Annotated in this window: 23 protein-coding genes and 1 pseudogene; 4 read left to right on the top strand and 20 right to left on the bottom strand. The window is 46.2% G+C overall.

The features are described from left to right. From BN2628_RS04240 to BN2628_RS04255, 4 genes are all read right to left on the bottom strand, one after another. Positions 1-1,318, bottom strand: a 1,318-nt coding sequence (locus BN2628_RS04240) for a fasciclin domain-containing protein (RefSeq protein WP_055096139.1), incomplete at its 3' end; no start/stop codon positions are given. 9 nt (positions 1,319-1,327) lie between these two features. Continuing rightward, positions 1,328-2,896, bottom strand: a complete 1,569-nt coding sequence (locus tag BN2628_RS04245; RefSeq protein WP_055096141.1) for a RagB/SusD family nutrient uptake outer membrane protein — start codon at positions 2,894-2,896, stop codon at positions 1,328-1,330. Between the two features lie 45 nt (positions 2,897-2,941). Continuing rightward, entirely contained in the window at positions 2,942-6,256 is a 3,315-nt protein-coding gene (locus tag BN2628_RS04250) for a SusC/RagA family TonB-linked outer membrane protein (protein ID WP_055096144.1), read from the bottom strand. A 23-nt stretch (positions 6,257-6,279) separates the two neighbouring features. Further along, on the bottom strand, positions 6,280-8,871 hold the full coding sequence (locus tag BN2628_RS04255) for a fasciclin domain-containing protein (protein WP_055096145.1): 2,592 nt from the start codon (positions 8,869-8,871) through the stop codon (positions 6,280-6,282). Between the two features lie 577 nt (positions 8,872-9,448). Here BN2628_RS04255 and BN2628_RS04265 point away from each other — a divergent pair. Together BN2628_RS04265 and BN2628_RS04270 are read left to right on the top strand one after the other, a co-directional pair. Further along, complete coding sequence (locus tag BN2628_RS04265) at positions 9,449-13,498, top strand: hybrid sensor histidine kinase/response regulator transcription factor (protein WP_021931370.1); 4,050 nt, start codon at positions 9,449-9,451, stop codon at positions 13,496-13,498. A gap of 388 nt (positions 13,499-13,886) precedes the next feature. Beyond that, positions 13,887-16,295, top strand: a complete 2,409-nt coding sequence (locus BN2628_RS04270) for a glycoside hydrolase family 95 protein (RefSeq protein WP_052431545.1) — start codon at positions 13,887-13,889, stop codon at positions 16,293-16,295. Between the two features lie 271 nt (positions 16,296-16,566). On the opposite strand, the gene BN2628_RS04275 is transcribed toward BN2628_RS04270, so the two are convergent. The 13 genes and pseudogenes from BN2628_RS04275 to BN2628_RS04335 form a co-directional block, all read right to left on the bottom strand. Beyond that, complete coding sequence (locus BN2628_RS04275) at positions 16,567-17,706, bottom strand: DUF4377 domain-containing protein (RefSeq protein ID WP_082430125.1); 1,140 nt, start codon at positions 17,704-17,706, stop codon at positions 16,567-16,569. Between the two features lie 4 nt (positions 17,707-17,710). Then, positions 17,711-18,166: a hypothetical protein gene (locus tag BN2628_RS04280; protein WP_021931367.1), complete on the bottom strand. Its 456-nt coding sequence runs from the start codon at positions 18,164-18,166 to the stop codon at positions 17,711-17,713. 507 nt (positions 18,167-18,673) lie between these two features. Next, a complete protein-coding gene (locus BN2628_RS04285; RefSeq protein ID WP_021931366.1) occupies positions 18,674-20,983 on the bottom strand; it encodes an alpha-L-rhamnosidase-related protein in 2,310 nt (769 codons plus the stop codon). 5 nt (positions 20,984-20,988) lie between these two features. After that, positions 20,989-24,192, bottom strand: coding sequence for a phosphodiester glycosidase family protein (locus BN2628_RS04290; RefSeq protein WP_082430126.1), 3,204 nt, complete (start codon positions 24,190-24,192; stop codon positions 20,989-20,991). A 47-nt stretch (positions 24,193-24,239) separates the two neighbouring features. Further along, positions 24,240-26,867 carry a glycoside hydrolase family 2 protein gene (locus BN2628_RS04295; protein WP_055096152.1) on the bottom strand — a complete coding sequence of 876 codons (2,628 nt, stop codon included), beginning with the start codon at positions 26,865-26,867 and terminating at the stop codon, positions 24,240-24,242. Positions 26,868-26,930: 63 nt separating this feature from the next. Beyond that, entirely contained in the window at positions 26,931-27,794 is an 864-nt protein-coding gene (locus BN2628_RS04300; protein ID WP_055096154.1) for a hemoblobin-interacting domain-containing protein, read from the bottom strand. A gap of 62 nt (positions 27,795-27,856) precedes the next feature. After that, the gene (locus tag BN2628_RS04305) at positions 27,857-29,467 is read right to left on the bottom strand and encodes a beta-N-acetylhexosaminidase (protein ID WP_074023940.1); all 1,611 of its coding nucleotides are present in this window, start codon (positions 29,465-29,467) and stop codon (positions 27,857-27,859) included. Beyond that, positions 29,464-30,963, bottom strand: coding sequence for a LamG-like jellyroll fold domain-containing protein (locus BN2628_RS04310; RefSeq protein ID WP_082430127.1), 1,500 nt, complete (start codon positions 30,961-30,963; stop codon positions 29,464-29,466). Before BN2628_RS04310 ends, BN2628_RS04305 begins: the two co-directional genes overlap by 4 nt. Positions 30,964-30,990: 27 nt before the next feature. Beyond that, positions 30,991-31,851, bottom strand: a pseudogene (locus BN2628_RS04315) (alpha/beta hydrolase); the annotation flags it as partial. 168 nt (positions 31,852-32,019) lie between these two features. Beyond that, complete coding sequence (locus tag BN2628_RS04320) at positions 32,020-33,792, bottom strand: RagB/SusD family nutrient uptake outer membrane protein (RefSeq protein ID WP_074023942.1); 1,773 nt, start codon at positions 33,790-33,792, stop codon at positions 32,020-32,022. Positions 33,793-33,804: 12 nt separating this feature from the next. Then, complete coding sequence (locus tag BN2628_RS04325; protein WP_257606384.1) at positions 33,805-37,251, bottom strand: TonB-dependent receptor; 3,447 nt, start codon at positions 37,249-37,251, stop codon at positions 33,805-33,807. Positions 37,252-37,379: 128 nt separating this feature from the next. After that, positions 37,380-38,312 carry a FecR family protein gene (locus tag BN2628_RS04330; protein WP_021931356.1) on the bottom strand — a complete coding sequence of 311 codons (933 nt, stop codon included), beginning with the start codon at positions 38,310-38,312 and terminating at the stop codon, positions 37,380-37,382. Positions 38,313-38,374: 62 nt separating this feature from the next. Next, positions 38,375-38,947: an RNA polymerase sigma-70 factor gene (locus BN2628_RS04335; protein ID WP_021931355.1), complete on the bottom strand. Its 573-nt coding sequence runs from the start codon at positions 38,945-38,947 to the stop codon at positions 38,375-38,377. A gap of 833 nt (positions 38,948-39,780) precedes the next feature. Between BN2628_RS04335 and BN2628_RS04340 the strand changes: the two genes are divergently transcribed. Both BN2628_RS04340 and BN2628_RS04345 read left to right on the top strand, forming a co-directional pair. Further along, a complete protein-coding gene (locus BN2628_RS04340; RefSeq protein ID WP_021931353.1) occupies positions 39,781-40,428 on the top strand; it encodes a DUF47 domain-containing protein in 648 nt (215 codons plus the stop codon). 13 nt (positions 40,429-40,441) lie between these two features. Next, positions 40,442-41,458 carry an inorganic phosphate transporter gene (locus tag BN2628_RS04345; protein ID WP_021931352.1) on the top strand — a complete coding sequence of 339 codons (1,017 nt, stop codon included), beginning with the start codon at positions 40,442-40,444 and terminating at the stop codon, positions 41,456-41,458. 225 nt (positions 41,459-41,683) lie between these two features. Here BN2628_RS04345 and BN2628_RS04350 read toward each other — a convergent pair whose 3' ends face one another. From BN2628_RS04350 to BN2628_RS04360, 3 genes are all read right to left on the bottom strand, one after another. Further along, the gene (locus BN2628_RS04350; protein ID WP_052431549.1) at positions 41,684-43,393 is read right to left on the bottom strand and encodes a right-handed parallel beta-helix repeat-containing protein; all 1,710 of its coding nucleotides are present in this window, start codon (positions 43,391-43,393) and stop codon (positions 41,684-41,686) included. Between the two features lie 29 nt (positions 43,394-43,422). Next, positions 43,423-45,717, bottom strand: coding sequence for a GH92 family glycosyl hydrolase (locus BN2628_RS04355; RefSeq protein ID WP_055096162.1), 2,295 nt, complete (start codon positions 45,715-45,717; stop codon positions 43,423-43,425). An 89-nt stretch (positions 45,718-45,806) separates the two neighbouring features. Then, positions 45,807-47,121: sialate O-acetylesterase (locus tag BN2628_RS04360; protein ID WP_317614739.1), on the bottom strand; the 1,315-nt coding region annotated here is incomplete at its 5' end.

Below are 47,121 nucleotides of genomic sequence, written 5' to 3' on the forward strand. Positions count from 1 at the left end.
CATTGCCCTGCATATCGACCAATTGCCAACGTATGTTATTGTTGGTCAACTGCGGGGGCACAGCATAAGCATCGAACCGGATGCGCTTATTGAGCACGTCCGAAGTCATATAGTTTTCGTCATATACGAGTATGTCGTTGAGCACATGGATAAAGCCGTTTACGCCGCTAATGTTGCTTTGCTGCTCATTCAGGGTGACGCATTTGCTCTCGTCAGCGGTAGAGGTATTGAGCTGGTAACCACCGGTACCGGGCTTAATCTCTATCAAGCGGTATTGCAGCAAGGTCTCATAATACTCGTAACGTTTGTTTTGTGCTTCGGGTGTAGGCGTAGTGGCTGCTCCCTGATAAATAAAGGAGTTGGTAGCCATTTGCCGATTGAGTATATGGTAGGAAATAAATTTGTTTACCGGATTTTTCGAACTGGTGTAATCGTCCCAGTCTTCGCGGCCATAATAATTGGCGGCATAATCGCGCAATGAGTTGAGGTCGGTAATATTGTTGCGCTTGAACAGTTCGTCGGGTTCGCAGAAGACCGTGTATCCCAACTTGTCCTTATCGGGCACTTTGAATGTCCAGCCTCCGATATCAATCGTACCCGTACCGCCGGCATAGGGAGATTCGTAATCGTCGTTATATATCTCCTGCATGGTGTCTCCGAGCCCGGTGGCATCCAGCGCTTGCGAGAAGATGGTAAAACGGTTTTGCGAATCGTTCCGAATGACAGAGGGGAGGTCTTCCTCAGACATGGTTATCACACGGTCGATAATATGCAGTACTCCATTGTGCAATTCATTATTATAGTCGGTAATGGTGGAATTTTTATTGATGACGATTTCGCGCTGTCCCTGGCCATTGACGTTGAAGGATACAACAATAAAGCGGTCGCGCATGTTAGGGGTGCTTATGGCTCCTTCCTGAAACTTTTCGTAGGTGTATTCGTATGAGTCGCTACGGATAATGTGGTTGTACAGTATCTCCTGCTTTTTGGCATCGGTCAGTGCGTCATACGTCGTACCGTTTTCCGAGAAGTAAGCCGAAAATGCGTCGTCGGTCGGGGCAAAACAAGTGAAGTGCCCATAGACTGAAAGCAGCGAATAGTTTCCTGTGTCGTGTATCAGGCGGGCGAATGTAGAGAATTGGGGATTGTTATCGCAGAAGGATGCCACCGTCTCTCCTACAAAGGTATAGTATGCATCGCCTACGATGTCGTCGCTGTTGCAAGAAGTGAGTGTTCCTGAAATAATGGCACACAGGATAAATACCTTGCGCATTACTTTCGGGGCCCGTATGGCTGAAATATATTTTTTTCGTATCATGGTTGTTTTTTATTTAGTTACGTCTGAAGAAATATCATAGAACGGATTCTGCACGAGCAAAGAATTGAGCTTCAGTTCATCAGCCGATATGGGCATGTAAATGGCATCCATGGTATTCAGCTTGCTCTTTGTCGTCGACTGGTCGAGATTTCCGTATTTTCGCAAGAGATAATTGGACACTATATTTTCGGTCGATTTCTCATACCGGGCCAGCCGGATAAGGTCGAAATAGCGTTTTCCTTCAAAGATGAATTCTCTCTGCCGCTCGTCGAGTACCAACTTCCGCATGGCGTCGGGGGTATTGTAGCTGGAGAGTTGCAAGGAACCGGCGTTCAATGTCGGATTGGCACGGTCGTAGGTCTTGGATACCATATCGAGTGCGCCCTGCAAGTCGGTTCCTATCGTCGCCAGAGCTTCTGCTTTCATCAGGTATATGTCTGAGAGCCGATAGACCACCCAGTTTTTGGAATTAGACACGATGGTGTAGTCAGATTCCCGTACAGTCCCGGTAGCACTCTCGGTGCGCATCGCCACATATTTCTGTATGGGTATCATGGCGGCACTGCCGGATTTAAAGAATGCATCGTATTTTCTCACATCGGTTTCTCCGAAAAGGGAATTGGCATTGTCTTGACAGAGGTCATATGCCGACAACTTCTGGTATGTGTTGCGGGTAGAGCCTGAGCCGGAACGTCCGTAAAACTCATTGACAACATAGTTGGGGATATTTTCCTGTATAAATTGCAATTCGAAAATACTTTCGGTAGAGTTTCCTGCAATGAACACGTTGTAATTGTACTTGGAATAGGGCTCCAGAGCAAGAAAATTTTTCGTATAGGTAAGCACGTCGTCGCAATACTGCACACACTTCTGATAGTCTCCCTGCCAGAGTGCCATATCGGCGATAAGTGCCCGAATTCCGTTTTTGGTAAAACGACCTTTGGTATATGTCAGTTGCGGGAACCGGTCATTGGCATCGTCTACGCAGGCTTCCAGGTCGGCAATCAGGGTGTTGACCAACCGGTCCGGAGAGGTCTGGGCGATATAGAAATTTTGCGTATCGTCGGTATAGGGCTCTGTAATATAGGGTACATCGCGGAAGGTGCGTACCAGAGTGAAGTAGCAGAACGCCCGTACCGCCTTAGCCTCTGCCAGATACATATCGAGCTCTTCTTGCGTAAAATTGGGGTCTTTGTCTTTCACATCGGGAGCATACAGTATGAGCGTATTGCAATAGTTGATGACTTTGTAGAAGTCGGACCATGACGCATATCCGTTGGATGATGTCACGTTGGCTTCGAGAAGGTATTGCAAATCGTCTCCTGCCGAGAGGTTAGGACCGGCTACTACATTGTCGGAACGAAGCTCGCCCCAGACAATGAGCCTCTCCATAAAGCCGGGTTCAATCATACCCCGGTAACAGGACCCTAACATGCTGAACACATCGTTTTTGTCGGCCCAGAAATCCTCATATACCATTTCGGACTCAGGGTAGATACTGAACCAGTCGTCGCACGAGGTACATGCAATGGCTGCCGAAAGGAGGGTCGCTTTTATTATATATCGTATCTGTTTCATAATTTTTTTCTTATTCGGATTGTAAAACATGGAATGCGGTACTCATCAGAACCCTACTGTCACGCCTACGGTAAGGTAACGTGAACGCGGCGTACGGTTCTCGTCGATAGCCATACCTACATCATTGATGGAGACTTCGGGGTCGACTCCGGTGTATTTGGTAAATGTCACCAGATTGTTGAGTGTCAAAGAAAAATTCAATTGTTGCATCTTGGCTTTTTTCAATATTTTCGGGTCTACGGAATAGTTCAGCGTGAGTTGTTTGAAGCGGAGGAATGAGCCGTCTTCGACAAAACGGTCGCTCGGTTGCCAGTTGTAACCGGCTCCATTCAGAGCCCGGGGTATCTCGGTAACGTCTCCGTCTTTTCTCCAACGCCAATTGGTAGCGATAGACTGGTTGTTGTCGGAATACATGTTCTCGGCATACCGGCGGGCGTTGTTGATGATTTTGTTCCCGTACCGGAAGTTGAAGAATGCATTCAGCGTAAAGCGTTTGTACCGGATTGTCGTACCGAAACCTCCGTTGAGTTTGGGATTGCAATTGCCCAGATATACGATATCCAGCTCATCGATAGAACCGTCGTGGTTGACGTCTTCGTAAATGGCATCTCCACCCCTGAACTTATAGGCATTGGATGTTCCGTAGGCATAATACATCGGTATGGGATTACCGTAACTGTCTTTGACAACGTTGCCGTTGGCATCATAGACGACAGGGCAGGTTCCTCCGCGGCCTTCTTTATAGGTGTCGTACTGATACACACCTTTATACCTGAAACCGTATATGGAACCGAATGAGTTATTGACCTGTATGCGGGTCAGATAATCGCTGCCCGATTTATAGTCAAAGTCTTTGTTATAGCTTTTCAGGACATTTTCGTCCAACTCAACAATGGTATTGATATAGTTGGAAAAATTCAGGTTGAAATCGATAGTCCAGTCGCCGAACTGCAACATGCGGTTGGTATTGAAATTCAACTCCCAGCCGTCATTGTCCATCGTACCGGCATTGATGTAGGATATGGAAGAGAAGCCCGATGAGGACGGGATACTCTGGTCTTTGAACAAAAGGTTTTCGGTACGACGGTGATATACATTCACGTCGAGATGGTAACGATAGTCGAACAGGTTCAAGTCGATACCGGCATTGTATGATGACGAACGCTCCCATTTCAGGTTGGCCAGCTTCAGCGATGCGGGTTTTATGGTGGAGATATCGATATAATTGTTGCCGTCGGTCCAGCTACCGTTATAGCGGCTGAAATAGAGGTATTCCTTATCGGGCTGGTTACCTGTCACACCCCACCCCAAACGCAAAGAAAACTCTGACATCCAAGATTGTGCTCTTTCCATAAAGGGTTCGCGTGAAATAATCCATTTTCCGGACAGTGCCGGAAACATCCCCCACCGGTTGTTGTATCCGAACCGGGTGCTGCCATCGAAACGCAATGTACCGTCGAAAACATAGCGATTGAGGAGCAGATAGTGGGCGCGGGCCAGAAAAGCCATAGTACGCATCTGCGACGATGCACTGCTGAAGGTCTTGATATTGGAAGCTGCCGACGTACCTGTTATCATATAGGAGGGTATGCCGTATTTCTCGAATTCCTGATATTGCGAGCTACCTACTTGCATCTGCCATGAACCGTACAAGAGCAGTGAGTGGTCATCGCCCAAATTGGGTGACCAAGTGAGGTTATGGTCGGTAAGGATAGTCAATGCCTCGGCATCTTTGTTATAAGAGCGGTTTACTTCTTCGCGATTCCACTCAAACGTGGTAGCCTCTCTGGGCAAGAATTTGGCATCGTGCACATTTTCCAGGTCGAAGGTTACGTACCCGTTGTAACGGAGCTTCTGCACATCGGGATCGAGAAAATCGTATTGCAGGCGCAACGTGGGAATGATACGCATATTGGACTGCTTGTAAGAGGCCAGTTTTGCCAACGCTACGGGATTGAGGTATATGTTTTTCTGTTCGTTGGACAGACCGGGCTCATTCTGAGAGACATTGAAGAAGACCCCCGTATCGTTGCCGTTGGCATCTTGCCGGTAAATAGAGGCATTGGGCATTTTCTTGTAGGCGATATCGAGAAGCCCGTACCACTTGTCATCGGCACTGTTGTAGATGTCGTAACTCTTGTTATTGTCAGTATTGGTAATCGAAAAATCAGAAATGAACTTCAAACGGGAAGATACCTGATATTCCAGGTTCATACGGGCAGAGATACGCTTCATCTCCTGCTCGATTATGGTACCGGTCTGGTTGTAATATCCGAGGGACGCCCGGAAACGTGCCTTATCTCCTCCTCCCGATATAGAGAAATTGTGGTCGTGTGTAAGACCTATCTGTGTCACAGCATCGACCCAATCGGTATTGTTATTGTAATTTTCGTACTCATCGGCGTTCCCGATAGGGTCATAATTGAATGCGGGAATATCGCTGTCTGCTTCGTTCTGATTGCGATTGAAATAGGCCTGCTTCATCAGCATGGTATAGTCGTCACCGTTGAGCATCTTGATACCTTGGGGTTGCTGGTATGCGGAAAACTGGTATGTGTATGAGACTCTTGTGGGGCCGGTAACTCCTTTTTTGGTCGTAATAGAGATTACGCCATTGGCTCCCCTCGACCCCCAGATAGCCGCTGCGGCTCCATCTTTGAGTACCGATATTTCTTCGATATCGCTGGGGCTGATGTTCAATAGAGTGGCAAACTGGTCTTGAGTCGCGGTTGCAAAATCGAAAGAAGCATCTATATTGCTTTCGAAGGGTATATCGTTGAGCAAAATAAGAGGTGTAGAACTGGAGTTGATGGAGGTGATACCCCGGATACGCAATGAGGAACCACTACCTACGTCACCCGAATTGCCGACGATATCCAGTCCTGAGATACGCCCTTGAAGAGCTTCATCGATAGAGGCTACCGAGAGGCCCTCGAAAGCCTTGGTACTGATGCGCTGCATGGCTCCGGAGAATTCGATTTCCGGAATGGGAAGCCCACCGCCCGAATACATCCGCTGGGCAGAGACTACTACTTCCTTGATTTCGGTAGCGCTCTCAAGCTTGACATCGAACTTACGCCTTTGCCCTATGGGCATCTCAATGGACTTGTAGCCGACATAGGAGAACTTCAGCTTGCTCGACTCGCTTTTTATTTTCAAAGAAAAGTTACCGCTGTAGTCGGTCACCGTAGAAGAGAGGATACGGCCGTTCTTGTCGACTTCGACAATAGCAGCACCTATCAGCTCGCCTTCAGTCTCGGAATACAGACGTCCGGTAATAATCTGGCCTGCTTGTCCGAAAGCCCATACCGGCACACAGCACAAGACAATTAAAAATATATATTTCAGATGATTATTCATGATACTTATACTTTATATATTATTTACTGAGCTTTTAAGGCATGATCTATTTGATGTATCACTACCCGTGAGGAGGAGAGTATATTGGTCGCCGATTTTATATCGCTATTGTCTACTATATAATCCCGGGCAAGAACATTATATAAGGACCGGTCGGCTGTAACGACCGATGCTTTCACTCCGGTATCGGTACACTCGATATTCAAGTCATTGCCGGTATTGCTATACAGGGTGACTTTATTGAATTTTCCTGACGGGGTACGGGATGCCGTCTCATAGGTCAGATTGCCGAAGGGTTTGCCTGAGACCGGTACCAGATTGTCCATAAAGTGGTATTTCAAGAAATTGAGAAGGTACAGGCATTTCGTCTTTTTCTTCGCGGGGTTAGTCTCGGCATTTATTTCTTCCCAAGTACAGAGGTCGGGGTCTTCGTCGAAGGCTTTTCGAAGCGCTTCGGCAGTGGGGACAAATACGGTATACCGGAAGTTGTTGAACGACTTCACAACGTATCCCAGCCCGGCAGAAGATTGCGTAACGCTCCGGTCGAAAACCGGGACGATGTCTTCATCGTCCTTGAAATAGGAAAAGACCGTACTGTTGCCTTCGCACAATTCAAAAAAGGCTTTGTACTCATCGTGTTCCTTGAGAACGGTATATACCGACTTGAAGGGGTCTTGCATGATATGGTCTATGAAGAAAGTGCGCCCGTTGTCGGACTCATAACGTGCCAATGAACCGTTGTCGAGATGCACGATTGTCGCCGGCTCTTGCCCGCTTTCCATATTACCGCCTCCGGCGAGTTGTATGGCATCGTTCGTACCATCGATTTTAACGACAGACCCTCCTTTTGTCATGGCATATTTCATGCCTTCGTCTATATCGCCCGACAAGACGTCGTTTTCCTTGTCGGCTACAATGATGTGCATATCGAGCAAGTCGGACAAGCGGTTCCGTATCATATACATTTCATCGGTTTCTTTTCCGATGGTCTTTATCTTGGCTCCTTTGTTTCCCAGGGCATCGCTTGCGTAGATATCGGCTCTCAACTGGTTGTTTTCGAGATAGAAATCCCATATTTGGCGGTCGGATGCCTCACCATTGGCCGCCAGCCCCCAGGATATGGGGTCACGATAATTTTTCATGGCCGCATCGGTAGGCACCAGAAGGTTGTACCGGTTCTCCATCGACCGCAGGAAATAGAAGAATTTCATTTCGGTGTCCTTGATGGCAACTTTCATCACTTGTGTCAAGGAGCTTGCCATTGCAGAGCCGTACACGCTCTGGTAATCGATAGGCGGATATACTTTGTTGGTTACATATACGATACCGTTGCACCCCCAATAGCTACGCACGACATCGTTTCTGGAAACATTCATATCGAAACTGCTTTCGTCGGTCATGGTCTCCCATGTATGGGGCAAAGAAGCGGTAAAAGAGCGTTTTTGATGGTTTTTTATGAACAGTGCCAGCAAATCGGTAGGGACATTTTCCCAAGAACCATACACGTCTTTCAAGTAGGCTCCTTGAGTACCGTTCATATAATTGTCCATCGCCTCATCGGTGGGGACAAACATAACTCCTATATCTGTCTTCGCTGAAGAGGGATAGGAATTGTCGGCAGGGTCGAAATAAAGCAGGCCGTAATTTTCCATCGATTTCTCGTACGGGTCTATGGCATTGGACTCGGTAAAATATTTCTTTATGAAAATAGAATCGGCGGGTATCGTCTTGTCCGGAGTCGTACCGTCGTAATAACTCCGTATCCGGGCTTCTATATCGGGGTCATAGTAGGGAGCACAGAAACGGCTCATCAAGGAAGAAAATATCCGTGTCTGGCTATCGTTTTCGATAATCTTATCCATATTGTCGAGCGGTAGCAGAAGGTCTTCCATGATATGGATATAGCCGTTTTTACAAATGATATCGGCCTGTACGACTTTGGTGTCATTTATATATATATCACTGCCCAGAGTGAAAGTCTTGCCATTGGAAAAAACGGAAAAGTCATCGGAAGTAACCCCCAACGTGCTCATAAACGAGGGCGTAAAGTGTACGAGTGGAGCTGTACCGTTGTCGGAGAGGTAAAGCCCCTTGCCGGCAAATCTTTTCCAATATATGTTACCATTGAACAAATCTTCGTTGTCATAGAAAGGGACGTTATCGATAAAAGTGTTGGATGAGTTGATTCTCATGGCCAGCCCCTCGCCCGATGAAGAGCTTGTAGAACCTACATTGGAAAGCATGTATGATAAGTAAGCCATATTTATCATACTGGAATTCATAATCATGCGTTTGAGCACCGGAGTAAGGTCGTCATATCCGGCCACTCCGTAAGAGTTGTTTTTGAAAAAACGTTCGAAGGCTTCGTCCCGTGCGGGAAGAAGGGTTTTACTCCCGGTACGGGAAAGGGTCTCCGTATACCCCATATCGTCGATTAGCCTTAAAAAGTACGTAAAATCGCCTTCACTTTTAAGATAATCGTAAATACTGGCATTCAAGTTGTCGGGTTCCCGGTCGTCGTATATGTAATCGTCCTTACAGGAAAAAAAGAACGGACTGCACAGTACCAGGCACAACAAAACGCATACAATTTTTTGATTAAATTTTATTGGCATTGCTGAATTTATTTAGTATTAGAAATAGAATTATAAACTGTTATTTATTTACTTTAGCAAACTTATATCCGCATGTATCGATAAACTTATTGTGTTTCCATATCAGATTTTCATTCATTAAGAACTTGTCTAAATTTTCCATCCTATTTTAATATATGTTCTCTGAAAAGGTAAAAAATCCTTTATTTTTGTCAGATTCAAAAGTAGAAACTATTGGAGAAAGAAAAGAACGCTTTTTTTTCATATACTATAACAAATGTTGCATTATCGGGAATTTGAAAATAAAGGAAAATCATTTTGACACATTTGTGACAGAAAGACATATTCTGTATATCGCCGGAGACGGACTCCTTCTCTATATATTTACCAGGTTCTATGATTTCATGCCCTGCCGGATCCGACTATCTCCCTAAATAAGGTATTGTGCATGATACGAGGGAAATGAGTGATTTATATGAAAACCGAAACCAGAGAAAGGCTCAAAGGGCAAAAATGCGACATTTGTTTTATTTTTATGCAAATTTCGGACAGTCTACTTTGACAACTTCTCATATATTTGCAACATACATTGACAACTATGAAACAACACTTTTTGATTCTCCTTTTCTTCCTGAATGCATTTGCCGGACATCCGTTACAGATATCCGAATTTTCAAGCAGGTACTACTTCACCCCGATAAAAGGTTTGTCGCATAATAACGTGAAGGCCATTGTGCAAGACCATGACGGATTTATATGGATAGGCACACGTAACGGTCTCAACCGGTATGACGGGTATGAAGTAAAAATGTATAACTGCCATGACGAAACAACCGGGGCGGGCAACAACAATATATCGTCTCTCTTCGAGGATAGGGACCGGGACTTATGGATAGGGACAGACCGGGGTATATTTATCTACAATTCGAAGAATGACAGTTTTTCCCAATTTACGGTGGCTACGCCCAACGGGGTAGTCATACAGGACTGGATAGCCCAAATCAAGCAAGATAACGAAAACAACATCTGGATTATCGTACCCAATCAGGGTGTCTTCAGATATAATAAAGAGAGCCATGAACTGAAACAGTTCTTGTTGTCGTCGATAAACAGCCATACGTACAAGCACCCGCAATGTCTTGCCATATTGAAATCGGGGGATATATGGGTGGGTACCAATAAAGACGGCATATATCTGTATAATGCACAAAGCCAGTCGTTCGAACAACACATCACCGACCGCAACGGGGTAAGTATAAAGGATGAGCTTATTTATTGTATATGTGAATATAATGATTTTATCATTCTGGGGATACACGAAGGCAAACTCAAAAAATATGACCGCAAAACCAATACTTTCTCGGTAGTCAACTGCCCAGACGTGCATTACAGCATCATACGCGACTTACAGGTCTTCAACCAGGAATTGTGGGTGGGAACCGAACAGGGTATTTTTGTCATCAACGAGGAACAGGGGTATTTCAAAAACATACGTTACAATCCGATGTCACAGAACAGCTTGCCCGATAACAAGGTGTACAGCATGTACCAGGATCGTGAAGGGGGGATATGGATAGGTTCCCGCTTCGAAGGGGCTTGTTATATTCCGACCCAGACGATAGAAATGGAGAGATACGAACCGAACATGTCGCCCCACTCCATCTGCGGGAGGGTGATACGAGACATGGCAGAGGATGAGAGCGGGAATATATGGATATGTACCGAGGATAACGGTATCGCCCTGTTTAACCAGAAGCAGGAGACTTTCCGGCAAATCATCCCCAGCGGAGGCATACAGCGAATACCGCAAGGAATCGTGATAGACCAAGACCGGGTATGGGTAGGGCTTTTTAAAAACGGTATTGATATATATGACAGCAAGACTTTGAATGTACAACATTTGAGCCAGGAGGAACTGGGCATAGACGAGTCGAGCATATGGGCCATGCATCTGGACAAAAAAGGCCGTATCTGGATAGGCAATGGCTGGGGAGTGTACTCGTCGAGCCGCGACAAGATACATTTCCAGCGGCACAACGAGTTCGGCTCGGTCTTCGTCCATGATATTTATGAGGACTCCAAAGGATATATCTGGGTGTGTACTCTGGGAAGCGGAGTGTTCAAACTCAACCCCATGAACCAGGCTCTCGAACACTATACCGAATCGAACAAGCCGGGCAGCCTCAGCAGCAACTCGGTAAGCAGCATCACCGAGGATGAAAAGGGTAACTTATGGTTCTCGACTGACCGGGGAGGGCTGTGCAAATACGACGAGGCTACCAATAGTTTCAGGCACTGGAGAAAGCAGGACGGGTTACCGGACGATATGGTGTATAAAATCGTAGAGGACAATGACGGGAATTTATGGTTCGGGACGGAACATGGGCTGGTCAGATTCAACCCTCAGACGGAAGATATATATACTTTTACTGAGAAAGACGGCTTGCTCAACAATCAGTTCAACTACAAATCGGCGATAAAAACCCGCTCAGGGAAATTGTTTTTCGGCAGTACCCGCGGCTTGATAGCCATATCTCCCAATAAGACTCATGAGAACAAAATAACACCTGTCGTATGTATCACCAAACTGAAAATATTCAATCAGGAAATCAACATCGATACCGATAATTCTCCTCTACAGTCGAACATCACTCACACCGACAAAATTGTACTGAACCATGACCAGAACAGTATATCGTTAAATTTCAGCGCATTGCTGTTTTCTTCTTCCGGGACGAAGCGTTACAGATATAAATTGGATAACTTCGATAAAGACTGGATTATATGCACCGACCATCCGAATGCATCATATACCAACTTGTCGCCGGGAACTTATACTTTTTTAGTGAGCACTACCGACAGTTTCGGTAACTGGCTCGAAAACAGCACGGCTCTGGAAATCGTCATCGAGGCTCCTTGGTGGCGCTCAAATATTGCCAACACAATATATGTCCTTCTTGTATGCTGCGGTTTTGTGATTTTTATCGTATTATACAACCGCAAGCTGAAAAATCATTATGAGAAGCAACAGATACTGTACGAAAAGGAACACGAGAAGGAGTTGTATAATGCCAAAATAGAATTTTTCACGGCTATCGCACACGAAATACGAACTCCTTGCATCCTCATCAACGGGCCGTTGGAGAACATACTGGAAAGTGAGGAGTCACCGGATGTCATCAAAAAGAACCTGCCTATCATAGAACAGAACGTGAAACGCCTGCTCAACTTGATAGACCAATTACTGGATTTCCGTAAGGTAGATGAAAACCGGTTTATCTTGAATTTCCGAAATACCAACCTAAACCAACTGCTGAATAATACGATATACCGGTTTGACCCTATGATAGAGCAGATGGGGAAAAAAATAGTCGTGGAAATATGCAAGGACAATCTGGTAGCTTATATAGACCCCGAGGCTTTTACCAAAATCATCAGCAACTTGCTTAACAACGCCATGAAATATTCTGAGAAATATATACGGGTGGAGCTTGTAGAGCAGGACGAAATTGCCGTCATCCGGGTTATCAACGACGGGACTCCTATCCCACCGGAGCTAAGCAAGAAAGTTTTCGAACCGTTTTTCAGAACCACCAAAGACTCAAAAATATCGGGAAGCGGTATCGGGCTGTCGCTCGCCCAGAAACTGGCTACTCTGAACCATGCCGAACTGACGTTGGACGGTACGGCTCCTCTCACTACATTCTGCTTATCGGTTCCGATAAAGACTCATGCAACGGACGTTTACGAACCGGAAACAGGCCCGGAAAAGGAAAAACAGATACAGCCGATTATCGATGACGAACCGACCGTAAAAACAGCATCGACCCTTACCGTCTCCAAAGATACAGCCGAACCGGCTTCTCAAAAAGAATATACTATCCTCGTCGTAGAAGATGACCCGGATGTGATATCGTTCTTATCGGAACAGCTCAGGCAATACTTCAATGTATATACAGCGGAGAACGGGAAAGAGGCTCTGAAAATACTGGGGCAAGTATATATCGACATCATACTCAGCGATATGGTAATGCCTGAAATGGGCGGACTGGAACTGTGCAAAACCGTCAAATCCCAAGAAGACCTGGCTCAAATCCCTGTCGTGATGCTAACGGCAAAAACCGACATGGACAGTAAACTGGAAAGTCTCGAAATGGGTGCCGATGCTTATATCGAAAAGCCGGTATCGTTTAAATACTTGCACAAACATCTCTTGATGTTGCTGAAAAACAGAGAGAAAGAGAAGAAAGCATTCTTGAATAAGCCTTTCTTCCCGATACAGAAGATGAAGGTAAACAAGAATGATGAAAAATTTCTTGAAAAGGTAATCGGTATCATCGAATCAAATATCACGAATCCGGACTTGAACGTACAATTCCTTGCCGATAACATGTGTATCAGCCGCTCAAGCCTGCACCGGAAAGTAACGCAGACCACTACCCTCTCTCCGGTAGAGTTTATCAAACTCATACGGTTGAAAAAAGCGGCTGCCCTCATTCAGGAAAGCGAGTACCAAATTGCAGAAATCTGCTTTATGGTCGGGATAAATTCGCCTTCGTATTTCAGCAAGATGTTTTTCAACCAATTCGGTATTACTCCGAAGGAATTTTCCAAAAACAGCAGAGCCGAGAAAAACAAAAATATATAAATAATGTAGCAAAAAATTGTACAAATCAGCCAAAAACCGGAGAAAAAATAATCTTTTAACAAGATTTTACCTCCGGAGAGAAGAGCGGTCATGAGACATATCTTGCGACAAATGTGCTATTATTTGTCATATGATGCTTCTTCGTTCCCCCTCATAAAGGGAAACTGAGGCATATAACGGCAAACACGCCAATCGGAATACATCCCCGAGAGTGGAACAAGCGCTTCTTATCTTCTGGTATACCGATTCGGGGAATATAAATTAATTATTTAATATTCAACACTTTATATATAAAACAAGAAAACGGGCAATCTTTTTGGAGATGAGAAACGCACCCCAATAATGAAAAAGCAAAATGCGAATCAACAACCCTATCAAATATATAACAATGAAACCAAACAAACTGACTCATTTTATCGTAACGACAGTAGTAGGTACAGGCACATTGTGCTGCTGTACGCAACCGGCCGATGAGCTCTCTCTCTGGTATGAACAACCCGCGAACGAATGGATGCAAGCAATGCCAATAGGCAACGGACGCTTGGGTGCCATGATATATGGAGGGATAGAGGAGGAAACCATCGCCCTGAATGAAATTACCTTGTGGTCGGGACAACCGGACTCCACTCAAAACGACTTGTGCGGGCCTGAAAACCTGAAAAAGATACGGGAGCTATTTTTTCAGGGGAAAATCGAAGAGGGTAACCACTTGGGAACCCAGCATCTTTCGGGAAAGGGAAAATCGTTCGGCACACACTTGCCTTTGGGTGATTTGAAAATAAAGTTCGAATACGACACGGAAACGACCGAGGAGTATACCCGAAGGTTGAACCTCAACGAGTCTGTCTCGACGGTCTCTTTCAAAAAGGGTAATACGCGATATTCAAGGGAGTATTTTTGCAGCCACCCCGACGAGGTTATCGCCATGCGTTTTACGGCAGACCAACCCGGGAAAATAACGACAACACTCTCCTTAGACTTGCTCAGGCAGGGAACCTCCGTTGCCAGCAAAAAAGGTCTGGTAACGGCCGGTATAGCTCTGTTCCCGAATTTGGGCCCGGGCGGCGTCAGCTTCAACGGCACTTTCAACGTGTACCCGAACGGCGGTGAAATCATCGTATCGGACTCTACTCTGACCATAAAAGGGGCTAACGAACTGGTTATCTTAGCCGATATCCGTACCAATTACCAGACAGAAGATTATCCCCAAATCTGCTTCGAGAACTTACAGGCCGCAGCAAACACCGGGTACCAATCTCTGAAACAACGACATATAGAAGATTACAAGAGCCTATTCGACCGTATGAAAATCTCGTTGGGTACACCGACGGAGGATATAGCGACCGACAAGCGGTGGGCAAATGTAAAATCGGGTAAGGAGGATGTTTCGCTCGATGCTTTATTTTACCAATATGGACGTTACATGCTTATCTCCAGTTCTCGTCCGGGTTGTCCTCTGCCAGCCAACTTACAAGGCATCTGGAACGATAATCTGGCTTGCAATATGCCCTGGACATGCGACTACCATCTGGACATCAATATACAACAAAATTATTGGTCGGCCAATGTGGCAAACTTGCCTGAATGCAACCTGCCTCTGTTCGACTATATCGGGCAATTGGCCAAAGCCGGACATGAAACAGCCCGGAAAGTGTATGGCTGCAACGGATGGGTGGCACATACCGTCACCAATGCATGGGGATATACAGCTCCGGGAGGCGGTGTCGGCTGGGGGCTGAACGTAACGGCGGGTGCCTGGATAGCTACCCACTTGTGGAATCATTATCTATATACCAAGGATACGGATTACTTGCGTACTACGGGATATCCGCTATTGAAGAAAACGGCCGAGTTTTTTGTGGATTACATGGTGGAAGACCCGAATACGGGTTATCTGGTAACGGGTCCCAGCATCTCGCCGGAGAACTCGTTCAGATATAATAACGGCGACTGGTGCATGTCCATGATGCCGACCATCGACCGGGCTATCGTGTACGACATATATCAGGCTTGTATCGCATCGGCGGAAATATTGAATGTAGATGCAGACTTCAAAGAGCGTCTGGAACGAGACATCAAGAAGTTGCCCCCTCTGATGATAGGAAAAAGCGGGAAGGTACAAGAGTGGCTTATGGATGTGGAACGCAGTGATCCGAGCCACCGGCATTCGTCCCATCTGGTCGCCTTGTATCCTCTGGGGCAAATCTCTTATACTCAAACTCCCGAACTAATGGCTGCTTCGAGAAAATCGATAGAAAGCCAGTTGAACGCTCCGGGATGGGAGGATACGGAATGGAGCCGCGCGAACATGATAAACTTCTTTGCCCGAATGAAAGACGGGGCGAAGGCTTATGAATCGTTACTGGGTCTATACCGGGTCTTCTCCCGTGAGAACCTGATGACCGTATCTCCAGCCGGCATTGCGGGTGCGGAATCGGATATCTTCAGTTTCGATGCTAACGAAGCTGCCGTATCGGGAATGTCTGAAATGTTACTGCAAAGTTACGACGGGTTTATAGAGTTCTTGCCTGCCATACCGGACAGTTGGGATAAAGGCGAGGTGAAAGGAATCTGCGCCCAAGGCGGCCTTGTCATCGATATGAAATGGGCTCAAAAACGATTGTCGAATGCCGAAATCAAGGCTACCCGAGAGCATGTATTCCGGGTATATCTGCCTGAGAAATGGGGTGTGCCGGTACTTGAAATCAATGGAAAGAAAATTGATGCCAATGCCGATAAAGAGCTGTACGACATCACTTTGTCAAACGGTGACGTATTGTCGATAACATACAGGTAAACAAAGGCAAGCCCGAGAGATACGGGGACAGATTCAATGACTGCCCGCCCCAATACACATTCTACAGAAAAAACGTATTATTGTATCCATTACCATTACTCCCCGGTCACGCTTTCAAGAGCATGGTCGGGGAATAATGGTATCGTCATAAAATAAAAGAAAAAAATGGAGAGGCAGATTTCCACTTTAACCATGACAAATTCCCATAGATGACATTTCCGGTAAAAGACATTACAATTTTGCTTATTTTACGGAACTAACCCAATCACCATTACTTCGGTTCCGCTATAACATAGTAGTATTCTTCATGAGTGTCATCACCCTTACTATGAAGTAATGCTGCACGTGTAGTGTTATTTCCATAAATTTCTACAATGTCGGCATCTTGAGGAAGCGTCTTAAAGTCGGCAGCAGTCTGCGATGGGTGTTTGCCCAAATGCTTCTCCAACAGCCACCTCAACCCGGCTTCCTGCCTTTTGAGGTATTCGGCATCCGTGAGTCCGGAGGAAAATGCCACCTTTATGATTACATAACAGGTACCGTTGAGCATTTGGGTATCGGTCAAAAGGAACTCATAACGGGTATCGAGAATACTATATATGAGACTGGTCTTGGGATTGGCAATCGCCACAGCTCCATTCTTCCAATCTACCCCAAGGAAATCCCTCTCACGCATTATCTGGGTTATTGAAGACTCATACTTTACTTCGTTATCCTTATATCCTTTGAGAGAAATCGGAAAATCTCTTTTCTCAAAGAAATGAGAACTCCATTGGGAAGTAAACTCTTCACTCGTACCACTTTCATCCGCAAATTTCCGGTAAACGCAATACGTATCCGGCAAAACGGGAGAAGACATAACAATCGAATCATAATATTGCAGGAACTCCGGTCTGCCGGGAAAAATATATTCATCCTGATGATCAAGTATCCTGAACGTCAGGAAATCGAAAGGTGCTGCCAATGGCGTGTCAAGGTTCATAAAAGGAGTAAGCTGCACCATTTTAAGTTTGAATTTTGCTTCTTCAGGCAGCTCGTCAGGTTTTGGCGTAACAGAAGGCACGTCACTTATAACTTCAAGCAGAGTGTAAGTGGTATTTGAGGCATCAGCCGGTGGATTGGCAAGTATTGTCTTGCGCACTTCCAGCTCGTACGCATGTCCGTGTACATAGTCGAACCCCTTGATACTGCCCATAGCAAGTCTCTGCCATTCTGCACTGTGCTTTTCCTTGACTTGCATATACTCTACTGCAGGAGTCCCACCACTGCCAATGGTTTCCCAAACAGTCGTTTCAGATACATACAGGAGTATATCGGCATAAGTATCATCAAGAGAGGTCTCCTTATCACAACCCGCCCACATGACACTCATGACAGCCAATAAAGCTAATTTCAGATTCTTGAGCGTCATAAATTTATTTATTAAAAGTCTTTGAAATCTGTTCGCCAACACGTTTAAGAGCGCCTTTGATATCAGAGCCCGGACTGATTCCAAGCGTAGTGTAAGCTCCTTGACAAGATGCTAACGGACGGCCTGTATTAAAGTCTATGAAGTTAACCGTTATTACGGTTTCTTCTTGTTTTATAGCGACACCGAATGTCGCGAGCAACAAAGAGGATTGTTCTCCCTGCGTCAAATCATCAATACGATATTGACCTATCATAGTCAGTCCGGATTGTTCTACTGCATCATATAATTGTATCTGATACTGCACTAATTCAGGTGGCATTCTGTATGTACCATTATCAATTACTGCCACATATTTATACTTTGCCAAATCAGCACCTTGTGAAACCACAGATTTGGAAACGGTACAGCTTGTCCAAACCAACGACAGGAAAATACAAAAAGAAAAAATATAATTTTTCATTGCCTATTATATACAAGTTAATAAACCATTCGAGTCTGTCTGACTTTTCCAATAAAAAATATTATCCGGTCATTTTCATGTTTTCTTTCGACCTTTTCCCCGCTTTCTTTCGTCAGACAGCCTGCTATCCTCCTCTTAAAAACAAAAAATATCCTCAAAAGAGCTTTCAAGCCTGACCCAAGCAAAACCCAGACAAGTCTAAAACAAGTGCAAAAATAGAAAAATCCATAGATTGAGGTTCAACTATCACTGATTTTTTATGATTTATCATCGACCTCCTCAATCATTACTATGACGGAATGAGGGAAAACTAACCCAACAAATCATTTATTATCAGATAAATACATACAAAAATTTCCCCTCTTGAGAGGGGAAATTTTACTCTAAACCACTCATTATCAGGAAGGGAACAACAGCCAAACATTCCCTCTCCGAAAGAGTATAATACAGCTTCTAAAATCTCATTATACAAAAAAAGAGACCCTAACCAAACACACTTATATATTTCTACCTATACGACAGCTCTATTTCCCACTCGCCTCCCGATATGCGTACAGCCTGACCGTCGGAAAAATCGGCTTTATAGCGTTTATCAGGATAGAATTTTTTATTTTTGAAAATCTTTTTCCCTTCCAATTTCACTTGCTGTACTTCCTCTCCAACAGGTAGCAGGGCTTGTGCACCAGACGGGACACTCAACCGAATCTTCAACTCTTTTTCCGAACGATTCAAGGAAACCGAAATTCGCCCATTGACACTGAGCATCGACATTTCAGCATGGGTAAGAAAGCCCATTTGCGGTCTGAGGCTGAACTCTTTAAAGCCCGGCTTTACCGGAGCTATCCCACAGACTTTTTGAGACAGGAGAGTCAATCCGCCTCCACTCCAAGCATGGTTATAAGTACCTCCGCCAAATCCTTCGGGCCCGATTCCCCACCCTTCGAAAAGCGTCGTGAGACGGGGATAATCTACCATTTTCCCAAATCTTTTCTTCATTCGTTCAAGGGCTTCGCAAGGGCGATTCATACGGAACATGGCTTCCAATACGTATTTTTCCATGTAGGGACTGGCATATTCATAGTGTCGGAACAGTTTCAATATGGCTTCATATTTCGACTCGTCGGCCAATCCTGAGAGTACCGCCAACGCCTGCAGCCGGTCATCGGGATGGGGAAGCGACTCATCGGCCCGATACGCATAGCCTTTCCAGTATGCCCTGTTAAACGCATCTTTCAAGGCACTCATTTCTTTTTTCATATCGGCGGCATCGTCTTCTTTACCGAGAACTCCGGCCATGCGGGAGACTCCATCCAATGCCAGATAATACCAAGCATTGAATAATCCTTTTATATCGACATTCGTGCCCCAATCGCCCCACGTCCAGTCTCCGCTACGAAACTTGACAGTGCCGTCTTCGTTATATTCCCATACAGCCAGATACCGCTTGACAGAATCATACAAATCGGCGATAGTAGCAGTATCGCCGGTATTCAGGTAATAATTCCAAAATCCATACAGCCCTACACTGGCCAACATCTGCCCCGGCAGTTCCGTCTGATAGTTCGATGAAGGAATCGGCGAGAATATCGTGCCGTCTTCTTTCTGCCACTGCATCAGTTCATACATGCCTTTTTTCATCAGCAAATGCGATTGGGGACAAAGTGCATAGAATGACTCTCCCGACTCGATCACCTCATCGCCCCACCATTGAGCACGCTCCCGGTCGGGGCAATCCATATAGGTGTCGCGCATGGTCACCAGCAACGTGCGTTGCGCTTTCGTCCAAAGCCGGTTGTAAAAATCGTCATTACAGCTAAACGAGCCGGCAAAAGAGGTATTATAGCTGGTTTCCCGATAGGTCGCATTTATCAGAGTAATTTCTTTGGGGAGTATATAATATACGGCATGTCCGTTTATCCAGCCCAGGCTTTCATAGCTTTGCCGCCCTTTCCGGGTCACATATTCGGCTCTGAGATTATACATGCCACCGCCTTTGTAATTATCCGTACATACGCTTATCGTATCTCCCCCTTGTGCTTCTACTTCCAAGCATGGTGTCAATTGCATATTGTAGGGCAGATGACAAATGAGCGTATCTTTTTCCTGTCCTCTTCTCCATTCCCGAAGAGTATATTCTTTCTGTCCATAATCTTTCCACATCGGGATTATTCTCGGGTATAGTTTGTTCCACGGCTTACAACCTTCTTTTCCTACTTCTACCGAAGCCGACCACGGATACCAAAGACTGTCTGCCGGCGACACTATCCACGATTCTGAAAAGAGGCGGGCATCATAACCGATGTTGGATTCGGACAGTCTGAAATTGGGCTGTGTCCCCTTGGGAGTGTAATATCCCCCATGAATGGCCGAAAACCAACTTTTATCACTATACAGAGGGAATTCGTCCGAAAGGCTCTCCACAAACAATCCGGCTTTGCCGCTCGGCTGATAAGAGAACCCCTCTTTCCCGAAATACCACAAAAGAATAGCGACGGCATTTTTCCCTTCTTGCAAGAAAGAGGTCACATCGACTGTGTCGTAATAGGTATCTTCCGGTGTGGGCCCCCGTTTCACAGCCCCCTCGAAGACGGCGAGCCTACCGTTTATCCACATCCAGTACTTGCTGTCGGCCGCGATTTTCAATGTTACACTTTCCGAGGGACGAGAATTCAAATGGATATCCTTGCGAAAGCAAAGCCATGTATTCGAGGCGCTTTGATTTTCAAATGCGGTAATCCACCTCGCCCGACTCTCGTCTGCCTGTACGAAAAAGAACGACAAGAGTCCCCAAATTACCAAAACGATTTTACGGGACATATATATTATCGGATTATCAATTTGAATGTAAAACTTTCCATCTCCATATTTACTTTCAAGAGATACAGCCCTGAGGGCATGTCGGTGAAATCGAAACAATAAGTGCCAGACAATTCGCTTTCGCCCTGCCGCATGCAATGGCCGTCCAAGGTATACAGGGCGTAAGCCATTTTACACGGCCCGTTTCCGTCCTGACTCAAATAAAACAAGTTGGCACTTTTGTCTTTATAAAACTTTACATTCCGGCTCCATTTCGAGACCGATTCCAAACCGGTAGTTTCCCCGAAATTGAAATGCCGGGAGACGCTCATCCCATTGTATGTACCTGTTACCGTACCTTTTATATCGGTTCCCTTGAGTATCAACGTCTCTCCTTCGATATGCCCCAACTCCGGCGAACAGCTCCATGTGACCGGTGAAAGGTCGGAATCTACAAGGACATTATATTGATTGTATCCCATCAAACGCAAAGGCAGGGAAAGGGAATTTATCTGTTCCTTATTCCAATAATTGAATGCCAAACGCACTATTTCCCAGTCGACCGGAGTCGTCGTCTGTAGCAGCCAACCGTTGGTAACGGCCCTTTCCTGCCCGTCGCTCGGACGGTTCACAACGGTATGGTTCACTACCATCCCGGTAGAACCTCCTCCGTCGAACCCGACTACGTCGGAAGCTCCCGCACTCCTGAACAAGTCGCACATTTCATCGGAATAAACTCCTCTGGAATGAGCCTGACGACCGTCTATTACCATCAGATACAGCCAACGACCGTCGGCCGAACAGCCTACTCCGGTTCTCGGATAGAGCACATTGTTATAGGAATCGTTAAAATTGCACTCCATGATTACCCCATCCTTCATCAAAAGAGAATTGCCGCCTATCATCTCCCGGATAGCCGGAGTCTCATTGCCGGCTGTCTTGATTGTCATATTGATTTTCAACTTTTGTCCTACGGTAAGTTTATCCAAGAACCCTTTTGCCTGGTCGATACCCGACAAAGCGGCTTCGCCGGGTTTCAGGGCATTTTTCCCTTCTGTATCTTTGATAATCCTTGTCACGATGCAGGTAATGGGCGAGTTTATCTTCCATGCTTGTCCGTCGGCCAGTTTGAAAAAGACCTCTGTTTTCAGTTTATCGCCTATCTCGGCATTCTCGTCCATACGGGTATATCCGCCCGCAAATTCGTTGTAAAAAGTCATATCGCACGAATAACAATCTGTGCGGGGAAGATTTACGTCATTGAAAGTATAGGAGGCGATAGGGGCTTTCAAGCTGACGACCGAGCCGGAAAATGCCATGTTGTCAAGAATTGGTTTATTGTTGTCGTCGATAGCGGCAAAAGCCCACTCCATGCTACGGGGCTCCCGCTGTATGATGCCTTCGGAAACGCACCCGCCCCGAGGGGCTCCGATAGGGAATTCCTTGTGTGCGCTTATATTAAAAAAATCCCCGTTTATCCCTGCAAAGGCGTCCGCTGTCCCGGTGGTATATCTATCACAAGCCGACGATACAGTCTCCAAGCCCTCGATGAGGTCGTTCCCCAAAAAGGTCTTGACTCTCGTATTCGGATTTTGCAAATCCACTTTCAAGACATGGGCTTCAATCGGCAGTTCATCGATACGGATATGAGAGTATTCACAGCCGGGCCCCGGGATATAGGCGTTCAAGGTATCTACCAGATATTGTTCTCCCCGTATCAGTACTTGTCCAAAAGAGTCATACGTCTCGGCGATTTGAATCAGCTTTTCCCTGAAGGCTTCTATTTCACCGGAATTTCTGGTATAATCGGACGGGGAACGGTACACTTGTTCCAAAATTTTCTCGGCATTCTGCCTGCCTACTTTTCCTTCTACGATTTTCAACAACTCATAGTCTTCCTGTCCTTCTTTCCAACGTTCCAAACGTGCGGATGCAATGGGTTCCTTCACTCCGAACATATAACCGGGGAATACCAAACCGCCGTCACCGACAGCATCCAGACTACGGTCGAATGCAAATGGCTCCATACGATACCGGTTTACCCCCCAATACAGGAATCCGGTCTCATTTTCTTTATATACCCGCCACATGATCGCCCGATTATGGAACGGTGTCTGAGAAAAAAGGAAGTTGGGCTGAACTCCCACAGGACCGCAACAGACATAAGTCCACCACTCTGCCCTGGGCTCTATCATTTTCCTAAAGTCTTGGGCAACCGAATTCTGGCATTTATACTCTTCGGCTGAAATGGGCAGTATCTTGACGTACGGTGTCAAGAAATCGAAGGTATATTTATAATCCCATTTATTCTCGCCTTCGATGAGCGAGCTGGAAATCGGCACAAGCATTTTTGCCTCGGGTTCGAGCGAGAGTATATGGGCCGACTCCTTGGCTATCTGTTCATAGTGCGCCGGAGTCTTCGGCTCGTCCCAAATATAGAAATAGCACCGGTCGAAATACCCTTTTTCCTTCATGTCGGCACACATGCGCAAGATTTCCTCATCGTCTACCAAACAAGGAAGGGCAAAACGGCAAAAGCGTTTGTCCTGAAGCAATTTCTGGCTTCTGGGATCGTCCCACGGCCAAGGAGAGAAACAGTTGTCCCAACGCCAAATCGAGGGGTCGATAATCTTCCCGTAATAAGGGTCGATACGGCGTGTGAGCAAAAACTCGGTCCACAACTCCTTCTGCTCATCAGAGCCATTTTCGGGCAAATTATCTATATCGACACAGAACTCCGAAGGTATGGACGGTGTGAGAGGAATCTCATAATCGGCCACACGTACTTTGAAATTCAAGGTAACGTTATTCCTTATGGACTTGACATTCACCGAATAATCATAAGTACCGGGGCGGGCATCCCGGGGTGTCTCAAAAGTCAGCCAAACCACGGTTGTGGACTTCTCGGCCTTTGTTTTCGACTCAAAGGGGACCAGTGCATCGTCGAAGCCGTCTATCTCCCTCAAAATGCGGTATTGTACCCCGAACTCTTGTGGAGAGCTCGATGTAGAAAGGGTTATTTCTTCTTTGGGGATGGTGGAAAATACAAGCTGTATATGTTCCGTCTCGCCTCGTCCCAAAACGACCCGGTTGTTTTCTTCTGCCGGGAAATTCTGATAATTTTCCTGCAACTCGGTACAGGGCATTACCCATACATCTCCCGTGTTTGCCGCATGCAATCCCACTCCCATTGAAAACAGGGCAAAAACCGACACCAAATAATTTTTCATAGATTTTACTATTTACTGATTTTTTATTGTATTATGTTTCACTTTTCTTATTCTCCGAACTCCGTCTGCTGGCGTTCTACATTTTTCAGCTCTTGGTTGAGCTTATTCCGCATCTCCGTCTCATTCGAGCGGTTGACGGTCGAGACTGGACGCATGACGCCCCCTCTCTCCTCCTCATCATAAATGGAAACGTGGGTGGCGGGCAGCACGTCAAACTCCAGCTCTCCCCGCAAAGGCATTTGCAACCCGGGCGAATCGACTTCGGCTTTTATCTTCACTTTGCCGGGACGCAGGGTGGTGCGCAAAAGTACCGGTGCCGTACCCCACTCTACGGGACGCGGATTGGTGTGCGAACTCTCATCGGCGAGCAAGCGGCCTTCTCCTTCGACCGAAAAACGTATGTGGTAGTTATTCAGCCGCTTAACTACCCCGTCCTCATCGGCCACAGATGCGATTACAGTCACCAAATCGGAGCCGTCGGCCACCGGGTCAATCCCCTCGGTATCTAACTGAAGGACTATTTTGGCGGGACGCCTTGCGGGCCTGCGCTTATGTTCCGCCACCTTTTTCCCGTCTTGGAAGCCTTCGGCCAACAAGAAAACTTCATCTTGTCTTTCTTTTCGGGAAAGTGCTTTATCGTCCATAAAACGATATACATCTTTGAATACGATAACGGGAGAAGGCATGCCGGCCCGGCTCTCTTTCTTATAGACATAAGTTTTCCCGCCTTGAAAAATGGTGAGCCTCACCTCTTCGCAATTGGAATATATTGTCACATCGGCAGGAGAAAACGGAGTCATCTCATGTGCGATATAAATCATAGGGCCACTCTCGGCCTGAATATCCAAGGAGTCCAACGGCCGTTGGGCCATAAACATGTAGTAGGAATATTTGGGTTGCCTGAAGACATCGGCCAAACCGCCATAAAACGGATCGGGGTGATATCCCCTCTGATGGTCGAACGAATGCCACAGGCAGCCTCCGAAATGCTGTTTCGGGGTTTTCCACAAAACGTCATAATTGGTGCACGTATAGGAAGGCGATGCATAGTGTGTCGCTTGCACCAGCATGGGGGTCTCTCCCCAACAACGTTTTACCCGGCTGGTGGAGTTGTGTGAGTTCCAGTCGTCGACATTGTCGCCCCACTCTCTGGTAAAATAGGATACATCGGGATTCAGATTTTTGATAGCTATATCGGTATCTCCATTCGAAGGATGAGCATAGAGCACCGAGAACCGTGATGCACCGCGCGCCTCGGAGTCTCCCACGATATGGGAATAGGGATACGGATATTCATCGGCAACTATTTGCGCCACACTGTCTACAAAGGATTCAGGATACCACGTTTCGTTAAGAATAGGTTCCCAAAGAAAGACCGACGGGCGATTCCTGTCCCGACGGATAATGTTTCTGATATCGTCGAAAACCCTTGTCTGGAAGATAGGGTCTTCGTTCCAGAATTGCCAGCCCGGAGTATTCTCGATAACGAAAAGCCCCAAGGCATCGCAGGCATCCATAAACGCAGGGTCCTGCGGGTAGTGGGCATTACGAATTATCTCCAAGCCCAAATCTTTCAACTTCTTCGCATCCCGCCAATGCAAATTATTGGTCATTGCATTGCCGACCACAGCGAAATCCTGATGACGGTTTGCCCCCATCAACGGACGCGGATAGGGTTTCCCGTTCACCCACAAACCGTCTTTTCCCTTAAACTCAATGCTCCGTATACCTATTTTTTTCCGATAGCCGTCTATCGTCTTGCCTGTCTTGGTATCTTTGACTTCGATATATACTTGATACAAAGACGGGGAAGAAGGATACCACAACCGGGGATTCTTGACCTCGATGCGAGCATGGCAATAGCCGTTTTTTCCAGACGGGATTTGAACGGAACTTACCTTTTTACAGACCGTCTCCCCGGACGGAGAGCACAATGTAACATGAACTTTTCCTTTGAACGATTGCTTGGTCTCGTTTTTCAGCTGTACTTTCAACTGCAAATCCGCTGATTTTTCCGAGACACGGCCGTACGAAACAAACGTACCCCCTCCGGCTACTTCCGACGCATAATTTTCATCGGTGATAAAAACCCGGTTATGGGCGATAAGCCAACAGTCGCGATAAATGCCGCCGGAATATGTAAAATCGAGAAATTCCTGCGGCTTTCCCGGCGGATAGAGCGGGTCATTGGAATTGTCCGTACAAACTGCTATCACATTCTCCTCGCCCAGCTTATCGGTAACATCGAGAATAATAGGCAAATAGCCTCCATAATGAGTGGCACACAGTTCTCCATTGACCCAAACCCGGGTTTTCCCCATGACAGCTTCAAAATAGACAAACAACTTTTTACCTAAGAGCCCGGGCTTCACCGAAAAATGCTTCCTATACCAAGATACCCCCTGGTAATTGGCACACCCGCTGGCTTCGGAAGGCAGAGTGTCCACACTATGAGGAAGAGATACCCGTCCCCAGCCCGAATCGTCGAAATCTACTTTTTCGGCACCGGAAACCTCTCCTTTATAAAAACGCCATGACGGGTTCATGGAATACACTTCCCTACCCGAATTTTCGACAGGGAAAAATCCGGCGACAGAAAATTCCGGTTGAAAAGACTGCGCTAAAACAGTCAGACAGAATTGAATATATAACAGTAATACGAGACCTTTTTTCATAATTGCTTTTTTTATGGAGGCATGCCTTATATGCAGGACATGCCTCCACTTACCTCTAATCTATCAATGTCTGATGATAATCTTCATCACTTTACCAGCTCCTTTACCATCGGCTTTGACCAAATAAACACCGTTGTTCAAATGAGTCAAATCCAATACGTTCTCACCTGCATTGAGCGTATAGGTCCCTACCATGACGCCTGTCAAGGAAATCACAGATACCGACTTGGAAGCGATATTCGAGACATACAAATGTCCGTTGCAGAAACGCATGCTGCCCACCAGATTTTCATCGATAGATGTCGTACCGAAAGCAACCGTTGCATCGGGATGATCCCATGCCGTAATGGTAAGCGTATTGGCGGCTGTCAAATCTTTAAGGATATAAAGTGCACCGGCTTCCATCGTATAATCGTCGGTTGTCAACTCGGTTCCGTCCACGCTTATCCCTTTAATCAGGTTTCTCCAAAGTTCATTGTCGGTGAAAGTTATCGTTGTATAATCGACCGTGCACTCGTCAACGGTCAAAGCCGGGGCTTCATTTTGCGGAGCTTCTGCACCATAATAGAAAGGTATATATGCCGAAGCTGCATTATAACCATCATTCAGCAAATATACGGCCCAATAGTATCCGTCTTCTACTGCTCCCATATTATTGCCCGGAACGGTACAAATGCCCTCGGCCGTACCCGGATTGTCCAAATAAGCGTAAGTCGTAGTATATCCGCCCGGAATTCCGGTAATCTCCTGTCCCAACGGTGCGATTCCGATATAGTCCTTGGCATTACAAGGACCATTGCTGTAAGTCACCACAATGTCCTCTCCTCTTTCAAAATGGAATTTATCCAACGAAATAACGACGTTTTGCGCCCACATTTGTGCAAATGAAACCATTGCACACACACAAAGTACTGTTAACTTTTTCATGATAATAATTTTTTAAATGAAACAAAATAGTAAAAAAATATATTAATAATACAAATTGATAATCATCGGATATATCCGGCGGAAGTCCATCGTCTCTTGAAAAACTCCAATGCGTCCGTGAACCTGCCGAACTCTTTATTCCTTCTCTCGGTCCAACCCACCTCGGCATAAGCCGCAACTTGGGGATAAACCATTTTATACATAATGTCGGGACGGTTTATCCACTCGCCCCACATGGCGCAAGTCACCCCCAATATCAAGTCTCTCCTGTCTTCCCATCCTTCCGGAACCGGATAAAAATTGTAGGCCTTTTCCATGGGTATGGGCTTATGTGCATATTCCAGTCCGGGAACGATTTTATCATAATTGTAATTCAGATAGGTATAGTCGCAGTAGCTATTCACTATTTTCAAATTCCTGCGAAGCGCTTTTTCCAATATCTCGGGAGTGCCCAACCAGAATTGCACAATCGTATTGTCGGCATCCAGCCGGCTTTGTGTAGCATTCTCCGGATGATAGGCATGCAGCTTGTCTCCGGTAATATCGTTCCACCCCATCATTTTCTTGCCTTTTTTCTTCAGGTAAGACGAAAGACGGTTGGCGAACCATATCTGCAATCCGGCCGGAGAATCGACCTTCTCTTTCTCCATGAGCCGCTTGATATTTTCGGAATTCTGCCATTCATCATATTTCACCTCATCGCCTCCGATATGAATGATATCCGAAGGGAAAAGAGCAGCTACCTCATCCAATACGTCACGGACAAACTGCTGTGTCCTGGAATCGGCGATGTCGAAAACCGACGAGAAGACACCGTAGGCACAGGAAACCGGAATCTCTTTTTTGCTACATCCCAACCACGGATATGCGGCAATCGCAGCTGAGGCATGACCTGGAAATTCTATTTCGGGAACAATCGTGATGTGACGCTCGGCCGCATAGGCAACAATCTCCCGAATATCTTTCTGGGTATAATATCCGCTGACGGGCTTTTTGTCATACACCGTGCTTTCATACCAATTCAGTTGGGTGGAGTCCCTGCGACCACCGACCTCGGTCAGCCGAGGATATTTTTTTATTTCTATCCGCCAGCCTTGGTCGTCGGTCAAGTGCCAATGGAACACATTCATTTTCAGCATCGCCATTTCGTCCAATAATTTTTTCACCTCTTTCTTTCCTTGGAAATTACGGGCTTCGTCCAATAAAAAGCCCCTCCACGGGAAAGCCGGGGAATCGGCAATTTCTACACAAGGGAACCGATAAGCGGCTTGTTCTTTTTGAAGCAGCTGCTTCAAGGTCTGAACGGCATAGAATACTCCCGCCGGAGCAGAGGCTTGAATCGAGATGCCCGAACCGGTAATATCAAGGGTATATCCTTCTTTCGCTATGTCTTTTGAAAAAAGCACCCGAAAATCGGCCTGCTCCCGATTCGAGAACCTATAAGCGACCCCCGCCTCCTTTTTCAAGGCATCCATCTCCTTTTTCGTCTCATACTTGAAAACCTCGTCGCAATAGACCGACAAGCGTTTCTCTATCCGGCACGTGCCTTCTTTCCACTCTACTTGATTGGGATAAGGCAATATCGTATTCCCTGCGAAAGAGGTGCTTCCGCACAGCAGGGCAAAGGCTCCTGCCACAATTCCCAAAAGATATTTTATTCCTGTTTTTCTCATTTCTTAAACTTGAACGTGGTTATCATTGCCGCATGGTCTGAGGGGAAACGCACGGGATGGCTGTCTATCATCTCGGAACGAACGGCCTTCACCTTTTTCCCTTTGTAATAGATAAAATCGATGCGGTATTGCAAATCCAACTTAGACATGGTAGACCATGTCAGGCATGGATATTTGACCGGGTCGGGATGCAACTCCCTATAAGAGTCTTTGAAGCCTTTTTGCTCCATCAACACGCTCGTCGGCCATTTAAAGACATACCCTCCAAAGAGATGTTTGGCCTCTTCTGTCCAATCCAAATGAGAGCCGCTATTGAAATCGCCGGAGACGAAAAGCGGGACTTCTTCCCGGTCGAAGAACGGTTTCATATCTTCCATAATCGCACTCAGTTCCCTGTATCTCGTGGGCAACTCACCTTTTTCCATTTCGGCCACCGTCATCCGGGCCCTTATCTGCTCGTCGGTGATAGGGCGGTAATCCAGCCACAGGTTCACATAATTGAAGGTTTGAGTCTGGCTGATGCGTATCGTGGCCGCACAGGTATTAAACGGCTGGAACATGTCCCATGTCTGCTCGATAGGATATTTGCTCATGATAGACAGATTGGAACTTCTCAGATAAAAATAATATCCCAAAGCATCGGCTATTTCAGCGCCTGCACCGTATGTCTCAATCATGCCAATGACATCGGCTTTCGCCCCTTTAATCACCTCGACGACCCGTTCGACGCCTACTTGTTCGCCCAGTTCGTGCCCTCCGTGGAATATATTGAAAGCCATCAGGTTAATCTCCGGGGTAAAGCGGGGCAGATTGTCTTCCTGCCTGATTCCCGTATGACGGAAATACTCTTCGGCAATCTCCTCGCTGCTTCTCACCCGGTCGGTAAACCGGAACTGGTCCAGCATACCGTTGAAGCTGTTCCATTGGTTATCGACGTGATTCCCGATGCGCACCGGATTTCCGGTAGCCAGATTCTTGTTTCCGTTGGTACAATAGGTAGCGACGTTTTTCCCGTCATAATACATTTTCATCTCGTCTTTCTCGGCAAAATGAGTAATGGCCAAAAAATGCCACTTGCCGTCGTTGACAGGCTGCCGCTTCGCCGTAGGCCTGTAATCCCACTGCCAATTTTTCCCATCGGTGAAATAGACGGCCCAAGAGCCGTTTTCCTGTGTGGAAATCATAAATCCGGCATCCTTCATATCGTAAGACATCTTGTTGCTGACGATACCTTTCCAACCGACATTTTCGCTCGCTGATTTCAACCAGATACTTATGGAGAAAGAACCCGCCATATCTACCGAATCGATTTGATGAACGGTAACGGGATTACGATGATAGGCAGCCCGGCTGATATCGAGTGCCTTACCCTCGATACCTTCGGAAAAACGGTAGTCCTTGTAAAACTCCGAAGGGTCGTTGAATGTCAATGCCACCTCTTTGGCTTGCATCAGCAGAGATGTGGATATGAATAGTAAAAACAGTATTTTTTTCATTTTTATCTTCTTTTATTTTTTGCCCGGTTTGCAAGTCTTGAGCCAGACTTCCAAATCGTTCAACATTTGATTCTTATACAGGAAACTTTCCAGTATTCCCCAACCGTGACCGCCCGAAGGGTATATATGGAGGGAAGCCGGTATTCCATGTTTGCGCAAGGCCAGATAATAATTCACACCGTTGTCCGGCGCTACTACATCGTCATCGTCGCTATACACGATAAAAGCCGGGGGGGTGTTGCCGGTCACTTGCTTTTCGTTGGAATATTTCTCTTCCAATTCCTTAGAAGCTCCCGACCCCAATAGATTATCGTGCGATCCCATGTGGGTGTACTTCTTATCCATCGTAATGACCGGATAGAACAGTATCTGGAAGTCGGGGCGCAAATTCCCGGTACTGCGTACTGCCACGGTAGAAGCCAAATGGCCTCCGGCCGAAGAGCCCATGATACCCACATCGTCGGGATTGATATTCCATTGCGAAGCATGACTCTTGATGAGCCTCATCGCCTCTTCGGCATCGGAATAAGGCACTTCTTTATGCCCCCGCTTGGGCATTCTATATTTCAGCACAATTGCAGCGATACCCATTTTGTTAAAATAAGGAGCCCAATCGTACCCTTCATGGTGATAGGCCAAATGTACGTATGCTCCTCCCGGACAAATAAGTACGGCTTTGCCGGTAGCTACCCGGGAATCGGGCAGGAATACCCGAATCGAAGGTTTGAAATTGCCTATCGACTCATCGAAGGGAGGAGAATCCATGCCGTTGCTGTTGGGCAATCCCTGTTGCCACAAATCGATGTCGAAAACCTTGTTATTTTGTTGTGCGATACCCGCTACCGCCACGCACAAAAGAAGCATGACGACATACCATTTACGTCTCATAATTTACTGATTTTGTTAAGGATGTGTGCATCGTACCCCACTTTCGGGGCACGGCACATTTTCCGTTTTTTTAAGCATGAAGTTTATAGAGCCCGCCTGAATTTTCCCAACAAGAAAACAGAAACTCTCAAATCTGACCCGAGCAAAATACAGACAGGCTCTTATTGCTTACCAAAAATTGGTTTCTTTCAAATTCGGGTTGGTTATCCGTTCGCCTTGCGGAATCGGGAAATAGTAATATTTCGGTTCTTCGAATTTTTTGGGGTTCTCCACATCATTAGTCAGGATGATATAACCGTGGTCGCCTTCGGACAAGGAAATACTGGTCTTTTCACCGTTCTCTTCTTCCAGATAATAGCATATCTTCTTTTTATATATGGGTTTCACGGCCTTGCTGTTCAAGAATATGCCCACATCGGTAACACCGTCACCGGTGACATCGAACACATCGTTTATCTTTGCGATATAAGCTCCCTGCGGCAATTCGAGCAACTTGCCTACTTTCCATCTCATCAAATCGTCCTGGCGGAATCCCTCGCAAGCCAATTCGACCCGCCTTTCCCGACGAATTTCGAGAATGGCGTTTCTCATACCACCGGTCACATTCGGGTATTGTTGTTCCAAAACCGGGTCGGCAACGAGGTCGGACAATACCATATCCGGCATCCCTACCCGTTTTCTCAACTTGTTGATGGATTTGTCCAAATCGGGCTGAGTCAATGTGCCGAGCTCGGCTTTCGCTTCGGCATAAATCAGAAGGATTTCGCCCAATCTCATCAAAGGCAGGTCGGTGTATGAACATCCCCATTGATTCTGCGAGGCGTCCTTTGACACGAATTTTATCTGCGGATAGCCCCCCAAGTTCATATTGGGGACAAAAGGTTTCGCATCTCCCGGACGAATATAGCCGGGATACATAAAGGTCTGTGCATATCGGGGATCTCTGTCGGCAAATGTCTCAATGAAAGTCTTCGTCTGATAATTTTCTACGGAAGAGAAGGGCACAGCCTTTTCGTCTTTTTTCACCAAATAGCTTTCCATTAAAGACCGGCTCAAATTGGTGGTATAGGCAAACACATGCATAGAAGCATCGTGGCGAATGAGGGCTTCGTTGTCAAAATCCTTGTACAAAATCATCTCTTTGCATTTGCTCAAGTTATTGCTGGCAAACAAGTTACGATAAGCTTCGTTCACTCCCCCGTCGGTGTAGATATCAAACTCGGCCGTATTTTCCATAATCTTCTCACAAGCGGACACGGCTTCTTCAAGGAACTTATCGGCTGTGCTTTCCAGCCCCAATTCGGTATGGTATTTCCGAAATGTACCTTCATGCAATGCGATTCGGGCAAGCAATCCATAGGCATACCACTGGGTGTATGTAACCCGCCCCTTCAAATCCGGCAAGATATGTTTACACCCGAACCTCAAATCCTCCATAATTTTATCCATCACGAACGAACGGGAATCTTGAGGTTTGTAAAGTTCGTCGATATCGGTATCGCTCAACACGTGGTCATACCAAGGAACGTCGCTATACCGCTTAACCAATTCATAATATTCTTTTCCCCGAAGCATACGGACAATACCGATATAATGGTCGATAAGCGCCTGGTCGCCTTCCGCCCTGCCCGCATTGTCCAAGAAATAGTTCAATTCCCTCACTTGTCCCCAATTCCAACCACCGACTGTAGCCGGGGTTATATTCCCGCGAATCAAGTCCAACATCTCATCTTTTTCCGATGCCACCACGTTGTCTGTTCCGATGTCCCAATATTGGGGGGACTCACTCAGATACAGTTTATTGACAAACAAAGCCAAATCGGACGGCGAGTTGAAAAACTTTTCCGTAACCAACGAGGTCTCGGGCAACCGGTCCAAAAAAGAATCATTACAACCACACAAACTTATAAACACGACAACTATATATAATATCCTTTTCATAATTCATACATTTTAGAAGTTAAGGTTAAGACCGAACGAAAATACCCGCTGCATGGGGTGAACCAAACCAAGGCCTTCGGGATCGACATTTTTACTCAACTTTGTAAACTCAGCTACATTTTCACCGCTGAAATAAAATCTTATCTGGTCTATTTTTATCTTGCGAGTAAGATTTTGCGGGAGAGAGTATCCGAAAGTTATATTCTTGATTCTCATATAAGCAGCATTCTGCAAGTAGCGGGTCTGCGGAATACTCATATCTCCGTCTGTCTCGGCCGTATAGGATTTCAAACGAGGGAAATACCCGTCCGGATTTTCCGGAGTCCAATGGTCAAGATTGTTGGTATACACATCGGACCACGGTGCACGGTAAATACCGAAGAATGTAAACACATTGGGATACCAGTCTTTTTTGCCCACGCCTTGCAGCAAAATTCTGAAATCGAATCCGTTCCATGCGGCATTAATATCGGCACCGTAACAATATCGGGGGCTCTCGTTTCCTATGACCGAATAGTCTCCATGGTCGTCAACGGTCCATTTTCCTTTATTGATATACCCGTCATTATTCAAATCCTTGTATTTCAAGTCACCGGGAGCCAACGGACGGTCACCGGGATAAGCGGTCACTTCCCATTGGTCGGCATGATTTTTAATATCTTCTTCACTCTGGAAAAATCCCTCTGTCGTCAAACCCAAGATATCTCCCATACGCCATCCCGCATAGTAATCGTCCAACGTACCGGTTTCGTTATTGAACCGGGTGATTTCGGCCCAAGAATCGGACAGATTGAACTTGACCGAATAGCTGAACGGTTTTGAAGCCAAACTGAACTGGTTTTGCCATCCTAAAGAGATTTCCCAACCTTGCGTCTTCAAATCGGCTGCGTTTTGACGAGGGGAGGAAACCCCCAAGACGCCCGGAAGCGTTTTGCCGGGTGTCAACATATCAAGAGTATTCCTTCGATAAACGTCTCCCGAGAAAGTCAGACGGTTTCCAAAAAAAGCCAAATCCAATCCCACATCGATGGTGTTTACCTTTTCCCATGTCAAATCACCGGAAATCAAATTAGGAGAACCCACACCGATGGGTTTCTTACCATCAATCAAATAGTTACATTCATAAAACGACATATTCGAGATGTATTCATAGTAACCCACATTTTGGTTGCCCAACCAACCGTACGAAGCACGAAGTTTTGCCGCATTCATGACATCCTTTATCGGCTGGTAGAATTCCTCATTCGAAATCACCCATGCAGCCGAGAAGGAAGGGAAGAATCCGAAACGATGGTCTTTCTGGAACCGGGATGTACCGTCGTAACGCCCGTTTGCCTCAAAAATATATCGGTCTCCAAACATATAATTCAAACGATAAAATCCGCTTCGTGTCGCCCAGCTGTAACGGTAATCCGTCAATTCTTTATTTTCACCCGAAGAAACGGCTATACTGGGAGCAGAGTTACTGATAAGACCGTCTCGCTGGCCGGTGAAATATTGCGCCGACTCCAATTGTTGTTCAAAACCCACCGTGACACCGAGCTCGTGTTTCCCAAACTTTTTGTTGAAATTCGAGTAAATATTAAACAATGTAAACCGGGAATTATCATGTTCCGTTTTGGCAAAATCGCTCCACCCCAATTCTTTGGGTGCGCTATCGGGCCCGTCCCTAAAAACAAAATCTTTGTCCGACTCCCAATAATTTTTATGTTTGTTCCAAAACTTAATCGCGAGGTCTCCTTTTACCGACCATACATTCTTAATCAGCGAAATATCGAACGAGACTTGCGTCTGTGCCAAAAGTTCTTCTGTCTCGCTCTCTCCTCCCATTTCCGTTCCGGCAATATATTTCGCTCCGTTCTCCGTCCAGCTTCCGTCGGGATTCTTGGGCACCGTCAATGCGTTGGCATTATGGATGTAAGTATACAGCCAACCGCTATCGAGCGAAGAGGGGGCCTTGTAAGTATAGTAAGTCATCGAAGTATTGTTCGAAATATTCAACCAATCGGTCACTTGATAGCTGACATTGCTTCTTAAATTATACCGGTTAGCTTTATCTGTATTATATCTGAGCATACCGCTCTCTCCAAAGTACTCGCCACCTAAATAATAAGATGTCTTGGCCGTAGCACCAGACATGCCGATAGAGTGCGAATGAGAGAATCCCGTGTTGCTATACAGTTCGTGAAACCAATCGGTCGCCCCCAAATAAGAATAGCGGTTGGGGTCTTTGGGATTGATCATCACCGGTGAAAGCGATGGGTCGAGCGAACGCTGCCTGGCATATTCCAACTCTTCCTCGGTATAAAGGTCGTACCACGGCGCCCCCATAATATCTTTGTACGAAGCCTGTATATACGGGTCTTTCACAACTTCCGGCATACGGCCCAACGTGCGCACGTTCACCGTATTATTAAATGAAAATTTAGTTTTACCTTCTTTTCCTTTTTTCGTCGTTACAAGAATCACACCAAAGGCAGCACGGGCTCCATAAATAGCTGCCGAAGAAGCGTCTTTCAAGACCGATATACTCTCTATATCGGCACTGTTCATACGAGAGAATTCTGCTTCTGCCATCGGAATCCCATCTACCAGAATCAACGGTGAGCCACCGTTGGTAATAGTCGTCGCACCACGAATATTGAAAGAGGGCGTCTGATTCAATTGGCCGCCATCGACATTGATATTCAAGTTGGGAACCAATCCTTGCAACATAACTCCGACATTATTGGCAGAACGATTTTCAAGAGTCGTACCGGAGACAGCCTCCACCGCACCGCTCAAATTTATCTTTTTCTGTGTTCCATATCCTACCACGACCACTTCGTCCAACTCCCGGTTATTGTCGTCCATAATAATATTGAAACTATTCTTATCGGCAATGACTACATTCTTATCCTCCATACCCACATAGCGAATACTGAGCACCGTGTTTTCGTCATAATCTCCTTCGATATGGAAATAACCGTCAAGATCGGTCACCGTACCCTGCTGGGTACCCTGTATATGGATACTTGCTCCTACGAGCGGTTCTCCCAAGTTGTCTTTAACATAACCGGTCAACTTGCGCTTGCTCTTTTCCTTGCTCCCTTCGGTCTCACGGGAAAGGACAATGTGGTTGCCTTTCATCTTGTAACTGATTTTCTCACCTTTGAACAGTTTGTCCAGTACGGAAGAGACCGGCTCCGACTTGACTTTAATCGAATATTTCTTTTGGGTATCTACCTGTCCATTAATGATTATAAACAGGTAATTGGTCCGTGACTCTATGTCATTGAGAATAACTTGAAGGGGAGTGTTCGTACGATTCAAGGTTACTTTGGCATTTTGGGAATATGCGTTAAAGGCACAGACATTCAGCATTCCTATAAGGAACAAAAAACGTGTGATTTTCATAAATCTAAATAAAATTATTGAATTAGAGAACCCTTTATTCTCCAACATCAACTTCTTTTTCATATATTTGTGTGTTTTAAGATTAATACGATTGTTGTGTTAATTCTTTAAGGGGGAATATTGATATGTTTGGCGACGGTTCGATATTCCCTTTTCTGTACCTCTCTATGTTTTTTCCATAATATTATCTTTTAGTTAATATAAAAAGTTTGTGTCTCAAAATCTTGTCTGAATTCAAACGGGATGTCCACTTGCAACACCCGTAAAGCATAGTCCAACCCGTCTATACGGCGAAACTTGCCCAAGCAAAAATTATCTTCCAATTCCGGATTTTCAATGATAATGCGGACTCCATATATTTTTTCAAATTCGCTCATCAAATCACCAAACCGTATATTATTGAAATCGATTATACCCCCGGTCCAACTATAGCTGCCTCGATCGCTCAAAGACTCTTTTTTCAGCGACCCGTCGACCAGTGTCGCTTTTTCGTTCGGATTCAACATCAGGCTGCCGATTGCGGTAACCACTTCTACCTTACCTTCGAGCAACGATGTCACGAACCTGTCTCTCTCTGCATAGGCCTCCACGTTGAATTTCGTCCCCAAGACCCGGACATCTCCTTTAGAAGTTTTCACGACAAAAGGAATATCTTTTTCCTGATGGGTAACTTGGAAAAAACCCTCTCCATCGATTTCCACCTGCCGCACCTTGCCTGTAAACGCCGTAGGATATCTGAATGTCGTCCCCGAATTAAGATAGACCGTAGTGCCATCGGCCAACGTCAAGTTCATATACTGCCCCAACGGAACATCGATTTGCGAGACAGACGATACCGTCGTATCCTTAGGGTTCGAAGCAAACCACGTCAACAAAACAGCACAGATGAAAACTGCGGCGTACCGGCCGATATGGATAAAATCGATTCGTCTATACCAACCTGTCTTTTTATGAGATTCGAAAGATTCCTTCTCCCCAGTCAATATAATAGCCGTATACAGTTTGCGTTCGTTCAACAATTCCCGCATATTCTCCGGTGCAGCCTCTGCCCATTCCCGAATGCTGATTCGTTCCGACTCGGAAGCTGTCCCATTAAAAAAACGATATAGCAATTCTCTATCCATAAATTTATCCTTTACGTATATATAACTAACGAGTATGAAAATACCCTAACAAAAAAGAACGATTATTTTACGAAAAAGTAAAAAAAGACCAATAAATAATCTTTTAGAGCGATACGAAGTACCTTCAAAGCCTTGCTCACATGGAATTCGACCGTTTTAATGGAAATATCCAACCGTTCGGATATTTCCCGGTTTGTAAGAGATTCCATACGGCTCAATAGAAAAATCTCCCTTGTCTTTTCCGGAAGCGACCGAATGGCATCATTTACCAATCGGTGAACCTCCTTCGAAAATATCTCTTGCGGATTACAGGCTTCCAACGATGTAATCTTAAAGTCCAATTCCCACTGATATTGGTTCTTTATATTATCGATTACCTCTTGCCTTTTACGGAGATGGGTCAAATGTGTCAGGCACTTATTTTTAAGGGATACCAATATATAAGCCGGGATATTGGTGTCTGCCGGCAATTTCCCCCTATTCTCCCAATAGGCTACAAAAGAATCGGTCACAAAATCTTCTGCGATGCTTCTATCACCGACATAAGAAATTGCCAATTTGATAAACGGCTCTCTATATTTTTGGTAAACTTTATCAAAAGTCGAAAATACATCTATCTTATCCAAGCACTCCATAATATCATCAAAGGAGTATTCCCCTTATATTAAATAAAACAAAAATCCCTTCTCCTTTGAAATTGACCATTTTACAGACCAGCTTAAAATAATTTTTATATTTCATGGTATTTAGAAAAAGAATATAGTGCTAAAATATTAAGAATATCTTGAATATACAAGGAAATAATATGACATTCTCGTGAATAATAACAACGTGTATCAAACTTATGCAGGAAAAATCAATATGGCAGCAGTTCCCTTTGTATGTTGCCGTAGTGCCTCTCAGCCATTCTATCATACTTTTTTCTCTCCCTTCATAAAAATATCCTCTCAGGTATCATGTGGACTGCCACTCAAAAAACAGGCACTACAAGACAATGAGATATTGACTCGTCCTGTTGTATCTCAACTTTGGTAGCACTTCTCAACGCCCCCCCCCGTTTGTTCCCTCTGAAGGAGGCTTGTAGAAACTCAAAAACAAAATAAATAACTTACATTTTAAAACTCAATACATATATAAATAAAGAAAAAGGGGGCATTTTCATTCAAAAATACTCTTTGGTGAGGCTCTTTTTGTCCCCATACTTATAATCTGTAACTTTTTAAAGATTCGATTTTAGTTTTTACACCCTCTCACAAAGAAGGGAAAAATGCACAATAAATTACTCATTATAAAATAACTATGAAATTTTCCTGTAATTTTTTTTTCTGAATAAAAATGAAATCAATTGCAAATATTATCTTTGCAGCAAAGATGGTAAGAGCTGGCAGACCTGATGGTCGCATGTGCGGAAAAATATTCATCAAAGGCTTAAAAACAAGAAAGAAACATAACTACTGACTTACATTTTATGAAAAATTCATTTTTTAGCAGGTTTACTCCTCAGGAACCCAAATTTTTTCCCATGCTGAATAAACTGTCTGAAATCGTAGTCGAGTCTTCGGCTCTGCTGGTTGCCGACCTCCGGCATGACGAACCGGACAAACGTGCTGATTATTATAAGCAGATTAAAGAGCTGGAGCGTAAGGGCGATACCCAGACACATATAATCTTCGACGAGCTGAGCAAGACGTTCATTACTCCTTTTGACAGGGAGGATATTCATAACCTGGCTTCTACAATGGATGATGTCATCGATGGAATCAACAGTTGTGCGAAGCGCATCTCTATTTATAACCCCCGCCCTATTTCCCAAAGCGGACAAGAGCTGGGTGCGCTCATTGAAGAGGGTGCGGGTATTTTGTGCAAGGCAATGAAGGAACTGGAAACTTTCCATAAAAACCCGTCTGCCTTGCGGCAGTATTGCGACAAACTGCATGAGATAGAGAATCATGCGGATGATGTATATGAGCATTTTGTCACGCAGCTGTTTGAAGAGGAGAAAGACAGCATCGAACTGATAAAGATAAAGGAAATCATGCAGGAACTGGAAAAGACCACCGATATGGAAGAGCGTGTGGGGAAGATTCTCAGAAGCTTGATTGTAAAATACGTATAAGACGGGGGTACGGATGGAATTATTAGTGATTATCATCATTCTGGCTTTGGCTTTTGATTATATCAACGGTTTCCATGATGCTGCAAACTCTATTGCTACCATCGTATCGACCAAGGTACTCTCTCCGTTCCAAGCGGTGTTATGGGCGGCATTGTTCAATTTTGTCGCTTTTTTCATCGCCAAGTATATTATCGGGGGGTTCGGTATAGCCAATACCGTATCGAAAACGGTGATAGAGGAGTATATCACTTTGCCGATTATCTTGTCGGGAGTTGTCGCTTCCATCATCTGGAATTTGTATACCTGGTGGAAAGGCATCCCGTCGTCATCGTCGCATACTCTTATCGGGGGATTTGCCGGTGCTGCCATCATGGCTAACGGTTTCGGTGCCATACAGACCAGTATCATCCTGAAAATCATCGCGTTTATTTTCCTTGCTCCGCTTATCGGGATGGTGGTTGCTTTCGGGTTTACTTTGCTGGTTCTTCATATCTGCAGGCGTATGCACCCGCATACTGCCGAGTACTGGTTCAAGAAATTGCAGCTTGTATCTTCGGCATTGTTCAGCATCGGCCACGGGCTCAACGATTCCCAGAAAGTAATGGGTATCATTGCTGCTGCGATGATAGCCGCTCATAGCGAGGGTCTCGGAATGGGCATAAACAGTATCAACGATTTGCCCAACTGGGTCGCTTTTTCCTGTTTTACGGCTATTTCTTTAGGGACGATGTCGGGCGGTTGGAAGATTGTAAAAACCATGGGTACAAAAATTACCAAGGTCACTCCGTTAGAAGGTGTCATTGCTGAAACTGCGGGTGCGTTTACATTGTACCTGACCGAGTTCCTGAAAATCCCGGTGAGCACGACGCATACGATTACGGGTGCTATTATCGGTGTAGGCGCTACCAAACGGCTTTCTGCGGTACGTTGGGGGGTAACGAGAAATCTGATGACTGCATGGGTGCTGACTATCCCGGTGAGTGCATTGCTGGCGGCGATTGTCTATCTGGTCGTATCGCTCTTCTTATGATATGTTGTTATAAATAACAGTCGCCGACCATCAAAACTCCGGCGGCTATATCCGACACACGCACGACTGCCATTTTTCAAGGGCAGTCGTGCGTGTCTTTTTCGGCTGGGGAAACCGGCTGCAAAAGATATCCCAACCGCTAAGGACAGTACGATATCAATGCTGCCTGTATATGGCTTGTCATGACCCTTTGTATGACCTATATATCCATTTGAGGGATTTCCTTTACCGGGAAAGGAGGTTCTTGTCTATGTCTACGTTATCGCACTGTTCTATGTCGATTATATTTTCTATCGTCCCGGAGGATGAAACAAAATAGTTGTCTTTTATTTCTACTCCATCGGTACAGCGAACGGATATGGCCTTTCCGGGCTTCAGCCGGAACCGGTTGGAGAGTATCCGGATATTGCGGTGCACGGCTCCTTCGTACTTGTCATTTTCGGGGAAAACGCCGATTACCGGAGTACCGCACCCAATAAATGTATTGTCGCGGATGGTCACATCGCGCACGGGACCGGACTCATACCAGTTGCGGGCGTCATCGGATATGAATACGGCACTCATGGGGGTACGGTAAAAGGTATTGTCGCGGATAAGTACTTTCCCTCTTGTCGTTACCAGAATACCCCGGGTGGGAGTACGGGCAAAATAGTTGCCGGCTATTTCTACATCGGGGGTCCATGTAATGTTCTCGACGACGATATTTTGTTGTTCCAGGTGGGCGGGAAGGGTTGTATCTACTGTCAACAATATTTCATAATTGTCGAGCCTCTGAACGGACTTTACCGTCGCACGGCTTTTGCACAACAGAGTATGTGCGTCGGCCAGTTCTATCTTATCGCCCTTGAAGAATGCTTCGAAACCGTACGACTGCGGATGCATAAAACGGACTTTTATTTGCCGGGGCGAAGGATAGCCTACGGCTTTCAGATGTGTACCGTGTATGTTTATCGGGTCGTCTTGTGCCCCTTCGAACCGAGAGTTCAGGATTTTCAGTTTGCCCTTGCATCCGGACATCTGCACGAAGTCGGCAAATCCGGCACAGGTGCGCCCTGTCCCCAATTCGGGTTCGCAGAAAATGCGGTCATAGGTGAGGTTTTCGGAGTACTGGCCTACGATGCCGAAGTTACCGAGGAAGTGAAAGCGGATATTTTGCAGGGTTATGTTTTTACTTTTATGGATGAATCCGCAAGCTTCATCCCGTATGGCGTCTCTCATCTGATAGACTTGCCCGGGTTTTATTCCGTCGGGTCGGCGGCTGTAATCGAACCGGATGATTTTGTGTTCCAGCTCGGTAACTTGCACAAGGTTGTCGAGGGGGGAAGCACAACGGAGGGTTTCATTGATTCCAGGGTGGAATACTTGCGGGGCTACGGGTTGCGTAAAGCTCCACCCTTCTCCTATCCACCGGAGTTTTCCTCCGGATATTTCATACCGGGTGTCATCGTGTATGCGGGCTGTCATGTGGGTATCACCGACTTCGAGCACCGTCATTTCGGGTACGGTGGGGTCTGCTGCCACGAGGGTGAAATTACGGAGCACAATGTTTTCGCAACTGTCTATGACAAAAGTGGTCATCTCTCCGTGGGTGATGAGCCTTGCTCCTCCTCCGTCTATGATTACATTCCTCAGTCCTTTGAGCCACAATCCTATGTGTTTTACAGGGTGGGGATTTTCGGACGAGGATGTGGTATTGGATATGTAATAGAGTTGGTGTGAGGCGTGACTGCGGGATATGTGGTAATCGCCCTGCCGTAACTGTATGGTTACGGGTGCATGCTTCTTTTCCCGGGAGAGGTGTATGGCGGCCTGGATTTCCCGGGTCATGTCTTTTTCTGCCGGATAGATGTCGATTGTTTCTGCTTGTAGTGCCGAGATGCTGAATAGTGCTGCGGTAAGCAGGGTGATTGCGTAACGGGGAGATATTTTTTTCATATATCAAGTTTTTCCAAATATACAAAATTTTACATCAGCGGTTCCTCAACGGGCCTCATTTCGGGCTTTTTTCCCCAGGATGAGGGTTTTACTCCCATTTTGAATTCCAATGTTCCTCCCTGCAGAATGTCTTGGTGGGTGATATATGTCTTGTCGTATTTTTTCCCGTTGAGGCGAACGGATTGTATATAGATTTCTTTATCGTTCTTTTTCGGGGCTTTTACGGTAAAGGTGTTTCCTCCTGGCAGGTGTATATCGGCTTGTTCCAACAGAGGCGAACCTATTACGTATATTCCGCTTGCGGGATTTACCGGATAGAATCCCATGGCACTGAAGATGTACCATGATGACATTTCGCCACAGTCGTCGTTCCCGGCATAACCTGCGGAGGTATTGTCGTACAGATTGTTGAGGATATATGATACGTATTGCTGGGTCTTCCAGGGTTGTCCTACGTAGCTGTACAGATATGCGACATGGTGGCTGGGCTCGTTGCCGTGGGCGTATTGTCCGATAAATCCCGAGGCATTATCGTTTTTCTCCCCGCTGGTATGGGTGGATGTGAAGAAGTGGTCGAGCTTTTCGGCAAAGGCTTTGTCTCCTCCGGTGAGTCTTACCAATGATTTTATGTTGTGGGGGACGTACCAGAAGTATTGCCAGGCGTTTCCTTCGGTAAAGGGGTAGCCTCCGTTGGCTCCGTATTTGTAGGGGTCGAAGGGGGTTATCCAGTTGCCTTTATCGTCTTTGGGCTGAAAGAAGCGCGTTTCGGGATTGAAGAGGTTGCGGTAGTTTTCCGAGCGTCCGGCAAAGTAGCGGCAATCGTCTTCTTTGCCGAGTTTTTTAGCCAGACGTGCCACGCACCAGTCATCGAAGGAAAATTCGAGGGTGATGGAAACGGATTGGGATTGTATGTTCTCGGGCATATAGCCGTATTTGTCCCACACGTCGAAAGGTGAATTGGGATGGGATATGAGAGAACTTTTCCTAACGGCTTCGTATGCTTTTTCCATATCGATACCGGGTATGCCTTTCTGTATGGCGTCTACAATGACCGGGATGGCGTGGTTGCCTATCATACAGTAGTTGTCTTGTCCCCATAGTTGCCATACGGGGAGATAGCCATAGTAGTCGTACTGCCGTATCATGCTTTTTATAAAGTGGGCGGAGCGGTCGGGGTGGATGAGCGTATAGAGAGGGTGCGCCGCCCGGTAGGTATCCCACAGGGAGAAGGTGGAGTAATGCTTGTCATTTCCCGAGAGCCGGCGTACGGTGTAGTCGGCTGCCATATAGTCCCCGTTTGCATCAGACATTATATTGGGTTGTATCATCGTGTGATAGAGGGCTGTGTAGAATATTTCTTTTTGAAGGTCGGTACCCTGAACCTGTATCTTGCCTAATTCGGCATTCCACATGCCGGATGCTTGGCGAACAACATCGTCAAAATCCCATCCGGGTATCTCGGCCGACATGTTTTGTATGGCGTTTTCTATCGAGACGGGCGACAGGGCTACTTTTGCCATTACGGTCGTATTGTGCCGGGTATCGAAGTCAAATACGGCTTTCAGCGCAGTACCGTTTATGACCGGCATGTTGTGATATATACGGGAACCATCGGCCAACAAGACGTTTTTTATCGGTTGGGAAAATCGGATACGAAAGTATATCTTCCTCAATTTAGCCCAACCAGTAATGATACGGTAGCCGTCGACGGTACAGGGGTCGACGATGCGTATCTGGGAGTTGATGATACGGCGCCCCCAGCTTCCTTTATTGGCGGAATGGTCGAGGTCTAAAACAATATGCGAACTGTCTGCTCCTTGGGGGTAACGGTAACGGTGCATACCTACCCGGGCGGAGGCCGTCAGCTCGGCATCGATTCCGTAGCTATCGAGTGTCACTTTGTAATATCCGGGGGAGGCTGATTCTCTGTCATGAGAGAATGCCGACTGGTATCCGGTACCGCTCCGGGGAGACTCTTGGGCTTCTATACAGGTTTTTCCGGTGGTCGGCATCAGCAGGATATCGATAAAATCGGAGGCTCCTGTACCGCTCAAACGGGTATGGCTGAAGCCTATTATCTGCCGGTCGTTGTAATCGTATCCCGATGCTTGTGCCCAGTCGGGGGCAACCCGGGTATCGGGGCTCAACTGTACCATGCCGAAAGGGACTGTCGCTCCGGGATAATTATTGCCGGAGAGGCTATTGGCTACTGCTCCTGTACCGATAAAGGGGTTTACCCATTCTACGGGGGTCTTGTCGGCATGTACCGTTGCCCCGATGCTGATACTGATAGTAAATGTCAATGCTAACAGTTTGTTTTTCATATTGTCTATTTTTTTCTTTTTCCGGTTTGTGTGTCATGCAGGTTACAACTTGTCTTTTTCTCTGCCTTTCCAAAGGGAAAGATTCTGCATTACCAGTTGTCGGTGCGGAAGGGCGACGCGGGCAACCCTTCGGCATTGTAGAGTGTGCTTTCTATATTGTTGCCCCAACCGTAGCGAACTGCCACAGGGTATTTCACTTCGGGAGAGGAAAGTATCACTTTGTTTCCGGATATGACAGCGTGGGCTTTGTGGAAACGGTGGTCGGGCCCGGATATGACAAAACCTTTGAGTTCGCCGCCTTTAGCTTGCAATCCTCCGCCTGTGCAGGAAAATTCTACTTCTACGCGGTCTCCGTCGACCCGATAGGTTGCGTAGCGGGGACCGGAACAAGTAAGGTCTTTGCCGTAGGTGTCTGCCAGTGCAATGAGCGACAGGCGCCGGCCCACTTCCTGCTTGTTTTTGGGGTGTATGTCACCGGCTTCTCCGATGTCATATATGACGGCCATACCGGTATGTTCCATACAGAGGGCTTTGGCCTGGGCTTCACGCAGCTCGGGCCAGGGGCTTTCTTCTTGCCCGTCCACGCGTTCCATGAAGTTGGCCAACTGCACGAAGTAGAAGGGCATATCGGGATTGTTCCACTTATCGCGCCAATCGTGTATAAGCGCTTGAAAGAGGTCGGTATACTCGGCTGCCCGTCCGACATTAGCTTCTCCCTGATACCAGATAACGCCTTTTACGGGGAACGTCACGAGAGGGTGTACCATCGCATTATAGAGTACGGTGGGATAACTTGAGCTTCCTACGGGCGATACGGGTGCAATAGGATATTTTGCCAATGAGAGCCCGATATCGTATTTCCACTTACCTGCCAGGGGGATTTTATCCTGTGCTGATGAGAGATACATGTCTTCTGCCTTACCGTGAATGCCTCCTTCGCCTCCGTAGTCGGATACACGTACGGTAATAACGGCTTTACCGGGTTTTACCATTTTCGCAGGTATCGTATAGAGTCTGGGGGTGGTAAATCCTGACCCTCGTGCGGCTTCTTCTCCGTTCCAGTACAGGATGTCTTCGTCGTCAATCATCGCCAGGCTGAGGGTCAAGTCCTGCCCTGCCCATGCTGCGGGTATCTCGACCGTCCGACGAAACCACACTGTGCCGTCAAAGTTTTTCAGTCCTTTTCCTTCCCAGTATCCGGGCAAGTCCATTTCTTCCCAGCGGGTATCGTCATAGTCGGGCATGCACCAATACGGGCGCCGGTCTTTATAGCCCCGGTCGTCGGTGAGCAATCCGGCTCTCCAGTTGTCCATTTTCGAGATGTAGCGTTCCTGCATCTTTGCCGCATCAAAGTTCATCCGGCTCAAATCGCGCATTTCGTCAACATATCCGTACACATTTTTC

The organism is Gabonia massiliensis (assembly GCF_001403595.1).
Classification (GTDB): domain Bacteria; phylum Bacteroidota; class Bacteroidia; order Bacteroidales; family Coprobacteraceae; genus Coprobacter; species Coprobacter secundus.

What these genes read in the sequence shown, in the direction of transcription:
- BN2628_RS04245 (WP_055096141.1), bottom strand. Translation starts at nt 2,896, where the DNA reads ATGAAACAGATACGATATATAATAAAAGCGACCCTCCTTTCGGCAGCC.
- BN2628_RS04250 (WP_055096144.1), bottom strand. Translation starts at nt 6,256, where the DNA reads ATGAATAATCATCTGAAATATATATTTTTAATTGTCTTGTGCTGTGTG.
- BN2628_RS04255 (WP_055096145.1), bottom strand. Translation starts at nt 8,871, where the DNA reads ATGCCAATAAAATTTAATCAAAAAATTGTATGCGTTTTGTTGTGCCTG.
- BN2628_RS04265 (WP_021931370.1), top strand. Translation starts at nt 9,449, where the DNA reads ATGAAACAACACTTTTTGATTCTCCTTTTCTTCCTGAATGCATTTGCC.
- BN2628_RS04270 (WP_052431545.1), top strand. Translation starts at nt 13,887, where the DNA reads ATGAAACCAAACAAACTGACTCATTTTATCGTAACGACAGTAGTAGGT.
- BN2628_RS04275 (WP_082430125.1), bottom strand. Translation starts at nt 17,706, where the DNA reads ATGACGCTCAAGAATCTGAAATTAGCTTTATTGGCTGTCATGAGTGTC.
- BN2628_RS04280 (WP_021931367.1), bottom strand. Translation starts at nt 18,166, where the DNA reads ATGAAAAATTATATTTTTTCTTTTTGTATTTTCCTGTCGTTGGTTTGG.
- BN2628_RS04285 (WP_021931366.1), bottom strand. Translation starts at nt 20,983, where the DNA reads ATGTCCCGTAAAATCGTTTTGGTAATTTGGGGACTCTTGTCGTTCTTT.
- BN2628_RS04290 (WP_082430126.1), bottom strand. Translation starts at nt 24,192, where the DNA reads ATGAAAAATTATTTGGTGTCGGTTTTTGCCCTGTTTTCAATGGGAGTG.
- BN2628_RS04295 (WP_055096152.1), bottom strand. Translation starts at nt 26,867, where the DNA reads ATGAAAAAAGGTCTCGTATTACTGTTATATATTCAATTCTGTCTGACT.
- BN2628_RS04300 (WP_055096154.1), bottom strand. Translation starts at nt 27,794, where the DNA reads ATGAAAAAGTTAACAGTACTTTGTGTGTGTGCAATGGTTTCATTTGCA.
- BN2628_RS04305 (WP_074023940.1), bottom strand. Translation starts at nt 29,467, where the DNA reads ATGAGAAAAACAGGAATAAAATATCTTTTGGGAATTGTGGCAGGAGCC.
- BN2628_RS04310 (WP_082430127.1), bottom strand. Translation starts at nt 30,963, where the DNA reads ATGAAAAAAATACTGTTTTTACTATTCATATCCACATCTCTGCTGATG.
- BN2628_RS04320 (WP_074023942.1), bottom strand. Translation starts at nt 33,792, where the DNA reads ATGAAAAGGATATTATATATAGTTGTCGTGTTTATAAGTTTGTGTGGT.
- BN2628_RS04325 (WP_257606384.1), bottom strand. Translation starts at nt 37,251, where the DNA reads ATGAAAAAGAAGTTGATGTTGGAGAATAAAGGGTTCTCTAATTCAATA.
- BN2628_RS04330 (WP_021931356.1), bottom strand. Translation starts at nt 38,312, where the DNA reads ATGGATAGAGAATTGCTATATCGTTTTTTTAATGGGACAGCTTCCGAG.
- BN2628_RS04335 (WP_021931355.1), bottom strand. Translation starts at nt 38,947, where the DNA reads ATGGAGTGCTTGGATAAGATAGATGTATTTTCGACTTTTGATAAAGTT.
- BN2628_RS04340 (WP_021931353.1), top strand. Translation starts at nt 39,781, where the DNA reads ATGAAAAATTCATTTTTTAGCAGGTTTACTCCTCAGGAACCCAAATTT.
- BN2628_RS04345 (WP_021931352.1), top strand. Translation starts at nt 40,442, where the DNA reads ATGGAATTATTAGTGATTATCATCATTCTGGCTTTGGCTTTTGATTAT.
- BN2628_RS04350 (WP_052431549.1), bottom strand. Translation starts at nt 43,393, where the DNA reads ATGAAAAAAATATCTCCCCGTTACGCAATCACCCTGCTTACCGCAGCA.
- BN2628_RS04355 (WP_055096162.1), bottom strand. Translation starts at nt 45,717, where the DNA reads ATGAAAAACAAACTGTTAGCATTGACATTTACTATCAGTATCAGCATC.